The 54,713-nt window shown below is 72.8% G+C and carries 53 protein-coding genes and 1 tRNA gene (1 of these 54 running past the window's edge); 23 read left to right on the forward strand and 31 right to left on the reverse strand.

What is annotated here, in order from left to right; translation table 11 throughout:
• Positions 1-81: 81 nt before the first annotated feature.
• The 4 genes from E2C05_RS03145 to E2C05_RS03160 form a co-directional block, all read right to left on the reverse strand.
• Positions 82-1,266, reverse strand: coding sequence for a patatin-like phospholipase family protein (locus tag E2C05_RS03145; RefSeq protein ID WP_240046540.1), 1,185 nt, complete (start codon positions 1,264-1,266; stop codon positions 82-84).
• Positions 1,263-2,057, reverse strand: coding sequence for a 3-hydroxybutyrate dehydrogenase (locus E2C05_RS03150; protein WP_133218150.1), 795 nt, complete (start codon positions 2,055-2,057; stop codon positions 1,263-1,265). Before E2C05_RS03150 ends, E2C05_RS03145 begins: the two co-directional genes overlap by 4 nt.
• Positions 2,058-2,099: 42 nt before the next feature.
• Positions 2,100-3,527, reverse strand: coding sequence for a dihydrolipoyl dehydrogenase family protein (locus E2C05_RS03155; RefSeq protein WP_133218151.1), 1,428 nt, complete (start codon positions 3,525-3,527; stop codon positions 2,100-2,102).
• Between the two features lie 85 nt (positions 3,528-3,612).
• Positions 3,613-4,344 carry a TVP38/TMEM64 family protein gene (locus E2C05_RS03160; protein ID WP_133218152.1) on the reverse strand — a complete coding sequence of 244 codons (732 nt, stop codon included), beginning with the start codon at positions 4,342-4,344 and terminating at the stop codon, positions 3,613-3,615.
• Positions 4,345-4,560: 216 nt separating this feature from the next.
• Between E2C05_RS03160 and rpmH the strand changes: the two genes are divergently transcribed.
• From rpmH to E2C05_RS03195, 7 genes are all read left to right on the forward strand, one after another.
• Positions 4,561-4,695 carry a 50S ribosomal protein L34 gene (gene rpmH / locus E2C05_RS03165; RefSeq protein WP_027285151.1) on the forward strand — a complete coding sequence of 45 codons (135 nt, stop codon included), beginning with the start codon at positions 4,561-4,563 and terminating at the stop codon, positions 4,693-4,695.
• A gap of 22 nt (positions 4,696-4,717) precedes the next feature.
• The gene (gene rnpA, locus E2C05_RS03170) at positions 4,718-5,089 is read left to right on the forward strand and encodes a ribonuclease P protein component (RefSeq protein WP_133218153.1); all 372 of its coding nucleotides are present in this window, start codon (positions 4,718-4,720) and stop codon (positions 5,087-5,089) included.
• Complete coding sequence (gene yidD, locus E2C05_RS03175; protein WP_133218154.1) at positions 5,086-5,346, forward strand: membrane protein insertion efficiency factor YidD; 261 nt, start codon at positions 5,086-5,088, stop codon at positions 5,344-5,346. The genes rnpA and yidD overlap by 4 nt, the downstream gene beginning before the upstream one ends.
• 9 nt (positions 5,347-5,355) lie before the next feature.
• Entirely contained in the window at positions 5,356-7,125 is a 1,770-nt protein-coding gene (yidC, locus tag E2C05_RS03180) for a membrane protein insertase YidC (RefSeq protein WP_133218155.1), read from the forward strand.
• 20 nt (positions 7,126-7,145) lie between these two features.
• Positions 7,146-7,814 (forward strand): ribosome biogenesis GTP-binding protein YihA/YsxC, encoded by a 669-nt coding sequence (gene yihA / locus E2C05_RS03185; protein ID WP_192912410.1) that lies wholly within the window; start codon positions 7,146-7,148, stop codon positions 7,812-7,814.
• Positions 7,815-8,171: 357 nt separating this feature from the next.
• Positions 8,172-9,056 carry an acetylglutamate kinase gene (gene argB, locus E2C05_RS03190; protein ID WP_133218156.1) on the forward strand — a complete coding sequence of 295 codons (885 nt, stop codon included), beginning with the start codon at positions 8,172-8,174 and terminating at the stop codon, positions 9,054-9,056.
• Positions 9,053-9,583: a GNAT family N-acetyltransferase gene (locus E2C05_RS03195; RefSeq protein WP_133218157.1), complete on the forward strand. Its 531-nt coding sequence runs from the start codon at positions 9,053-9,055 to the stop codon at positions 9,581-9,583. The genes argB and E2C05_RS03195 overlap by 4 nt, the downstream gene beginning before the upstream one ends.
• A 270-nt stretch (positions 9,584-9,853) precedes the next feature.
• On the opposite strand, the gene E2C05_RS03200 is transcribed toward E2C05_RS03195, so the two are convergent.
• Entirely contained in the window at positions 9,854-11,032 is a 1,179-nt protein-coding gene (locus E2C05_RS03200) for a DUF2336 domain-containing protein (protein ID WP_133218158.1), read from the reverse strand.
• On the reverse strand, positions 11,029-12,480 hold the full coding sequence (locus E2C05_RS03205; RefSeq protein ID WP_133218159.1) for a sensor domain-containing diguanylate cyclase: 1,452 nt from the start codon (positions 12,478-12,480) through the stop codon (positions 11,029-11,031). The genes E2C05_RS03200 and E2C05_RS03205 overlap by 4 nt, the downstream gene beginning before the upstream one ends.
• 163 nt (positions 12,481-12,643) lie before the next feature.
• On the opposite strand from E2C05_RS03205, the gene dapD reads away from it, so the two are divergent.
• The 4 genes from dapD to E2C05_RS03225 all read left to right on the forward strand — a co-directional run bounded on the left by dapD (position 12,644) and on the right by E2C05_RS03225 (position 15,554).
• Positions 12,644-13,483: a 2,3,4,5-tetrahydropyridine-2,6-dicarboxylate N-succinyltransferase gene (gene dapD / locus E2C05_RS03210; RefSeq protein ID WP_133218160.1), complete on the forward strand. Its 840-nt coding sequence runs from the start codon at positions 12,644-12,646 to the stop codon at positions 13,481-13,483.
• Between the two features lie 4 nt (positions 13,484-13,487).
• Complete coding sequence (locus E2C05_RS03215; protein ID WP_133218161.1) at positions 13,488-13,694, forward strand: tautomerase family protein; 207 nt, start codon at positions 13,488-13,490, stop codon at positions 13,692-13,694.
• Positions 13,663-14,811: a succinyl-diaminopimelate desuccinylase gene (dapE, locus tag E2C05_RS03220; RefSeq protein ID WP_133218162.1), complete on the forward strand. Its 1,149-nt coding sequence runs from the start codon at positions 13,663-13,665 to the stop codon at positions 14,809-14,811. Before E2C05_RS03215 ends, dapE begins: the two co-directional genes overlap by 32 nt.
• Positions 14,812-14,957: 146 nt before the next feature.
• Positions 14,958-15,554, forward strand: coding sequence for a hypothetical protein (locus E2C05_RS03225; protein WP_133218163.1), 597 nt, complete (start codon positions 14,958-14,960; stop codon positions 15,552-15,554).
• A gap of 278 nt (positions 15,555-15,832) precedes the next feature.
• On the opposite strand, the gene truA is transcribed toward E2C05_RS03225, so the two are convergent.
• From truA to def, 3 genes are all read right to left on the reverse strand, one after another.
• Positions 15,833-16,594: a tRNA pseudouridine(38-40) synthase TruA gene (gene truA, locus E2C05_RS03230; RefSeq protein WP_133218214.1), complete on the reverse strand. Its 762-nt coding sequence runs from the start codon at positions 16,592-16,594 to the stop codon at positions 15,833-15,835.
• A 124-nt stretch (positions 16,595-16,718) separates the two neighbouring features.
• On the reverse strand, positions 16,719-17,624 hold the full coding sequence (fmt, locus tag E2C05_RS03235; protein WP_133218164.1) for a methionyl-tRNA formyltransferase: 906 nt from the start codon (positions 17,622-17,624) through the stop codon (positions 16,719-16,721).
• 28 nt (positions 17,625-17,652) lie between these two features.
• Positions 17,653-18,180, reverse strand: coding sequence for a peptide deformylase (def, locus tag E2C05_RS03240; protein ID WP_133218165.1), 528 nt, complete (start codon positions 18,178-18,180; stop codon positions 17,653-17,655).
• Positions 18,181-18,304: 124 nt separating this feature from the next.
• Here def and E2C05_RS03245 point away from each other — a divergent pair, with 124 nt between their 5' ends.
• Both E2C05_RS03245 and E2C05_RS03250 read left to right on the forward strand, forming a co-directional pair.
• A complete protein-coding gene (locus E2C05_RS03245; protein ID WP_133218166.1) occupies positions 18,305-18,790 on the forward strand; it encodes an Hsp20 family protein in 486 nt (161 codons plus the stop codon).
• Positions 18,791-18,917: 127 nt separating this feature from the next.
• Positions 18,918-19,157 (forward strand): DUF1150 family protein, encoded by a 240-nt coding sequence (locus E2C05_RS03250; protein ID WP_133218167.1) that lies wholly within the window; start codon positions 18,918-18,920, stop codon positions 19,155-19,157.
• A 94-nt stretch (positions 19,158-19,251) separates the two neighbouring features.
• Here E2C05_RS03250 and E2C05_RS03255 read toward each other — a convergent pair whose 3' ends face one another.
• The 8 genes from E2C05_RS03255 to E2C05_RS03290 all read right to left on the reverse strand — a co-directional run bounded on the left by E2C05_RS03255 (position 19,252) and on the right by E2C05_RS03290 (position 26,875).
• The gene (locus E2C05_RS03255; RefSeq protein WP_158291918.1) at positions 19,252-20,631 is read right to left on the reverse strand and encodes an amidohydrolase family protein; all 1,380 of its coding nucleotides are present in this window, start codon (positions 20,629-20,631) and stop codon (positions 19,252-19,254) included.
• 454 nt (positions 20,632-21,085) lie between these two features.
• On the reverse strand, positions 21,086-21,685 hold the full coding sequence (hpf, locus tag E2C05_RS03260; protein ID WP_133218169.1) for a ribosome hibernation-promoting factor, HPF/YfiA family: 600 nt from the start codon (positions 21,683-21,685) through the stop codon (positions 21,086-21,088).
• A 144-nt stretch (positions 21,686-21,829) separates the two neighbouring features.
• Positions 21,830-23,311: an RNA polymerase factor sigma-54 gene (rpoN, locus tag E2C05_RS03265; protein ID WP_133218170.1), complete on the reverse strand. Its 1,482-nt coding sequence runs from the start codon at positions 23,309-23,311 to the stop codon at positions 21,830-21,832.
• A gap of 81 nt (positions 23,312-23,392) precedes the next feature.
• On the reverse strand, positions 23,393-24,136 hold the full coding sequence (gene lptB, locus E2C05_RS03270) for an LPS export ABC transporter ATP-binding protein (RefSeq protein WP_133218171.1): 744 nt from the start codon (positions 24,134-24,136) through the stop codon (positions 23,393-23,395).
• 20 nt (positions 24,137-24,156) lie between these two features.
• Complete coding sequence (locus E2C05_RS03275; protein ID WP_133218172.1) at positions 24,157-25,152, reverse strand: LptA/OstA family protein; 996 nt, start codon at positions 25,150-25,152, stop codon at positions 24,157-24,159.
• Positions 25,149-25,775 carry an LPS export ABC transporter periplasmic protein LptC gene (gene lptC / locus E2C05_RS03280; RefSeq protein WP_133218173.1) on the reverse strand — a complete coding sequence of 209 codons (627 nt, stop codon included), beginning with the start codon at positions 25,773-25,775 and terminating at the stop codon, positions 25,149-25,151. Before lptC ends, E2C05_RS03275 begins: the two co-directional genes overlap by 4 nt.
• A gap of 279 nt (positions 25,776-26,054) precedes the next feature.
• Positions 26,055-26,726 (reverse strand): ribonuclease D, encoded by a 672-nt coding sequence (locus E2C05_RS03285; protein ID WP_133218174.1) that lies wholly within the window; start codon positions 26,724-26,726, stop codon positions 26,055-26,057.
• Between the two features lie 62 nt (positions 26,727-26,788).
• A tRNA-Leu gene (locus E2C05_RS03290) sits at positions 26,789-26,875 on the reverse strand.
• Positions 26,876-27,083: 208 nt separating this feature from the next.
• On the opposite strand from E2C05_RS03290, the gene E2C05_RS03295 reads away from it, so the two are divergent.
• The 5 genes from E2C05_RS03295 (at position 27,084) to fzlA (ending at position 35,516) form a co-directional block, all read left to right on the forward strand.
• Positions 27,084-28,040: a complex I NDUFA9 subunit family protein gene (locus E2C05_RS03295; protein WP_133218175.1), complete on the forward strand. Its 957-nt coding sequence runs from the start codon at positions 27,084-27,086 to the stop codon at positions 28,038-28,040.
• 237 nt (positions 28,041-28,277) lie between these two features.
• A complete protein-coding gene (locus tag E2C05_RS03300) occupies positions 28,278-29,726 on the forward strand; it encodes an NAD(P)-dependent oxidoreductase (protein WP_133218176.1) in 1,449 nt (482 codons plus the stop codon).
• Entirely contained in the window at positions 29,723-30,229 is a 507-nt protein-coding gene (locus E2C05_RS03305; protein WP_133218177.1) for a DUF2059 domain-containing protein, read from the forward strand. The genes E2C05_RS03300 and E2C05_RS03305 overlap by 4 nt, the downstream gene beginning before the upstream one ends.
• A gap of 26 nt (positions 30,230-30,255) precedes the next feature.
• Positions 30,256-34,782, forward strand: a complete 4,527-nt coding sequence (gltB, locus tag E2C05_RS03310) for a glutamate synthase large subunit (protein ID WP_133218178.1) — start codon at positions 30,256-30,258, stop codon at positions 34,780-34,782.
• Between the two features lie 65 nt (positions 34,783-34,847).
• The gene (fzlA, locus tag E2C05_RS03315; protein WP_133218179.1) at positions 34,848-35,516 is read left to right on the forward strand and encodes an FtsZ-binding protein FzlA; all 669 of its coding nucleotides are present in this window, start codon (positions 34,848-34,850) and stop codon (positions 35,514-35,516) included.
• Between the two features lie 51 nt (positions 35,517-35,567).
• Here the strand turns inward: fzlA and E2C05_RS03320 are convergent, their stop codons facing one another.
• On the reverse strand, positions 35,568-36,398 hold the full coding sequence (locus E2C05_RS03320) for a tetratricopeptide repeat protein (RefSeq protein ID WP_240046544.1): 831 nt from the start codon (positions 36,396-36,398) through the stop codon (positions 35,568-35,570).
• On the opposite strand from E2C05_RS03320, the gene E2C05_RS03325 reads away from it, so the two are divergent.
• Complete coding sequence (locus tag E2C05_RS03325; protein WP_338045099.1) at positions 36,388-37,326, forward strand: SDR family NAD(P)-dependent oxidoreductase; 939 nt, start codon at positions 36,388-36,390, stop codon at positions 37,324-37,326. The genes E2C05_RS03320 and E2C05_RS03325 overlap by 11 nt on opposite strands.
• Positions 37,327-37,555: 229 nt before the next feature.
• Here the strand turns inward: E2C05_RS03325 and E2C05_RS03330 are convergent, their stop codons facing one another.
• Entirely contained in the window at positions 37,556-38,815 is a 1,260-nt protein-coding gene (locus tag E2C05_RS03330) for a Zn-dependent hydrolase (protein ID WP_133218182.1), read from the reverse strand.
• Positions 38,816-38,908: 93 nt separating this feature from the next.
• Here E2C05_RS03330 and hydA point away from each other — a divergent pair, with 93 nt between their 5' ends.
• On the forward strand, positions 38,909-40,363 hold the full coding sequence (gene hydA / locus E2C05_RS03335; protein ID WP_133218183.1) for a dihydropyrimidinase: 1,455 nt from the start codon (positions 38,909-38,911) through the stop codon (positions 40,361-40,363).
• 18 nt (positions 40,364-40,381) lie between these two features.
• Here hydA and E2C05_RS03340 read toward each other — a convergent pair whose 3' ends face one another.
• The 8 genes from E2C05_RS03340 to E2C05_RS35085 all read right to left on the reverse strand — a co-directional run bounded on the left by E2C05_RS03340 (position 40,382) and on the right by E2C05_RS35085 (position 49,178).
• A complete protein-coding gene (locus E2C05_RS03340) occupies positions 40,382-41,380 on the reverse strand; it encodes a cyclase family protein (RefSeq protein WP_200305987.1) in 999 nt (332 codons plus the stop codon).
• Positions 41,381-41,479: 99 nt separating this feature from the next.
• Positions 41,480-42,271 (reverse strand): ABC transporter permease, encoded by a 792-nt coding sequence (locus tag E2C05_RS03345; RefSeq protein ID WP_133218184.1) that lies wholly within the window; start codon positions 42,269-42,271, stop codon positions 41,480-41,482.
• Complete coding sequence (locus E2C05_RS03350) at positions 42,271-43,137, reverse strand: ABC transporter permease (RefSeq protein ID WP_133218185.1); 867 nt, start codon at positions 43,135-43,137, stop codon at positions 42,271-42,273. Before E2C05_RS03350 ends, E2C05_RS03345 begins: the two co-directional genes overlap by 1 nt.
• A complete protein-coding gene (locus tag E2C05_RS03355) occupies positions 43,134-44,210 on the reverse strand; it encodes an ABC transporter ATP-binding protein (RefSeq protein ID WP_133218216.1) in 1,077 nt (358 codons plus the stop codon). Before E2C05_RS03355 ends, E2C05_RS03350 begins: the two co-directional genes overlap by 4 nt.
• A gap of 5 nt (positions 44,211-44,215) precedes the next feature.
• Positions 44,216-45,238: an extracellular solute-binding protein gene (locus tag E2C05_RS03360; protein ID WP_133218186.1), complete on the reverse strand. Its 1,023-nt coding sequence runs from the start codon at positions 45,236-45,238 to the stop codon at positions 44,216-44,218.
• A gap of 132 nt (positions 45,239-45,370) precedes the next feature.
• Positions 45,371-46,117 carry an enoyl-CoA hydratase/isomerase family protein gene (locus E2C05_RS03365; RefSeq protein WP_133218187.1) on the reverse strand — a complete coding sequence of 249 codons (747 nt, stop codon included), beginning with the start codon at positions 46,115-46,117 and terminating at the stop codon, positions 45,371-45,373.
• On the reverse strand, positions 46,114-47,079 hold the full coding sequence (locus E2C05_RS03370) for a tripartite tricarboxylate transporter substrate binding protein (RefSeq protein ID WP_133218188.1): 966 nt from the start codon (positions 47,077-47,079) through the stop codon (positions 46,114-46,116). Before E2C05_RS03370 ends, E2C05_RS03365 begins: the two co-directional genes overlap by 4 nt.
• Positions 47,076-49,178 (reverse strand): acetate--CoA ligase family protein, encoded by a 2,103-nt coding sequence (locus tag E2C05_RS35085; RefSeq protein WP_158291919.1) that lies wholly within the window; start codon positions 49,176-49,178, stop codon positions 47,076-47,078. Before E2C05_RS35085 ends, E2C05_RS03370 begins: the two co-directional genes overlap by 4 nt.
• A gap of 257 nt (positions 49,179-49,435) precedes the next feature.
• On the opposite strand from E2C05_RS35085, the gene cysK reads away from it, so the two are divergent.
• A complete protein-coding gene (cysK, locus tag E2C05_RS03380; protein ID WP_133218190.1) occupies positions 49,436-50,449 on the forward strand; it encodes a cysteine synthase A in 1,014 nt (337 codons plus the stop codon).
• A gap of 106 nt (positions 50,450-50,555) precedes the next feature.
• Positions 50,556-51,053, forward strand: a complete 498-nt coding sequence (locus E2C05_RS03385; RefSeq protein WP_133218191.1) for a cupin domain-containing protein — start codon at positions 50,556-50,558, stop codon at positions 51,051-51,053.
• Positions 51,054-51,136: 83 nt separating this feature from the next.
• Here the strand turns inward: E2C05_RS03385 and E2C05_RS03390 are convergent, their stop codons facing one another.
• From E2C05_RS03390 to E2C05_RS03400, 4 genes are all read right to left on the reverse strand, one after another.
• The gene (locus tag E2C05_RS03390; protein ID WP_133218192.1) at positions 51,137-52,105 is read right to left on the reverse strand and encodes a Bug family tripartite tricarboxylate transporter substrate binding protein; all 969 of its coding nucleotides are present in this window, start codon (positions 52,103-52,105) and stop codon (positions 51,137-51,139) included.
• Complete coding sequence (locus E2C05_RS32785) at positions 52,098-52,268, reverse strand: hypothetical protein (protein WP_158291920.1); 171 nt, start codon at positions 52,266-52,268, stop codon at positions 52,098-52,100. Before E2C05_RS32785 ends, E2C05_RS03390 begins: the two co-directional genes overlap by 8 nt.
• 340 nt (positions 52,269-52,608) lie before the next feature.
• Entirely contained in the window at positions 52,609-53,445 is an 837-nt protein-coding gene (locus E2C05_RS03395) for a uroporphyrinogen-III synthase (RefSeq protein ID WP_133218193.1), read from the reverse strand.
• Positions 53,442-54,260, reverse strand: coding sequence for a class II glutamine amidotransferase (locus E2C05_RS03400; RefSeq protein ID WP_133218194.1), 819 nt, complete (start codon positions 54,258-54,260; stop codon positions 53,442-53,444). The genes E2C05_RS03395 and E2C05_RS03400 overlap by 4 nt, the downstream gene beginning before the upstream one ends.
• Positions 54,261-54,433: 173 nt before the next feature.
• Between E2C05_RS03400 and E2C05_RS03405 the strand changes: the two genes are divergently transcribed.
• Positions 54,434-54,713, forward strand: the start of a protein-coding gene (locus E2C05_RS03405) for a glycine betaine ABC transporter substrate-binding protein (RefSeq protein WP_133218195.1). It continues 620 nt past the right edge of the window; the window shows 280 of its 900 coding nt (coding positions 1-280); the start codon lies at positions 54,434-54,436; its stop codon lies beyond the right edge, outside the window.

Raw genomic sequence — 54,713 nt, forward strand, 5'->3', positions numbered from 1 at the left:
CCGCGACAGGGGCGCGCAGCGATCGCCGCCGGCGCGGCCGGAGACGCGCGCCGCCGGGCACGCGCCCGCGCGGCCGGGGCGCTACAGGTAGCGCTGGATGTCGAGCGTGCTCTCGCGCCCGATGGCGTCGAAATGCTCGGCCAGGAAGCGGTCGGCGGCCTCCCGGCCATAGCGCCGCAGGGTCTGCAGGAAGTCCCAGTCGCCGTTCAGCTTGGTGGAGAGCTTGAACTGCCGCATCCGCTCCTCGTCCTCCACGCAATGCAGGAAGATGCGGCGGTAGCGCGGCTGCTCCAGCCTTCCGCCATCCAGCAGGCGCTGGACGAAGTCGATCGCCCGCATCTCCGCCATCAGGGACGCATTGAAGCTGATCTCGTTCAGCCGGTTCATGATGTCGGACGGGGTGGTCGGCAATTCGCGGCGGTCCACCACGTTGATCTGCACCAGCAGGATGTCGGGCGCCCCGCGCTCGTAGTACAGCGGCCAGATCGCCGGATTGCCCAGGTAGCCGCCGTCCCAGAAGGCCTCTCCGTCGATCTCCACCGCCTTGAACACGTTGGGCAGGCAGGCGGAGGCGAGGATGACGTCGGTGTTCACCTCCGTGCGGGTGAAGACGCGCGGCTTGCCGGTGCGCACATTGGTCGCGCTGATGAACAGCCGGATCGCCTTCGGGTCGCGCTTGAGGCGGGCCTCGTCCAGGTTCTCCGCGATCACCTGCCGCAGCGGGTTGAACTCGATGGGGAATGGGTTGAGCTGATAGGGGGAGAAGACGCGGCTCAGCGTCTCGAAGGTCTGGTAGGCGAAGGAATAGGTCAGGTCGTAGCCCCAGATCGCCTTCTCGATCGGGGAATTGCGCAGCGGGCTGGCCGCCAGGTTGAAGGCCACCGCACGCCATAGCTTGTCGAGCGCGCGGCGGGCGCCTTCCCGCCCGCCCTCGGCCAGGCCCTGGACGAAAATGGCGGCGTTGATCGCCCCGGCCGAGGTGCCCGAGACGCCGTCGAAGACCAGCCGCTCATCCTCCAGCAGGCGTTCCAGCACGCCCCAGGTGAAGGCGCCATGCGTGCCGCCGCCCTGCAGCGCCAGGTTCAGGCGCTTGGTGGCGACCGGCTTCGCCACCGCCGGGGCGGCCGGCGCCTCCGGCCGGGCGGCGGGCGGCGGGACCAGCGCCTCCGGCAGTGGGCCCTCGGCGCGCAGGTCGCCCGCCGGCTCGCTCTCGGGGAAGGCGGTGCCGGGCCGGAGCCCGGTGCCGTCATCGTCCTTGGGGCTCAATTCGCGGTCCAGCCCCCGTCGATCGACAGCGCCGCGCCGTTCACGCCGCCGCTGCCGGGCCCGACGAGGTAGAGCGCCATGCGGGCGACCTCCTCGACCTCGATCCAGCGCTTGGAGGGCTGGTGCGCCAGCAGGTGGTCCTTCAGCGCCACCTCCTCGCTCACGCCGAACTGCTTCGCCAGCGGGCCGACCTGCGCCTCCGCCAGCGGGGTGCGGACGAAGCCGGGGCAGATGGCGTTGCAGGTGATGGGGGTCTGGGCAATCTCGATCGCCACGGTCTTGGTCAGCCCGACCACCGCATGCTTGGCCGAGACATAGGCCGACTTCTCGGCCGAGGCGATCAGGCCATGCGCCGAGGCGATGTTGACGATGCGGCCCCAGTTGCGCGCCTTCATGCCCGGCAGCGCCGCCTTGATGGCGTACCAGTTGGACGCGAAGTTGATGGCCATGATGGCCTCGAACTTGTCGTCGGGGAATTCGTCGATCGGGGCGACGAACTGGATGCCGGCATTGTTCACCAGGATGTCGAGCGAGCCGAGAGCATCCTGCGCCTGCTGTACCATGTCCTTGACGGCGGCCGCCTTTGACAGGTCGGCGGCGGAATAGGGCGCTTCCGCCACGCCCATGGCGGCGCCCACTTCCGCCCGGGCGCGGGCGATCTCCTCCGGCTTGCCGAAGCCGTTCAGCATCACCTTGGCGCCGGCCTGCGCATAGAGCAGCGCGATGCCGAGGCCGATGCCGCTGGTGCTGCCGGTCACCAGGGCGGTCCGGCCAGCCAGTGTCTGTTCCATGGTGCGTGTCCCTCGCCTGCGTGTTCTTCGCAGATGCAGCAATTAGGCCTGCGGCAGGTGCCGGAGCAACCCGACCAGCCGCTTCACCGCAGGCGACAGCAATTTCGGCGTGTAGAATTCGCCGGCGGCGCGCTTTCCCCCCTCCGCCAGCGTCGGATAGGGCAGCACCAGCCCGGCGAGGGCCGAGAGCGGGAGCTTGCGGCCGATCATCAGGCCGTAGGTCCCGGCCATCTCCCCGGCCCGCGGCGCCAGGATGCTGGCGCCCAGCAGCCTGCCCTTCGGCGTGACCACCAGCTTCACCACGCCCTCGGGCCGGCCTTCCGCGATGGCGCGGTCGTTCTCCGCCAGCGACCAGCGCTGGATGCGGAGGTCGGTGTGGCCGGCCTCCCGCGCCTCCGCCTCGGTCATGCCGATCTGGGCCAGTTCCGGGTCGGTGTAGGTGACGCGGGGCAGGGCGGCGTAGTCCACCTTCGCCGGCAGTCGGAACAGCATGGACCGTACCAGGATGCCGGCATGCTGGCCCGCGACATGGGTGAAGGCGCGCGGCCCCACCCCCTCCGGGTCGGCGATGTCGCCGACCGCCCAGACCCGCTTGTTGGAGACGGAGCGGAGGTCGCGCCGGGTGCGGATGCCGCGCGCCCCGGCCTCCACCCCCGCCGCCGCCAGCCCCAGGCTGTCCAGCCGCGGGGCGCGGCCGGCCGCCAGCAGCAGATGCGTCCCCTCGATACGGCTGCCGTCCTCCAGCACCAGCGCCGGCCCGGCCTCCACCCGCACCACCTTCGCCCCTTCGCGGAAGGCCACGCCATCCGCCGCCAGGGCGGTGCGGAGCTGCAGGGCCAGCTCCTCATCCTCCCGCGCCGCGATGCGCGGCGCCGCCTCCACCACCGTCACCCGGCAGCCGAGGCGGGCATGCGCCTGCGCCATCTCGAGCCCGATCGGCCCGCCGCCGAGGATCAGCAGGTGCCCCGGCCGCTCCTCGACCTCGAACAGCGTCTCGTTGGTCAGGTAGGGCACCGCCGCCAGGCCGGGGATGTCCGGCACCACGGCGGCGCTGCCGGCGGCGATGACGCAGCGGCGGAAGCTGTAGGTGCGGCCGCCGGCCTCGATCGCATCCGCCGCCACGAAACGGGCCGTCGCCTCGATGACCGTCACGCCCATGCCCCGGTAGCGCGCCGCGCTGTCGTTCGGGGCGATGCGGGCGATGGCGCCATGGACATGCGCCCGCACCGCCGGCCAGTCCACCTCCGGCGGCGGGAGCCGGATGCCATAGGTCCCCGCCCGCCGCGCCTCGGCCGCCGCATGCGCCGCCGCCAGCAGCGCCTTGGACGGGACGCAGCCAAAGTTCAGGCAGTCGCCGCCCATCCGCCCGCGCTCGATGAGCGCGACCTTGAGGCCGAGGCCCGCGCAGATGGCGGCCACCGACAGCCCGGCGGCGCCGGCGCCGATCACCGCCACGTCGAAATCTGGCATCCCTTGCTCCCGGCATCCGTCGGCGAAATGGGCTTTTCCCCCCTCGCGCTCACCCCACCAAGGGCCGAAAGGCCCCCGGAGGCCTTCAATCTGCTGCGCGGCGGCGGCGCCACCAGGCGCCGACCAGCGACAATCCCGCCAGCCCCAGCAAGGGCAGCAGGATGCCGGGCGAGAGGATGACCGAGAGGTCGGGCCGCCCGCCGGCCTCCAGCACCTGCCCCAGGCCGGCGCCGATCCCCGCGAAGACCACCGTCGCCGGGATGATCCCCAGCAGGGTCGCCAGCGCATAGGGTCCGAGCGGCATGCCCGCCAGGGCCGGCGCCAGGTTGGCGAACCAGAAGGGCACCACCGGCAGCAGCCGCAGGGAAAGCAGGTACCAGAACCCCTCCCGCCGCAGCGCCTCCCGCACCGCTGCCAGGCGCGGACCGGCCTTCCGCGCCAGCGTCTCCGCCAGGGCGTAGCGGGCCGCCAGGAACAGCGCGCAGGCGCCGAGCGTCGCCCCTACGACCGCCACCACCGCCCCCAGCCAGGGGCCGAACAGGAAGCCGGCGGCCAGGGTCATCACCGCCCCGCCGGGCAGGGAGAAGGCGACCACCGCCACATAGGCCAGGCCGAACAGCAGCGGCGCCAGCACCGGATGCGCCGCGACCTGGGCCGCCAGCGCCGACCGGTGCTGCGCCAGGGCATCGAAGGACAGGTATCGCTGCAGGCCGAGGGCATAGGCCAGCGCCAGCACCCCGAGGATCAGGCCAAGGGGCCAAAGCCGCAGCCAGGCCTCATGGCGGCCTGGGGCGCCGTGCGGGGTGTCGTCGGTCATCCGGGGGCTTCGTCTCCGTCCGTGCGGGCGTTACGACGCCCGCCGGCGCGACGCCATGGGGCGGAGGAGGCGCGCCGCCATGATTGACGGCCGCCCCCCGCTCTCCCTATACGGCACGCCTTCGCCGGGGCCCGCAGGGGGGCCGCCGGCCATCGCCGCAGCCTGCGCCCAGCCCATGGGCCGCCGCGCCGGTGCCTTTCCTGACGGAGACCGACCGTGAAGCGTACCTACCAGCCCTCCAAGCTCGTCCGGAAGCGCCGGCACGGCTTCCGCGCCCGCATGGCGACGGTCGGCGGCCGCAAGGTGCTGGCCAACCGCCGCGCCAAGGGCCGCGCCAAGCTCAGCGCCTGAGGCGTCAGGGAGACGTCTTGCCATGCCGGGACGCCTGCCTCGGCTGACCCGGCGCGGCGAGTTCCTGAAGGTCGCCGGCCGTGGCCGCAAGGCCGCCCGCCCGGGGCTGGTGCTGCAGGCCCTGCCGCAGCCCGGCGACGGGCTGCGCATCGGCTTCACCGCGACGAAGAAGATCGGCAACGCCGTCGCCCGCAACCGCGCCAAGCGCCGGCTGCGGGAAGCGGCGCGGCTGACGCTGGGCGAGGCGCCGCCCGCCGGCTGGGATCTGGTGCTGGTGGCGCGGGACGCGACCGGCGCGCGGGACTGGCCGAAGCTGCTGGGCGACCTGCGCGGCGCGCTGCGCCAGGCGGGCGTGCCGCAGCCTGGCCAGCCGGACGGGGACGCGCCGGCGTGAGCCTCGCCGCCTCCCCCGGCGCCCGCGCGCTGCAGGGCGCCGTCATCGCCTACCAGTGGACGCTGCGCCCCTTCATCGGGGCGCATTGCCGCTTCCATCCGAGTTGCAGCCATTACGCGCTGGAGGCGCTGGGGACGCATGGCGCCCTGCGCGGCACCTGGCTTGCCGGCCGCCGCATCCTGCGCTGCAACCCCTGGCATCCGGGCGGCGACGATCCCGTGCCGCCCCCCAAGCTCCAGCCCTCCCCGAAAGGCTGACCCCGTCCCATGGACCAGAAGCGCCTGCTCGCGGCGATTGCCCTCTCCATCAGCATCCTGCTGGTGTTCAACTACCTGTTCCCGCCGCCGAAGCCGGTGCCGACCGCGCCGCAGCCGCAGGCCCAGGTGACGCAGCCGGCCGCCCCCGCCGCGCCGGCCGGGGTGCTGTCCACGCCGACCGATGTCGCGCCCGCCGCCGGCACGCCGACCGCGCCGGCGGCACGGCTGCCGGTCGAGGGGCCGCGGGTGCGGGGCACGCTCAGCCTGCGCGGCGCCCGGCTGGACGACCTGGTGCTGAGCGACCACCGGGAGACGGTGGAGGCGAACTCCCCGCCGGTGCGCCTGCTGGCGCCGCGCGAGGGGGCGGCGCCCTACTACGCGCAATGGGGCTGGACGGCGCCGGATGGCCGCACCCGCGTCCCCGGCAACGACACGGACTGGACCGCCGAGGGCGGCGGCCTCGCCCCCGGCAAGCCGGTGACCCTGCGCTGGGACAACGGCCAGGGCCAGGTCTTCGAGATCGCGCTGGCGCTCGACGAGAACTACATGGTCACGGCCGAGCAGCGGGTGCGCAATTCCGCCGCCGAGCCGGTCCAGCTCCTGCCCTGGAGCCGCATCCGCCGCGAGAGCACGCCCCCCACCCTCGGCTTCTTCATCCTGCATGAGGGCTTCGTCGGCGTGCTCGACGGCCGACTGCGGGAGATGACCTACAAGGACGCCAAGTCGGAGGGCGACAAGAAGAACGGCCTGGCGCTGGAGCAGGAGACCGGCGCCGGCTGGGCCGGCTTCACCGACAAGTACTGGCTGACCGCCATCACCACGGTGGACCCGGCGATCCGCACCCGTGCCGCCTTCCGCCACGTGCCGGAAGGCGGGCAGGACCGCTGGCAGGCCGATTTCGCCCCCGTCGGGGCGCAGACCGTGGCGCCGGGCGGGACCGCGCAGCTTGCCACCCGGCTCTTCGCCGGCGCGAAGGAGGTGCGGCTGCTGGATGCCTACCGCGATCGCCTGGGCATCCCCGACTTCGACAAGGCGATCGACTTCGGCTGGTTCTACTTCCTGACCAAGCCGTTCTTCTACGCGCTGGACTTCCTTTTCCACCTGTTCGGGAATTTCGGCATCGCGATCCTGGTCTTCACCGTGGCCCTGAAGGCGGCGTTCTTCCCGCTCGCCAACAAGGCCTACAAGTCCATGGGCAAGATGCGGGTGCTTGGGCCGAAGATGCAGGAGATCCGCGAGCGCTACAAGGACGACCCGGCCAAGATGCAGGCCGAGGTCATGGCCATGTACCGGTCGGAGAAGATCAACCCGGCCAGCGGCTGCCTGCCGATCCTGATCCAGATCCCGGTCTTCTTCGCGCTGTACAAGGTGCTGTTCGTCACCATCGAGATGCGGCACGCGCCCTTCTTCGGCTGGATCCGCGACCTCTCGGCGCCCGACCCGACCAACCTGTTCAACCTGTTCGGGTTGATCCCCTACGACCCCATGCAGCTCTCCCACTACCTGCACATGCCGGCCTGGGCGATCTTCATGGGCGTCACCATGTTCCTGCAGCAGAAGCTGAACCCGCAGCCGCCGGACCCGATCCAGGCCAAGATCTTCCAGTGGATGCCGATCATCTTCACCTTCATGCTGGCCAGCTTCCCGGCCGGCCTGGTGATCTACTGGTCCTGGAACAACCTGCTGTCGATCGCGCAGCAGTGGTACATCATGCGGCTGGAGAAGCAGCGCGGCGGCGGGGCGGTGGCGGTCGCGGCCGCGGTGCCGAAGAAGGGGTGAGCGACTTCCAGGGTGTCCCGCTGCCCGCCGGCGGCCTGTCCGAGGCCCGGACGGAGGAGCAGCGGGCGGCGCTGATCGAGGCCGGGCGGCTGCTCTTCGCCCGACCCTGCGAGTTCTTCTACGCATCGCAGCGGATCGACCAGCTGCCGCCGGTGACGGGGCCGGAGCTTGCCTTCTGCGGCCGGTCCAACGTGGGCAAGTCGTCACTGGTGAATGCGCTGACGGGGCGCAAGGCGCTGGCCCGCGTGTCCCACACGCCTGGGCGGACGAAGCAGCTGAACTTCTTCGACCTCGGCGGCCGCCTCACCCTCGTCGACATGCCGGGCTATGGCTATGCCCAGGCCTCGAAGAGCGTGAAGGCGGACTGGCAGGGCCTGATGTTCGACTTCCTCCGCGGCCGGCCGACGCTGCGGCGCGTGCTGCTGCTGCTGGATGCGCGGATCGAGACCAAGGCCGGCGACCTGGCCGCCATGGAATTGCTGAACGACGCCGCGGTCGCCTTCCAGATCGTGCTGACCAAGGCCGACGACGCCAAGCCCTACTGGCTGCGGAAGCGGCAGGAGGAGGCGGAGGCGCTGGCGCGCAAGCACACGGCCGGGCATCCGCTGGTCATCGCCACAAGCAGCGAGACCGGCCTCGGCATCCCCGAATTGCGGGCGGAGATCGCGGCGCTGGCCGCGCCCGGCTGATACCGGCGAGCAGAACTCCCTAGCGCTGCTCACCGGTATCGCGCGCGGGGTCGGCGTGGCGGCTGCGCGCCAAGCCCGATGATCATGCCGGCCAGCATTCATGCCGACCGGCATGAGAGCCGGTCGGCATCCCCCCGCCGCGGGATCCGGCGGGTCCATCCGCCCCAAACGCGCGCCCGCCTGCCTGCCGCTCTCACCAGCCCGGGCGCGACGCTGGCCCGGGCGATGCGCGGCCTCGCGCCCCGGCGCATCGTCCAGGCCCCGCCGGGGCATGTCCGCGTCGCGCCCGTCCGGCTTCCGCCTGCGGCCGATCCGTTCTACAGCCCGGGCCGAGCCAGCCCGCGGGAATACCGGCCGATGAGCGACCAGACCCCCGACCCGATGCAGATCCTCTCCGGGGCGCTACCCTTCCTGAAGCGCTACGACGACCAGATCGTGGTGGTGAAGTATGGCGGCCATGCGATGGGGGAGGAGGAGACGGCGCTGCGCTTCGGCCGCGACATCGCGCTACTGGAACAGGTGGGCGTCAGCCCGGTGGTGGTGCATGGCGGCGGGCCGCAGATCAACGCCATGCTGAAGCGGCTGAACGTGCAGTCCACCTTCGTCCAGGGCCTGCGCGTGACCGACGAGGCGATGCTCGATGTCGTCGAGATGGTGCTCGCCGGCCCGGTCAACAAGCAGGTGGCCGAGGCCATCACCCGCGCCGGCGCGCTCGCCGTCGGCATCTCCGGCAAGGATGGCGGGCTGGTGCGCGCCCGCAAACTGGTCCGCACCATGCGCGATCCCGGCTCGCATCTCGAGCAGGTGCTCGACCTCGGCTTCGTGGGCGAGCCGGAATGCGTCGACACCAAGGTGCTGAAGCTGCTGATCGGCGCCGACATCGTGCCGGTGGTCGCCCCGGTCGGCGTCGGCGCCGACGGCCAGACCTACAACATCAATGCCGACACGGTGGCCGGCGCCATCGCCGGCGCGCTGGGCGCCGAACGCCTGCTGATGCTGACCGATGTGCGCGGCGTGCTGGGCCCCGACCGCCAGCTGATCCCGGAGATGACGGTGGCCGAGGTGCGCGCCGGCATCGAGGCCGGCTGGATCAATGCCGGGATGATCCCGAAGGTCGAGACCTGCATCTACGCCATCGAGAAGGGCGTGAAGGGCGCGGTCATCCTCGACGGCCGGGTGCCGCATGCGGTGCTGCATGAGCTGTTCACCGATGGCGGGGCCGGCACGCTCATCAAGCCATGAGCCTGGCGCTGCGCGACAGCCGGGAGGCGGATGTTCCGGCGATCGCCCGCATCTACGGCCACTGGGTGCGCCACGGGCTGGCGAGCTTCGAGCTGGACCCGCCGGGCGCGGAGGAGATGGCACGGCGGCGCGACGCCATCCTGGCCGGCGGCTATCCCTACCTGGTCGCCACGGACGCGGCGGGGACGGTGCTCGGCTACGCCTATGCCGGCCCCTACCGCACCCGCCCGGCCTACCGCTTCGCCTGCGAGGATTCGATCTATGTCGCGCCGGAGGCCGCCGGGCGCGGCGCAGGCCGGGCCCTGCTGCCGGCGCTGGTCGCCCGCTGCGAGGCGCAGGGGCTGCGGCTGATGGTCGCGGTCATCGGCGACAGCGGCAATGCGGCTTCGATCGGCCTGCACGCCGCCTGCGGCTTCCAGCGGGCCGGGATGCTGCCCGCCATCGGCTGGAAGCATGGCCGCTGGGTGGACAGCGTGCTGATGGTGCGCCCGCTCGGCCCCGGCCCGGCCACGCCGCCGGAAGGCTGACCCGCGCGGGCACCGCCCGGTCGCGGCGGCGGCCGCATCGCGCCCCACCGCGGCTCCCGGTCGCCATGGCTCACGGCAACCGCCCTGGCCATTTGAATGAAGGAACATCTTCGCCCGATCGGGTGATCCCGCCTGATCGGGGTCTGCTCCAGGCGGCCGGCTTCGCGGCCGGGGATCGGCGGTCGCCCGAAGGCGCAGGGGCAGGGCTGCGGCACCGCCGCCCGGGGCGACGGGTCGGCGGCGAAGGGTCCCGCTCCCCGATCCTCGGGATCAGGCGGCGGTTTCGGGTTCGGCCAGCAACTCGATCTGCCAGCGCATCTCGTCCTCGCTGAGCGGCCAGCGCCCATCCTCCGGCACGCGGAGGAGCGCGCCGGGGGCGATCTGGCCCAGCACGGTCTGCGCCAGGGTCGCGGCCCGCGGCGGCAGGCCAGCCTGCCAGCACAGGCTGAGCAGGGCCTTGGCGTTGCGCAGCCGCTCGGCCCGGGTCACCGCCGTCTCCGGCACGCCGGCGGCGGCGGCGAGCAGGCGGCGCATGGCGATGCGGTCCCCCTGCAGCGCCGCTTCCTCGAAGGCGAGGTCGGGTGGCAGCGACGTGTCCTCGGTCCGCTGCAGGCGCTGCTCCACCCGGGCGCGCAGCAGCCGCGCCAGCCCGGGGTCGAGGTCGGCGCGGCCGGTCAGCGGTTCCAGCAGGTGATCGGCCACCACCTTGGCCAGGGCCAGCAGCGCCCGCGGCGGCAGGCCGGGCCGCCGCACCAGGCAGCGCTGCCATTCCGGCTGGGTCGCCGCCTGGGCGATCAGCGCATCCAGCGTCCGCTCCCGGATCGCCGCGGAGTCGTTCGCCAGCAGCGCCGCCACCGGCTCCGCCTCCGCGCGCTTGGCCACGGCGTCGGACAGCCGCTCGCTCAGCATCGGCCGGCGCGCCACGGCGGTGACGGTCGCCGGCACCGGCGGCGCCTCGACCAGCGCCAGCAGGTCATCCTCGGTCAGCAGGGGAGAGAACCGGATGACCGGCTCCGCCACCTCCATCGCCGCATCCTGCGCCAGGCGCAGGATCAGGTCCCGCGGCGCCCCCGGCATCGCCTGCAATTCCTCGGCGATCACCTGCCGGACGGTGACGGCCGCATCCTCGGCCAGCCGGCAGAGCGTGTCCCAGGCGAGGCGGCGGAGGCGGTCGGAGGCGCCGGCCAGTTCCGGTGCGCGGGGCGCCAGCTTGCGGCCGATGGCGGCGCGGATGCCGGGGTCCTGGTCCTCGGCCAGCAGGCGGTCGGCCTGGGCCGGGCTGCGCGCATTGCCGGCGACCGCGCTGCGCACCGCCTGGCGCGGGTCGTTGGCGAGGAAGTACAGGATCTCCGGCGCCGCCGCGGCGCTGCCGGCCAGCGCCACCCGCTCCGCCTCCGACCCCTGGGCGGCGACGCGCTTGGCGGCTTCGTAGTCCGGCATGTCGATCATGGCGCGCCCGGCGGCATCGGATCCGGCGGTGCCAGCATCCAGCGGCCGCGCCCCGTCCGCTTCGCCTCGTACATCGCGGCGTCGGCGCGGGCGAGCAGCGCCTCCGGCGCCTCCGCCCCATCGGGCTGCCAGACCGCGCAGCCGATGCTGAAGCTCAGCAGCGGCAGGTCCACGCGCAGGTCCTTCACCAGGCCCGGCGCGGCGGTCAGCAGGGCAGCGGCCCGCTGGGCGCCGGCGGCGGCATCGGCACCGTCCAGCCAGAGGGCGAATTCGTCGCCGCCGAAGCGGGCGACGAGGTCGGCCGGCCGGATCATGCCGCGCAGCAGGTCGGCCACCGCGACCAGCGCGGCATCCCCCGCCTCATGCCCCAGGCAGTCATTGATCGGCTTGAAATTGTCGAGGTCGAGGAAGACCAGCGCGCCGCCGGCCTCGGCGCCCCGCCGGCCGGGCTGGGCCGGGGGCTGCGCGGCGTCCAGGGCGTGGCGCCGCAGCCGGCGCTCCAGCGCCTCGAGGAAGGCGCGGCGGTTGGACAGGCCGGTCAGCGGGTCGGTCAGCGCCAGCCGTTCCAGCCGTTCCAGCATCGCCTGGTTGCCCAGCACGACCGAGAGCAGGTCGGCCATGGCCAGCAGCAGGTGGCGGTCATCCTCGTCGAAGGACCGCAGCCCGGCGGCGCGCCAGGCGAGCAGCGCCTGCCGGCCGCCGCCGCGCGGCGCCTGCGGCAGCAGCGCCACGCTTTCCCCGCCCGGGGTGGCCAGGAAAGCCGGGCCGGCCAGGCCGGCATGCGGCTCGATCGCCGGGAGCACGGCGGCCGGGTCCTGGCCGCGGCGGTGGAGCACCGCGCAGCCGCCGCCGGGCGGCCAGTCGAGGATGGCGGCGCCGGCGCAGCCGAGCGCGCTTTCCAGCGCTTCCAGCGTGGCTTCCAGCATCTGCGGCGCCAGCACCGGGCGGCGGACCCGGCGCACCATGCCCTGCAGCGCCTCCGCCCGGCGGAGCGCGGCCGCCTGCGCCTCGGCCGCCAGCGCGTCGTCGGTGATGTCCCGGCCGCAGCCGCGCAGGCCGAGGAACACGCCCGTCGGGTCGTGCAGCGGCGCGAGGGAGAGGCTGAGGCAGGCGCTGCCGCCGCCGGGCCGGCGCAGCCAGACCCGCAGGTCCCGAACCGGATGGCGCAGGGCGAAGGGGTCCGGCTCGGGCGCCGTCAGCAGGTCCCGGCCGCGGCGGCCCAGCAGCGCCTCCGCCGGCCAACCCAGCGGGCTGTCGGGGGACAGGAAGGTGAGCCGGCCCTCGGCATCCGTCTCGAAGGCCAGGTCGGCGGCCAGCACGGCGAAGTCCCGCCAGCGCTGCCGCGATTCCAGCAGGGCGGCCTGCCAGGCGGTCGGGCCGGGCGGCGCTTCCCCTGCCGGCGCGGCATGCGCGCGCGCGTCCTCCGCCATGTCCTGCCCTGGGCCCATGGCGCCAGGATCGCGGGCGTGCGGTGAAGGACGGGTTAGCGCGCCCCATCGCCGCGCCGACGGGGGCCGCGTTGACAGGCGCGTGCGGGCATCGGCATGGTCCGCGCCTTCCGGGCCGGGCGGCCGGCGCCGGCCGGGCAACGCCTTCGGGACACGGACCATCATGGACGCCAGCACGCTGCAATCGCGCATCGAAGCCCTGTGGGAACGGCGGGACACGCTTTCCCCTGCCACGGGTGGGGAGGACCGCGCGGTGATCGAGGCGGCGCTGGAATTGCTTGATGGCGGCAAGGCGCGGGTGGCGGAGCCGCTGGGCGCGCCGGGTGAATGGAAGGTGAACCAGTGGCTGAAGCAGGCGGTGCTGCTGAGCTTCCGGCTGACCGATTCCGCGCCGATGGACGTCGCCGCCGGCGCCTATGACAAGGTCCCGCTGAAGACCGAGGGCTGGGGCCCGAACCGCTTCAAGGAGGCCGGCTTCCGCATGGTCCCCGGCGCCGTGGTGCGGCGCAGCGCCTACATCGCCCCGGGCGTGGTGCTGATGCCGTCCTTCACCAATCTCGGTGCCTATGTGGACCGCAATACCATGGTGGACACCTGGGCGACGGTCGGGTCCTGCGCGCAGATCGGCAAGAACGTCCATATCTCCGGCGGCGTGGGCATCGGCGGGGTGCTGGAGCCGCTGCAGGCCAACCCGGTGGTGATCGAGGATGACTGCTTCGTCGGCGCGCGGTCGGAGGTCGCCGAGGGCGTGATCGTCGAGCGCGGGGCGGTGCTGTCCATGGGCGTCTTCCTGGGTGCCAGCACCAAGATCATCGATCGCGCCACCGGCCAGGTCTACCAGGGGCGCGTCCCCTCCTATTCCGTCGTGGTGCCGGGCAGCCTGCCCGGGAAGCCGCTGCCGGACGGCTCGCCGGGCCCGTCGCTGTACTGCGCGGTGATCGTGAAGCGGGTGGACGAGCAGACGCGGGCCAAGACCAGCATCAACGAGCTGCTGCGGGACTGAGCCGATGCCCTATGTGAATGTCCAGATCACCCGCGGCGCGACCCGCGCGCAGAAGGCCGAGCTGGTGCGCGACATCACCGGCGTCCCCGTCCTGGTGCTCGGGAAGACGCCGGAGCACACGCACATCGTGATCCAGGAGATCGCCGAGGCGGATTGGGGGTTCGCCGGTCAGCTGACCGATGACTGGCGGCGCGGCCAAGGTGCCGGCTGATCCGCTTCCGCTCGCGCAGGCGCTGATCCGCTGCCCGAGCGTGACGCCGGCCGATGCCGGCGCGCTGGCGGTGCTGGAGGCGGCGCTGGCGCCGCTGGGCTTCGCCTGCCATCGGCTCCGCTTTGGCGAGATCGAGAACCTCTATGCCCGCCGCGGCAGCGGCGGGCCGCATCTCTGCTTCGCCGGCCACACGGATGTGGTGCCGCCCGGCCCGGCCGAGGGGTGGCGGGACGACCCCTTCTCCGGCCTGGTGCGGGACGGCGTCCTGTATGGTCGCGGCGCCTGCGACATGAAGGGCGCGATCGCCGCCTTCGTCGCCGGGCTGACCGACTGGCTGGCGGCCCATCCCGGCCATCCCGGCAGCATCAGCCTGCTGATCACCGGCGACGAGGAAGGCCCGGCGAAGGACGGCACGGTGCGCGTGCTGGACTGGATGGCCGGGCGCGGCGAGATCCCGGACATGGCGCTGGTCGGCGAGCCGACCTCCAGGGTCGCCCTCGGGGACATCGTCAAGGTCGGCCGGCGCGGCAGCATGACCGCCTACATCACGCTGTTCGGCACCCAGGGCCACAGCGCCTATCCGCAGCGGGCCGACAACCCGATCCATCGCCTGGTCCGCGTGCTCCACCGGCTGACGGCCGAGCCGATCGACCAGGGGAGCGCGTTCTTCGAGGCGACGACCCTGCAGGTCACCGGCTTCGATGTCGGCAACGCCGCCAACAACGTCATCCCCGGCGAGGCCCGGGCGATGCTGAACATCCGCTTCAACGACCTGCACAGCAGCGCATCCCTGACCGAGAGGCTGCATGCGGCGCTGCGGGCGGAGGAGGCGCGCTACGAGATGCGGGTCGACTGTTCCGGCGAAAGCTTCCTGACCAAGCCCGGGCCGTTCGTGGATGCGCTGCGGCGTGCGGTGGTGCGGGCGACGGGCCGGGAGCCGGCGCTGGACACCGGCGGCGGCACCTCCGACGCGCGGTTCATCGCCCGCTTCTGCCCGGTGGCGGAGCTGGGCGGGGTCGGGTCCACCATGCACAAGGCGAATGAATGCGTGCCGGTTCAGGAATTGCGTGACCTCGCCGGGCTCTACCGCCTGGTGCTCGAGGAGGCCTTCGCCTGAGCGGGTCTTCGCCGCCGCCTTCCCAGGGTGCGCCCCAAGGGACGCCCCCGGGGGCGCCCCAGGGAACGCCCCAGGGAACGCCCCAGGGAACACCCCCTGGCCAGCCACCGGGCCCGCAACAGGCGGCGGCTCCAGGGGGGCCGCCATTGCCACGCCCGGGTGGCCCGCCGGCCCCGTCCACCCGCGCGATCATCGCCGCCGGCCTGCGCGGCGCCTTCCGGCTGGCGCAGGCGCGGGCGGATGGGCTGGGACTGATGGACCTCTCGCCGGATGGCGTGCGGCGCAGCTTCTGGGCGGCCGGGATCTGCCTGCCGGGCTTCCTCGCCCTCAAGCTGCTGGGCTGGGCGGATGACGGCGCGCCGGCCGGCGGGATCCTGCGGGCGCTGGTGGCCGAGTTGTCGGGCTTCGCCGCGGCCTGGGCCGGCTACGCCCTGCTGACCCTGCCGCTGGCCGAGGCGCAGGGGCGCCGCGCCGACTGGTCGCGCTTCATCGCCGCCTGGAACTGGTCCAACGTGGTCCAGTACGTGATCCTGCTGGCCTTCAGCGTGCCGCGCTTCCTCGGCGTGCCGGATTTCCTCGCCAGCGGCTTCGGCCTGGCTGCCATCGGCTATGCGCTCTGGCTCGAATGGTTCGTGGCGAAGGCGGCGCTGCGGATCGGCGGCGGCCCGGCGGTGGCCTTCGTCGTCGTCGACCTGCTGATCGGCATCTTCATCGGCGGCTTCGTCGGGCGGCTGACCGGGTAGGGCGGATCGCAGCGCGGCGTGAACGCCCGCGGAGCGCGCACCCGCCCTGAAACCAATGGCCTGGAGCGGCTCGGGCGCGCGGACGAACGCGCAGGACGCTCCGGGCCGCCGTCGCCCGTCCATCCGGATGCCGCGATCCGCCTTTCGTCCCGCGCCTCGGCCGGGCGGCCCACCCTGGCGCGGCTTCCGTTCGCCATGGCTCACGGCAACCGCCCTGGTCTTTTGATTTTGTAAGCATCTTCACCCGATCGGGTGATCCCATCTGAGCGGGATCTGCCCTAGGCCCAGCCCGGCTCCTCCGGGTAGCGGACGAAGGTGAAGCACAGCCCTTCCGCCGGGGCGGTCATGCCGGCGCGGGTGCGGTCGCGGCTGTCGAGCACCTGGCGCGGCCAAGCCACGCCGCGCTTGCCCTGCCCGACTTCCAGCAGGGTGCCCACCAGGTTGCGCACTTGGTGGTGCAGGAAGCTGCGGGCCTCGGCGGTGATCACCACCTCCTCGCCCAGCCGCGCCACATCCAGCCGGTCGAGCGTGCGGAGCGGCGACTTCGCCTGGCAGGCGGCGGCGCGGAAGGCGGAGAAATCATGCTTGCCGAGAAGGCGCTGCGCGGCCGCATGCATCGCCCCGGCATCCAGCGGCGCCTTCACATGCCAGACCCGGCCTTCCTCCAGCGCCGGCCGGGCGCGGCGATTGAGGATACGGTAGCGGTAGCCGCGCGCCGCCGCGGAGAACCGCGCATTCCAGCCGGGCGGGGCGAGGGCGGCGCGCAGGACCGCGACGGGATGCGGGCGGCTGTGGAAGTCCAGCGCTTCCCGCAGCCGCAGCGGGTCGATCTCCCGTGCCAGCGCGACCTGCGCCACCTGGCCTTCGGCATGGACGCCGGCATCGGTGCGGCCGGCCGCGACGGCCGCGGGCAGGATGCCGCCGTTCAGCCTTGCCGCCGCTTCCTCCAGCACCTGCTGGACGGAAAGCCCGTTCGCCTGCCGCTGCCAGCCGACGAAGGGCCCGCCGTGGTATTCCAGGGTGAGGGCGTAAAGGGGCATCACCACCCGCCCGGTCGCCGCCGCGCCGCCCGGCGCGAAGGCCTGCATCGGCCGGCCGCCAGCCTGCCTCCGGTCGCCGGGGCGCCACCCGGCGCGGCGGCGGGCACCGGACGGCGGCGCGGCGTCATCCCAGCACGGTGCCCGGGGGCAGCGGGAAGCCGCGCAGGACATCGGCCGCCGGCAGCGCGCCACGCCCGGGGCGCTGCAGCCGCAGCAGGCGCAGCGCGCCGGAGCCGCAGGCGATGGCGGGCGCGGCGTCGAGCACCGTTCCGGGTGCGCCGGCGCCCTCGGCCGGCTCGGCCGCCAGCACCCGGATCGCCTCGCCGGCATGGAGGAGATAGGTGCCGGGCCAGGGATTGAGGGCGCGCACCCGGCGGTCCAGCGCGGCGGCATCCTGCGACCAGTCCAGCCGTCCATCCTCCTTGGCCAGCTTGGCGGCATAGGTGACGCCGGCCTCCGGCTGCGGGACCGGGATGGGCGCCGCTTCCAGGGCGCGCAGGATCAGCTTGGCGCCAAGCGCGGCGAGCGCATCGTGCAGTTCCGGCGTCGTCATGCGCGGGCCGATCGGCACCTGGCCCGCCAGCAGCATGGGGCCGGTGTCCAGCCCTTCTTCCATCTGCATGATGGTCACCCCGCTCTCGGCATCGCCGGCGAGGATGGCGGCCTGGATTGGCGCCGCGCCGCGCCAGCGCGGCAGCAGCGAGGCATGGATGTTCAGGCACCCCAGCCGCGGCGCCGCCAGCATCGGCGCCGGCAGGATCAGGCCGTAGGCCGCGACCACCGCCGCATCCAGGCCGAGATCGGCGAAGGCGGCATGCTCCGCCGCGTCCTTGCGCAGCCGTGCCGGCGTCCGGACCGGCAGGCCGAGCGCCAGCGCCGCCTTGTGCACCGGGCAGGGCGTTTCCTTCTGGCCGCGGCCAGCGGGGCGGGGCGGCTGGCAATAGACCATGGCGATCTCGTGCCCCGCCGCATGCAGGGCACGCAGTGCGGGCACGGCGAAATCCGGGCTGCCCATGAAGGCGAGGCGCATGCCGCCGGTCCCTAGCCCCGCCCGCCGCTCACGCCCGGGCCTTCGCCTTCAGTTCCTTGGCCAGCTTGCGCAGCAGCATGTTGCGCTTCAGCGCGCTGATGTGGTCCACGAAGAGCACGCCATCGAGGTGGTCGTATTCGTGCTGCAGGCAGGTGGCGAGGAGGCCGTCGGCCTCGATCTCCTTCCGCGCGCCGGTCAGGTCCTGGTACCGCACCTTCACGCGGGCGGGGCGGGTGACATCGGCATACTGGCCGGGCAGGGAAAGGCAGCCCTCCTCCCGCACCGCCAGTTCCTCCGAGACCGCGACGATCTCCGGGTTCACCAGCACCATCGGGTCCCGCGCCTCCTCCTTCTGGAGGTCGACGACGAACATCCGCAGCAGGCTGCCGACCTGCGGCGCCGCCAGGCCGATGCCCGGGGCCTTGTACATCGCGTCCAGCATGCGCGGGGCGAGGGCCCGGACCGCGTCCGCGTCCCCCGGGCCGACCGGGCGGGCTTTCTGCCGCAGCCGGGCATCGGGCACGAGGAGGATGGGCAGCGTCTCGGCATCGGACATGGCGGGCCGGAGGTAGCCCCTGCGTGACCCCCTTGCAACGGCCGCGTCCGGCGACAACCTCTCCAGCGTGGCCGGGTGCTTCGGGCCTGGCCGCCCGCTTCGCTCCGTTCTGGGGAGGCTCGTCATGTCACGCCCGTCGGTCTTCGGTTCGCCGCTCTTCCTCGGCTTCGACCATCTCGAGCAGATGCTCGACCGAGTCGCCAAGAATGCCGACGGCTACCCCCCCTACAACATCGAGCAGACGGCCGAGGCACGGCTGCGCATCACCCTGGCCGTCGCCGGCTTCGCGATGGACGACCTGCAGATCACGCAGGAGGACAACCAGCTGGTGATCCGCGGCCGGCAGAAGGACGACAGCGACGGCCGCATCTTCCTGCACCGGGGGATCGCGGCCCGGCAATTCCAGCGCGCCTTCGTGCTGGCCGAGGGGATCGAGGTGGAGGGGGCCTGGCTCGACAACGGCCTCCTGCACGTGGATCTCCGGCGGCCGCAGCCGGAGGTGCGGGTGAAGACCATCCCGATCGGCGGCGGCCATGCCACGCCGGCCTCGGCCAAGGTCAACGGGGCCGCACGGTCCGTTGTGGATGGGCGTGCCGCGCGGGGGGAATGACCCGCCCCGCAGGGTGCCCCGAACAAGCCGGAGCGGCGGGGCGAACCCGGCGGCCCATACGGCGCTTGGTTCTCTCCGTGGCTCCAGACCGCATGGGCTTCGGCCATGCCGGAAGGAGACTTGAGCGATGAAGAACAGCAATTCCGCCCACACTGCCACCCAGGGGCCCGAGAGGGCCATGCCGGCCGCCGACTGGGCCCGCTTCGGCGTGGAACAGATCGCCTATATCCGCCCCGTGGTGGTGAACGGGGTGCATGCCATGGCGATCCATGCCGCGGACGGCACGCCGATCGGCGCCGCCCCGACTGCCGACCTGGCGATCGCCGCCATCCTGCAGCACGAGATGGCCCCGGTCCGCGTGCACTGAGACCGGGCAGGGCGGGTAGCGGGAGGGGGGCGGAACGCCGCCCCAACCTGCCGCCCCGACCGGCCGGGGGGGATCCCGTGGCTGGCGCCGCCGGTCAGGGCGCGAAGCCGGCCGGCCGCGGCAGGTCCGGCCGCTCGGCAAAGAGCCGTGACCAGGCGGCGCGGGCGATCCGGTCGGCCGCGCCGATGATCGCCGGCTCGTCCATGGTCAGCACCCGGCCGTCCCGCATCACCCAGCGCCCGTCCACCATCACGCCGTCCACGTCGCCGGCCTGGCCCTGGTGGACGAAGGCCGAGACGATGCGCAGCCGCGGCACCAGATGGGCCCGGTCCGTCCGCACCAGGATCAGGTCGGCCTTGTTGCCGGGCGCCAGCCAGCCGCCATCCGGCATGCCCATGGCGGCGTAGCCGTTGCGCGTGGCCCAGCGCAGCGCCTCCTCCGGCGCCGGGTCGCGGCCATCCTCCCGCCGGATGCGCTCCATGAAGAGGCCGGTGCGCATCGCCTCCACCATGTCCTCCGCCATGTTGTCGGTGCCGATCCCGATCCGGCAGCCCGCCGCCTGCAGCACCGAAATGCGCGGCGACAGGCCGCGGCGGGCGGCGATGGCCGGGTTGAAGGACACCTGCGCGCCGGCCCGGCCGAGGATTTTCTCCTCCACCGCCGCCATGCAGCGACAATGGGCGCAGATCAGCCGGTGGTGCAGGAAGCCGCTCTCGGCCAGGTATTCGGTGGGCAGCATCCCGCGATGCGCCTGCACCGCCGCCACCTCACCCCAGATCTGGTTCAGGTGGATGGTGGCGGGGGCGTCCAGCCGATCGCGCAGGTCGGCCAGGCGGCGCAGCAGCCCGGGTGAGCACATGTCCGGCGCCCAGGCGGAGACGCCGACGCGGATGCGCCCCTCCGCCTTGCCGTCCCAGGCGGCGTGCAGCGCCGCGATGCGGCCCAGGCTGCGCTCGGCCAGCGCCTCGGACGCCGCGAAGGGGGAGGGATCGCCGATATCGGCGCCGGTCCGGTCCCAGGCCCGTTCGGTCAGCAGCATGCGCAGGCCGGTCGCCGCCATGGCGGGGGCGTGGCGGGCGAGGTCGGCGCCATCCTCCAGCAGGGCGGTGGTGCCGCTGCGGATCGCCTCCAGCGCGCCGAGCTGGCACATCACCACATGCTCCTCCGCCGACAGGGCGGGCAGGGGCAGGGGCGACAGGCCGCCGCAGAAGGGCGGCCTGTGCGGCGGCGAGAGATCCTCGAAGACGCCGCGCGCCAGAGTCATGCCGAGATGGGTGTGCAGATTGGCGAAGCCCGGCAGCACGGCGCGGTCGCGCCCGTCGATGGCCTCGGCCTGGGGGAAGCGGGCGCGCAGGTCTGCCGTGGGGCCGAGCGCGGCGATGCGGCCATCCTCGATGGCGATGGCGGCGTCGTGCAGCACCGCATCGGCATCGTCGGCGGTGACGATGGTGGTGCCCTGGATGAGGATGGTCATGCTGCCCTCCCGCGCCGCTGCGCGGATGGGAGCAGGCGATGCCGCCGCAGGCAAGCTTTCGGCCGGGACGCGCCCCGGTGCCCGTTGCCGGCAGGGGCGGGTCATCCCGGCCAGCATGGATGCCGACCGGGATGGCGTCTCGCCGCCGGTGCAGCCGCCAGACCCGCGGGGCACCGCGCCGGCCTGCGCGCGTGCTGCCCGGCCGCAGGATCCAGGATGCCCGCGTCCGGGTCGCATGCCGGCCAGCATGGATGCTGACCGGCATGATCATCGGGTTTGGCGCGCAGGCGCCACGCCAACCCTACGCACCGGCATCGCGCGTGATCGGCATCGGTGCCGGGCCCTGCCCAACCGCCGCGGCGCGCGCTGCGGGAAGCCGGCCTGCGAGGGCCGGGACCGACCAACAAGGCAATCCCGGCGCGGCACAGCGCGCCCGGTGCCGCGACGTCGGCGGCTATGCCGCCGGCGCGTCGATCCAGCCGATGCAGCCATCCGGCCGCCGGTACACCACGTTCAGCGCGCCGGAGCCGCTGTTGCGGAACATCAGCACCGGCTGATGCGTGAGGTCGAGGCGCATCACCGCCTCCCCCACCGTCAGCCGGGCGATCTCGGTCGGCTGCTCGGCCACCACCACGCCGTGGTCCGGCTTGGCCGCCTCGGCCGGCAGGTCCTCTGTCTCCTCCTCGTGCTGCAGCACGTATTGCGTGGCCGTCTCCGCCTCGGCCTCGCGCGGCTCCGCCATGCTGCGCGCATGGTCGTTCACCCGGCGGCGGTAGCGGCGCAGGCGCTTCGCCACATGCTCCGCCGCCACCTCGAAGGCGCGGTGCGCATCGGCGCCTTCGCCTTCGCCCCGCATGAACAGGTTGCGGCCGGCCTTGAGGTTGATGTCGCAGGCGAAGGCGCCGGCCTTGCCCTTCACGTCGCGGCGGAAGGTGACGTTCGCTTCCAGCGCATGGTCGAAATACTTGCGCGTGATGGCGGCGAGGCCTTCGCGGACATGGGTCTGCAGCGCTTCCCCGGTCTCGACCTGCTTGCCGGCGACGGTGACATGCATGGGGGCGAACCCTCCTTCTCCCTGGGGCGGGAAAGGGACGCCCGGCGGGGCAAGCGGCGACGCGGATGGTTCGCAACTTGGACCATCGCGCCCCGTATGCATGCCGTCCGGCGACGCGGGTGGCCCGGCCGCCGGCCGGCAGGATCAGGCCGGGACGGCCTTCTCCCTCTTGCGCTGCACGGAAGATGGGATGCGCAGCGCCTCCCGGTATTTGGCCACGGTTCGGCGGGCGATGTCCACGCCTTCCGCGCGCAGCCGCTCGACGATCGCATCGTCGGACAGCACGGCCTCCGGGTCCTCGGCCGCGATCATCGCCTTGATCCGCCAGCGCACCGCCTCGGCGCTGTGCTGCTCCCCGCCATGGGTGCCGGAGATGGCGGTGGTGAAGAAATACTTGAGCTCGAAGGTGCCGCGCGGCGTCGCGATGTACTTGTTGGCGGTGACGCGGCTCACCGTGCTCTCGTGCATCTGCACCTCCTCGGCGATGTCGCGGAGGATGAGCGGGCGCAGATGCTCGACGCCATGGCGGAAGAAGGCGTCCTGCCGGCGCACGATCTCCTGCGCCACCTTGATGATGGTGCTGGCGCGCTGCTCCAGGCTCTTCAGCAGCCAGTTGGCGCTCTGCAGGCGCTCGGCCAGGAAAACCTTGTCGTCCTTGCTGCGGGCGCCGACCTGGCAGCGGGCGTAGAAGCCGCGGTTGACCAGCACGCGCGGCATGGTCTCCGGGTTCAGCTCCAGGATCCAGCCGCCATCCTCGGCCCGGCGCATCAGCACGTCCGGCACCACGGCGGGCGCCGGCGGCATGTCGAAGCTCGCGCCCGGCTTCGGGTCCAGGCGCTTCAGCTCGGCGATCATCTCCGTCAGGTCTTCTGCATCGACGCCGCAGACCTGCATCAGCCCGGCCCGGTCGCGCCGCGCCAGCAGGTCGAGGTTGTCGAGCAGGGCCTGCATCGCCGGGTCCAGCCGGTTCTGCTCGGCCAGCTGCACCGCCAGGCATTCCGCCAGGGTGCGGCAGAACATCCCCACCGGCTCGAAGCGCTGCAGCCGGGCGCGCACGGCGGCGACCCGCGCCACCTCGCAGCCCATCGCCTGGGCGATGACCGAATCCTCCACCGCCAGCCGCCCGGCCGGATCGACCAGCGCGACCATCTGCGCCGCGATCAGCCGGTCGCGCAGGTCGCTGAAGCCCAGCCGCACCTGCTCGCCCAGCTGCTCCCGCAGGGACCGGCCGCCGGCGGCCAGGTCCTCGACGCCCGAGAGATCCTCGGCGAAGTCGGCGCGGCCGCCGCGGCCATAGGGCGATTCATAGCCGCCGCCGTCATAGACATTGTCCCAGTCGGCATCGAGCGGCGCGGCGCCGTCGGTCGGCAGCGCATCCGACACCGCCGCCGCATGCGCATCCGGCAGGTCGGGCGCCGCCGGCAGCGGGTCCACCCGGTGGCCGTCATCCGGCCCGGGCGTCGCCCGCTCGTCCCGCTCCAGCAGCGGGTTGCGCTCAAGCTCCTCCTCGACGAAGGCGGTGACCTCCATGTTGCTCGACTGCAGCAGCTTGATGGCCTGCCGCAATTGCGGCGTCATCACCAGCGACTGGGACTGCCTGAGATCGAGACGTGGAGCGAGGGTCACGGGCCTACCGCCGGGTGCCGATGCGCCACACTATCGCGGCGCACCGGGCGGTGTGGGCGCCCCCGGTGCCTCCATCCCTGGTCATAGGCTGAACCGCTCGCCCAGATAGACCCGCCGCACGCCCTCATGCGCCACGATGTCGCGCGGCGCGCCTTCCATCAGCACCTGCCCGTCATGCAGGATGTAGGCGCGGTCGATGATCTCCAGCGTCTCGCGCACATTGTGGTCGGTGATCAGCACGCCGATCCCACGGTCCTTCAGGTGCTTCACGAGGTCCCGGATCTCCCCGACCGCGATCGGGTCGATGCCGGCCAGAGGTTCGTCGAGAAGGATGTAGGAAGGGTGAGTGGCGAGCGCCCGGGCGATCTCGCAGCGCCGCCGCTCCCCGCCCGACAGCGCCAGGGCCGGGGCGCGGCGGAGATGGGCGATGCCGAATTCGGCCAGCAGCGCGTCCAGCATCTGCTCCCGCCGGTCGCGCACCGGCTCCACCACCTCCAGCGCGGCGCGGATGTTGTCCTCCACCGACAGGCCGCGGAAGATCGACGCCTCCTGCGGCAGGTAGCCGAGGCCGAGGCGGGCGCGGCGGTACATCGGCAGGCGGGTGACGTCATGGCCGTCCATGACCACCTGTCCCTCATCCGGCTGCACCAGGCCGGTGATCATGTAGAAGGTGGTGGTCTTGCCGGCGCCATTGGGGCCGAGCAGCCCCACCGCCTCGCCCCGCTTCAGGTTGATCGAGACGTTCCGCACCACCGGCCGCTTGCGGTAGCGCTTGCCGAGGCCGTGCGCGGCCAGCCCGCCCTCGCCCGGGACGGCGCGCAGCATCGGGGCGGGAAAGGCCTCGTTCACCGGCCGATCCTCACGCCGCCGGCGCCGGGCGCCGGCTGGGGCTGGCCTTGCCCCTGCCCCTGTCCCGGGGGCTGGCCCTGGCCAGGCTGGCCTTCCTGCTGCGGCACGATCAGCCCCTGCACGCGGGCGCCCGGGGCGGAGACCAGCCTGGCGACGCCCGTGCGCATGTTCACGATGGCCTCCCGGCCGTTGACCTGGTTGTCGCCGCGGGTGATGCGCACCTCCCCCAGCAGCCGGGCCATGCCGGTCTGGGCGCTGTAGACGCCGCGATCGCCGCGCACGACCTCGGTCGGGGTGCGGATCTCCACATTGCCGTAGGCCTCGACCCGGTCCATGCGGCCGGCGCCGGGCGGCTCCCGCTCCCCCGGGGCGGCCACCGGGCGGGGCTGCGGCGGGGCGTTCGGCGTCCCCGGCCCTTCGAGGAAATAGGCGACCAGCGTATCGGCCCGGATGCGGCGGTTCTCCGCCGGCTCCACCACCAGCGCCCCGCCGCGCGCCACCGCCATCCGCCGCTGCGACCAGTATTCCAGGCTGTCCCGGGCGGTGATGACCTGCTGCGGGGTGGTCAGCGACAGGTCGCGGCCGGTCAGCACCATCACCGCCTGGTCCACGTCATAGACCGCGCGGTCGCCCTTCGCGGTGTCGGTGGCGGTGCGGATGGTGACGCGGCCCTCCGCCTCCAGCCGCCAGATCTCGTTGCTGCCGCCCGGGCTGGCATCGGCCGGGGCGGCGGCGGGCTGGGTGGGGGACGCGGCGCCGCGGCCGCCGGCCGGGCGATAGCGGGCGAGCAGCCGGTCCGCATCCACCGTCACGCCGGCACGCACGGCGCGGGCATTGCCGCGGGCGATCACCACCTGCTCCGCCTGGCGCCATTCGATGCCGTCCTGCGCCGTCAGGTCCACCGGCCCGCCCTGCGACAGGTCGATGCCCTGCGCCGCGGCCGGGCCGGCCAGCGCCAGCAGGCCGAGGAGGAGGCGGCCGCGCCGGGTCATCGCCCGCCCTCCAGCACCGCATGCGACTGGCCGGTGAAGATCAGCACGGCGCCGCGGTCGCGCAGGCGGAAGCCCTGGGCGGTCAGCGTGCCGAAGCCGCCCTGCGCGGCCACCGGGGAATCCCCGCTGGCCGTGCCCTCGTTCAGCAGCACCTCGGCGGTCTCGGTCACGAACATGGTCCCGTTGTCGTGGTAGATCGTGACCTGGCCGGCCAGGTCGAGCCGGCCGGCGGCCTTGTCGTAGCGGCCGGTCCGGGACTGGATATAGATCCAGGCCCCGTCCTGCAGGAGGATGTCGCCGCGCGGCTCCTCGAGGTTCAGGATCTCCGCCGCGCCTTCCTGCTGGCCGGCCCGGGCGGTGATGGTGAAGGGGCGGTTCAGCTCGTCGACGCCCTGGTAGCGCGGGTTCACCACCCGCAGCGCCTCCGCCACCGGCTGGATGGTCCGGCGGAAGGACACGCGGGATCGCTCCTCGTTCCCCTCGATCTCCGGCCAGAACACCACGGCCGAGAGGAGGGCGAGGGCGAGCACCGGCAGCAGGCGCTTGGCCCAGGCGACCAGGAAGCGCCGCCGGGCCAGCTGCCCGCTGGTGGGCGCGCGCCGGCTGCGGGACGGTGCCGGCATCATCGCCCGGTCCGCCGGCGCGGCACGCGCGGGGGCTGGGCGGATCGGCGAACGGTCCTGCTTCAAGGGCGGGCCCCAGGCCGGACGGAGCCGTCGCCGGGCCGAGGCCAACCCATCGGCCGGGGGATCGAAGGATGCGGGAAGCGGTGCACGCCGGGATGTATGGGCCGCTGCCGCCCGGGGGTCAACGCGTCCGGCCGGGCGTCAGACAAGAATCATGCCAAGGTGTGGCCGAACCGGTCGCCGGCCGGTTCGATCCAGGACCATCCGCCCGCTGCCTCAATGCGACAGGATGTCGGGATCGGCATAGCCGAGCAGGTCGAGCGCCCCGCGCGCCGGCAGGAAGCGGAAGCAGTCCCGCGCCAGTTCCAGCCTGCCCTCCCGCGCCAGCAGCCCTTCCAGGCGGGCCCAGAGCGCATGCAGGTGCAGCACGTCCGACGCCGCATAGGCCATCTGCTCCGCGGACAGGTCCGGCGCGCCCCAGTCGCTGCTCTGCTGCTGCTTGGAGATCTCCACCCCCAGCAACTCCTTCAGCAGGTCCTTCAGCCCGTGCCGGTCGGTGAAGGTGCGGACCAGCTTGGAGGCGACCTTGGTGCAGACCACCGGCGCGACGGTGACGCCGAGATGCAGGTGCAGCGCGGCGCAGTCGAAGCGGGCGAAATGGAACAGCTTGGTGACGGCCGGGTCCTGCAGCAGCCGCTTGAGGTTCGGGCAATCGGCGCCGCGCCCCCCCATGGCGGTCGGGACGATCTGCACCAGATGCGCGTCGCCGTCGCCGGCGGAAAGCTGCACCAGGCAGAGCCGGTCGCGATGCGGGTTCAGCCCCATCGTCTCGGTGTCGATCGCAACGATCGGGCCGAGGTCGAGGCCGTCGGGCAGGTCATGCCGATGGAGATGGATCACCGCAGGGCTCCGTGCAGGGGCGCCGCGGGCGAAGAGGGTGGTTCGCACGGGGCCGGAAGGCGGGGTCAGCGGGGCCGGTTCCGGCAGGCCCCCGCGGGGCGCGGGGGAGATGGTGCCCAGGAAAGGACTCGAACCTTCACGACCTTGCGGTCACTGGCACCTGAAGCCAGCGCGTCTACCAATTCCACCACCTGGGCACAGGGTGCGGAGCCGACGGGTTGCCTCCGCCGGGAGCGCGGGAATAGAGCCCGTGGCCGGGGTGCGTCAAGCGGCGACTGGCCGGATTTTCGCGCCGCCGCGCGACGTCGCGCCGGCCGGCGGGAACTGCCGCAGGCGGCGCGGCTTGGCGCTGCGGGACCGCCACCATATGGTCCGCCGCCAGTCCAGCCCTGGAGCCCCCACAGCATGCGCGGAAGCACGGTTCGCAAGGTCGCCACGGTCTTCGGGGGTTCCGGCTTCATCGGCCGCTACGTGGTGCAGCGGCTGGCCAGCCTCGACTACGTGGTGCGGGTGGCGGTCGGCCATCCCGATGCCGCCCGCTTCTTGCTGACCCAGGGCCGCGTCGGGCAGATCGTGCCGCTGGCGGCCAGCGTCGCCGATGCGGGCGCGGTCGCCCGCGCCGTCGCCGGCGCCGACCTGGCGGTGAACCTGGTCGGCATCCTCCATGAGCGGAAGCCGGGCGATTTCCGCCGGCTGCAGGCGGAAGGCGCCGGGACCGTCGCCCGCCTGGCGGCCGAGGCGGGGGTGGAGCGGCTGGTCCATGTCTCGGCGATCGGCGCCGACCCGGCCAGCCCCAGCCAGTACGGCCGGACCAAGGGAGAGGGCGAGGCGGCGGTGCGCGCCGCCTTCCCGCAGGCGGCGATCCTGCGGCCTTCGATCGTCTTCGGGCCGGAGGACCAGTTCTTCAACCGCTTCGCCGGCATGGCCCGCTTGCTGCCCGTCATGCCGGTGGTGGAGGGGGCGACGCGCTTCCAGCCGGTCTATGTCGGCGACGTGGCGGATGCGGTCATCGCCGCCGCGACCCGCGAGGATGCGCTGGGGAAGACCTTCGAGCTGGGCGGGCCGCGGGTCTGGAGCTTCCGCGAGCTGCTCCGCTTCATCCTGGAGACCACGGGCCATCGCCGGCCGATGCTGGACATGCCGGCGGGGCTGGTGCGGCTGCAGGCCCGGTTGTCCGAGCTGTTGCCGAACCCGCCCCTGACCCGCGACCAGCTGCTGATGCTGCAGCGCGACAACCTGGTGGCGCCGGGGATGCCGGGGCTGGCGGAACTGGGCATCGCGCCGAAATCGGTGGAGGCGGTGGTGCCCGGCTACCTCGCGCGCTTCCGCCCGGGCGGTGGGCGTCGCCCCATCGCGGCCTGAAGGGCCCGGATCGGACCTATCGTCGCGCGGAAGCTTGCCATCTTCTGAAGGGTTGTCGGGCGAGCGTCGAAATAAGGACAGCTTTGCTGCCATAACGGCGAGAAAAGACTCGCGCCGGGCTTCGCGACTGCGTATTGCTGCGCACAACGCCCGGCGTGGGCGGCGGGATGCGCTTGCCCTGCGGCGGCGCTGCCCACCGTGCGCGCCTTCGACCCGCCCCCGACGAGGATCGCCGCCATGGCCGACCGGATGCTGCAATTCGTGCGCCTCTCCCAGGCACAGCCGGAAAAGCGCGACGTCGCGGCCCGCCGGTCCGACTTCGGCGAGATCTACCACTACGACCAGTTCGACACCGGCGCCGCGGCGCAGCAGGCCAGCCGCTGCAGCCAGTGCGGCGTGCCATTCTGTTCCGTGCACTGCCCGCTGAACAACAACATCCCGGACTGGCTGAAGCTGACCGCCGAGGGACGGCTGGAGGAGGCCTATGAGGTCTCCGCCGCCACCAACACCTTCCCCGAGATCTGCGGCCGCATCTGCCCGCAGGACCGGCTGTGCGAAGGCAATTGCGTCATCGAGAAGGGGTTCGAGAGCGTCACCATCGGCGCCGTCGAACGGTACATCACCGACACCGCCTGGGAGAAGGGCTGGGTCCAGCCGCCCACCCCGCGCAGCGAACTGCCCTACAGCGTCGGCATCATCGGCGCCGGCCCGGCCGGCCTGGCGGCGGCGGAGAAGCTGCGGTTGCGCGGCTACCAGGTGCATGTCTATGACCGGCACGACCGCGTCGGCGGCCTGATGATCTACGGCATCCCCAACTTCAAGCTGGAGAAGGAGGTGGTGCTGCGCCGCTGGAAGCAGTTCGAGGCCGGCGGCATCCATTTCCACCTGAACAGCGCCATCGGCCGCGACGTGACGCTGGCCGCGCTGCGGGAACGGCACGACGCGGTGTTCATCGCCACCGGCGTCTACAAGGCGCGCGACATCGACTGCGTCGGCAGCGGGCTCCAGGGGATCGTCCCCTCGCTCGACTACCTCACCGCCTCCAACCGCGACAACCTGGGCGATGCGGTGCCGGAATTCGCCTCCGGCGCCCTCAACGCCAAGGGCAAGCGGGTGGTCGTGGTGGGCGGCGGCGACACCGCCATGGACTGCGTCCGCACCGCGGTGCGCCAGGGCGCGACCGCCGTCACCTGCCTCTACCGGCGGGACAAGGCGAACATGCCGGGGTCGATGCGGGAGGTGAAGAACGCCGAGGAGGAGGGCGTCACCTTCGAATGGCTGGCGGCGCCCGAGGCCTTCATGGGCGACGGGAAGGTCAGCGGCGTGCGGGCGGTGCGCATGCATCTCGGGCTGCCGGACGCGACCGGGCGGCAGCAGGTGGCGCCCATCCCGGGCAGCGCCTTCACCCTGCCGGCCGACATGGTCATCAAGGCGCTGGGCTTCGACCCGGAGGACCTGCCGAAGGCCTTCGACGAGCCCGCCCTGCCGGTGACCCGCTGGGGGACGCTGAAGGTGCACCACCGCACCATGATGACGGACCTGCCCGGCGTCTTCGCCGGCGGCGACATCGTCCGCGGCGCGTCGCTGGTGGTCTGGGCGATCCGGGACGGGCGCGACGCGGCCGACCAGATCGATGCCTATGTGAAGGCGAAGGCCGGCCGGACGCTGGCCGTGGCCGCCGAATGAGGCGGCTGCTTCCCCTCCTGCTGCTCGGCGCCGCGCTGGCCGGGCCGGCGGCGGCGCAGGACACCGCGCCCGAGCCGGCGCGGGCGGAAAGCCTGGCCGCCGCCCGGGCGCTGGTCGAGACCATCGGCGTGCGCAAGCAGGTGGAGACCATGCTGCTGCGGACGCGCGCCAGCATGATCGCCGGCCTGCGCCAGCGCGCCGGCACCCTGGCCGAGCCGCAGGTCGCCGAGCTGGTGGACCAGTACATCATGCCGGAAGTCCTCGCCCATAGCGGCGAGGTGGTGGAGGCGACGGTGGCGATCTATGCCGGCCGGCTGAGCGTGCCCGAGCTGCGCGACCTGGCCGCCTTCTACGCCACGCCGCTGGGCGCCAAGCTGCAGACCATCATGCCCGAGGTCTTCGCCGAGAGCCTGCGCTTCGGCCAGGCCTGGGGCGTCCGCATCGCCCAGGACGCCTTCGCCAAGCACCGCGAGGCGCTGCGCGCCCGCGGCCTCGCCCTCTGACCCCCGCCCCCGCGGAGCGAGCCATCATGAGCGCCACCGATTTCGCCGCCCGCTTCCCGACCGAGGCCGCCCGCCTGGCCGCCGAAGCGCATCTGGACCTGACCGAGCACGATGCCTGCGGCGTCGGCCTGGTCGCCGCGCTGGACGGCCAGCCGCGCCGCGCCGTGGTGAAGGCCGGCATCGACGCGCTGAAGGCGGTGTGGCACCGCGGCGCGGTGGATGCCGATGGCAAGACCGGCGACGGCGCCGGCATCCATATCGAGATCCCGCAGGATTTCTTCGCCGAGGTGGTGCAGCGCGGCGGCGACCGGCTGCGGCCGGGCCGCATCGCGGTCGGCATGGTGTTCCTGCCGAAGACCGATTTCGGCGCGCAGGAGCGCTGCCGGCAGATCGTCGAGACCGAGATCCTGGCCGCCGGCTACGCCATCTATTCCTGGCGGCAGGTGCCGATCAACGTCGCCTGCATCGGCGAGAAGGCGAATGCCACCCGCCCCGAGATCGAGCAGATCCTGATCTACGACCCGGAGCAGCGCGACGAGGCGGTCTATGAGCGCGACCTCTACGTCATCCGCCGGCGGATCGAGCGGCAGGCGATCGCCGCGCAGATCCCCGAGCTGTATCTCTGCTCGCTCTCCAGCCGCTCGGTCATCTACAAGGGCATGTTCCTGGCGGAGCACCTGACGGAGTTCTACCCGGACCTTGTGGACGAGCGCTTCGTCAGCCGCTTCGTGATCTACCACCAGCGCTATTCCACCAACACCTTCCCGACCTGGCGGCTGGCGCAGCCCTTCCGGACCATCGCCCATAACGGCGAGATCAACACGGTCCATGGCAACGCCAACTGGATGAAGAGCCACGAGACGCGGCTCTCCCACCCCTCGCTCGACGCCTATCTCGACGACATCAAGCCGGTGGTGCAGGCCGGCGGGTCCGATACCGCCACGCTCGACAACGTCTTCGAGCTGCTGGTGCGCGGCGGCCGCGACGCGCCCATGGCCAAGGCGATGCTGATCCCGGAGAGCATCGGCAACAACGCCACCATGCCGGCGGCGCATCGCGACTTCTTCCTCTACTGCAACGCGGTGATGGAGCCCTGGGACGGCCCGGCCGCCATCTGCGGCACGGATGGCCGCTGGGTGGTCGCCGGCCTCGACCGCAACGGCCTCCGGCCGCTGCGCTACACCCAGACCGCGGACGGGCTGCTGATCGTCGGGTCCGAGACCGGGATGGTGAAGGTCTCCGAGGAGCAGATCGTCGCCAAGGGCCGCGTCGGCCCCGGCCAGTGCATCGGCGTGGACCTGCAGGACGGGCGCTTCTATTCCGACGCCCAGCTGAAGGACATGCTCTCCGCCCGCCGGCCCTTCGGCCAGTGGACCGACCGCACCATCCGCATCGACGGCATCGTCCGGGCCGAGGCGGGCGAGCCGGTGGCCTTCCAGGGGGAGGCGCTGCGCCGCCGCCAGCTCGCGGTCGGCTACACGCTGGAGGAGCTGGAGACCATCCTGCACCCGATGGTGGAGGAGGCACAGGAGGCCGTGGGCAGCATGGGCGACGACACGCCCGTCGCCGTGCTGTCCGGCCAGTATCGCGGCCTGCACCACTATTTCCGCCAGACCTTCAGCCAGGTGACCAACCCGCCCATCGACTCGCTGCGCGAGACGCGGGTGATGACGCTGAAGACCCGCCTCGGGAATCTCGGGAACATCCTCGACGAGGACCCGACCCAGTGCGACATGCTGATGCTGGACAGCCCGGTGCTGTCCAACGCCGAATTCGCCGCCATGCGGCAGTACATGGGCGCCACCGCCTGCGAGGTGGACTGCACCTGGCCGGCGGCGGAGGGCGGGCCCGGCCTGCGCCGCGCGCTGGAGCGCATCCGGCGCGAGGCGGAGGAGGGCGTGCGCAGCGGCTGCGCCCATATCGTCCTGACCGACGAGCACCAGGGGCCGGAGCGCGCGCCGATCCCGATGATCCTGGCGGTGGGCGGGGTGCATTCGCACCTGGTGAAGACCTCGCTGCGGACCTTCACCTCGGTCAATGTCCGCACCGCGGAATGCGTCGACGTGCATTATTTCGCGGTGCTGATCGGCGCCGGCGCGACCACCGTGAACGCCTATCTGGCGCAGGAGAGCGTCGCCGACCGGCATCGCCGCGGCCTGTTCGGCGATGTCTCGCTCGAACAATGCGTCGCCCGCTACAAGAAGGCGGTGGACAAGGGCCTGCTGAAGGTGATGTCCAAGATGGGCATCTCCGTCCTGTCCTCCTATCGCGGCGGCATGAATTTCGAGGCGATCGGCCTGTCCCGCGCGCTGGTGGCGGAATTCTTCCCGGGCATCCCGTCCCGCATCTCCGGCATCGGGCTGCAGGGTATCGCCCGGCGGGTGCTGGCGCTGCACCGCACCGCCTGGGATGCCGAGGTGGTGACGCTGCCGGTCGGCGGCCTCTACAAGCTGCGCAAGCGTGGCGAGAGCCATGCCTTCGACGGCGGGCTGATCCACACGCTGCAGAAGGCGGTCGAGACCGACAGCTACACCACCTTCAAGCGCTACAGCGAAGCCGTCCGCAAGCTGCCGCCGGTCGCGCTGCGCGACCTGCTGGACTTCCGCAGCGAGGGGCGCATGGCGGTGCCGCTCGAGGAGGTCGAGAGCATCACGGAGATCCGCAAGCGCCTGGTCGCGCCCGGCATCTCCCTCGGCGCCCTCAGCCCGGAGGCGCATGAGACGCTGTCGATCGCCATGAACCGCATCGGCGCCCGCTCCGACAGTGGCGAGGGCGGGGAGGACCCGGCACGCGCCCGGCCGCGGCCGAATGGCGACAACGCCAACAGCGCCATCAAGCAGATCGCCTCCGGCCGCTTCGGCGTGACGGCCGAGTACCTGAACAACTGCAAGGAGATCGAGATCAAGGTCGCCCAGGGCGCCAAGCCCGGGGAGGGCGGGCAGCTGCCCGGCTTCAAGGTGACCGGGCTGATCGCCAAGCTGCGGCATTCGACGCCGGGCGTGACGCTGATCTCGCCGCCGCCGCACCACGACATCTACTCGATCGAGGATCTGGCGCAGCTCATCTACGACCTGAAGCAGATCAACCCTGATGCCACGGTCTGCGTGAAGCTGGTGTCGCGTTCGGGTATCGGCACCATCGCGGCCGGCGTGGCCAAGGCGAAGGCCGATGCGATCCTGGTGTCCGGCCATTCGGGCGGCACCGGCGCCTCGCCCGTCTCCTCCATCAAGTATGCCGGCCTGCCCTGGGAGATGGGGCTGTCCGAGACGCACCAGGTGCTGCAGCTCAACCGGCTGCGGCACCGCGTGAAGCTGCGGACCGATGGCGGCATCAAGACCGGCCGCGACGTGGTGGTGGCCGCCATGCTGGGGGCCGAGGAATTCGGCATCGGCACGGCGTCGCTGGTCGCCATGGGCTGCATCATGGTCCGGCAGTGCCACAGCAACACCTGCCCGGTCGGCGTCTGCACCCAGGACGAGACGCTGCGGCAGAAATTCGCCGGCAGCCCGGAGAAGGTGATCAACCTGTTCAGCTTCGTGGCCGAGGAGGTGCGGGAGATCCTCGCCTCCCTCGGCTTCCGCAAGCTGACCGACGTCATCGGCCGCACCGACCTGCTGAAGCAGGTCAGCCGCGGGTCGGAGGACCTGGACGACCTCGACCTCAACCCGCTGCTGGTGCAGGCGGATTCGGGCGGGCATGCCAGCTACTGCACGCTGCAGGGCCGCAACGAGGTGCCGGAGACGCTGGATGCCGACATGATCCGCGATGCCGCGGCGCTGTTCGAGCACGGCGAGAAGATGCAGCTGCAGTACAACATCCGGAACACCCACCGGGCGATCGGCACCAAGATCAGCAGCAAGATCACCCGGAAATTCGGCATGGCCGGGCTGCAGCCGGGCCACCTGAAGGTGCGGCTGCGCGGCAGCGCCGGCCAGTCGCTGGGCGCCTTCGCGGTCCAGGGACTCAAGCTGGAAGTCTTCGGCGACGCCAACGACTATGTCGGCAAGGGGCTGTCGGGCGCGACCATCGTGGTGCGGCCGGCGCCCTCCTCCTCCCTCGTCTGGAACGAGAACAGCATCATCGGCAACACCGTGCTCTACGGCGCGACGGCGGGCGAGCTTTTCGCCGGCGGCCAGGCCGGCGAGCGCTTCGCGGTCCGCAACAGCGGCGCGACGGCGGTGGTCGAGGGCGTGGGCGCCAATGGCTGCGAATACATGACCGGCGGCACGGTGGTCATCCTGGGGCCGGTGGGCGACAATTTCGGCGCCGGCTTCACCGGTGGCATGGCCTTCGTCTATGACCCGGAGGAGACCTTCGAGAAGCGGGTCAACCCGGACACGCTGCGCTGGTCCCGCCTCGCCTCCGCCCATTGGGATGGCGTTCTGAAGGGGCTGGTGGAGCGGCATGTGCAGGAGACGGGCTCGCGCCTCGGTGCCCGGCTGCTGAACAACTGGGCCCAGGAGCGCGGGCTGTTCTGGCACATCGTGCCCAAGGAATACGCGAAGTACCTGCCCGTGCCGATGGAGGAGGCGCCCGCCGTCGCGGCGGAGTAGGAACGGCCGGCGAAGGCGCCCGCGGGCGCTTTCCCCCCTGGCGCACGGGTGGCATAAGGCGGCCCGTGCGCATCCTCTATCACCTGCCGCTCTCGCCCTTCGCCCGCAAGGTCCGGCTTGCCCTGGCGGAGAAGCGCATCCCCTTCGAATTGCGCGTCGAGCGCGTCTGGGACCGGCGGCCCGAATTCCTGGAAATGAACCCGGCCTGCCAGGTGCCGGTCCTGCAGGAGCCGAACGGGCTCGCCATCGCCGACAGCTACGCCATCTGCGAATACCTGGACGAGGCCTACCCGGATACCGGCCTGTTCGGCCGCACCCTGGCGGAACGCGCCGAGGTGCGGCGGCTGGTCGCCTGGTTCGACGGCAAGTTCAACGCCGAGGTCACCCGCAACCTGCTGTTCGAGAAGCAGATGAAGCGGCTGCTGGGGCGCGGCAACCCGGATGCCTCGGCCATCCGCGCCGGCTACCAGAACCTGCGGCCGCACCTGGAATATATCGGCTGGCTGGCGGAAACCCGGTCCTGGCTCGCCGGCGCCTCGGTCAGCCTGGCGGATTTCGCCGCCGCGGCGCATCTCTCGGCGCTGGACTATGTCGGCGACCTGGACTGGAGCCTGAACGAGGCGGCGAAGGAGTGGTACGCCCGCTGCAAGTCGCGCCCCTGCTTCCGCGCCCTGCTGGCCGAACGGGTCAGCGGCATCACCCCGCCCGCCCACTATGCCGACCTGGATTTCTGAAGCCGCTTCCGGCCGTGGCCGGCGACACGGCAGCGGTCCGGCGCGGCCCGCTCAGCGTCGCTGCGGCCCGGCCTCGTTGAGCGCCAGGTTCTGCTGCGCCAGGTCGGCGGCGGCGCTGTCCGGCGCGATGGCGATGGTTCGTTCCCAGTCGGCCCGGGCGCCGCGCGTATCGCCGCGCAACTGCCGGATGATCCCGCGTTCCAGCAGCGCCTCGGCATTCTCGGGCGCCAGCGCCAGGGCGCGGTCCACCGCCTCGGCCGCCAGCGGCACCCGGTCCAGCCGGCGCAGCGCCGCGGCGCGGAACACCCAGGCCTCCGCCCGGTCCGGCGCGGTGGCCAGCACCCGGTCCAGGTCCTCAAGCGCATCCTGGTAGCGGCCCAGCGTCCCCAGCGCGACGGCGCGGTCCAGCATCAGGTCCAGGTCGCCCGGGGCGATGGTCAGCCCCATGGTGGCGGCGGCGAAGGCGCGGCCGGACTGGTTGGCCAGCATCCAGGCCTGCACCGCCTGGGCATAGACGGCGGCGCGGGCGATGCTGGGCGCGCGGCTCAGCCGCCCCAGCGTCTCCAGCCGCTCGCCGGCCTTCTCCGCCTCCCCCAGCGCCAGCAGGGCCAGGGCGGCGCAGTGCTTGGCGCCTTCCCCGCCGCCGGCAGCGTCCCAGGTCTCGGCGAAGGCCAGGGCGCCGTCGGCATCGTTGCGCAGCAGCCCCAGGCATTCGTCGTATTGCGGCCCGGCCGCGAGGCGCGGCAGGTCGGGCGGCAGGGGCAGGGGCTCGGCGGCCGCCTCCGCCTCGGGGCCCGGCAGCAGGACCAGCGCGGTCCCGGCCAGGGCCACCAGCAGCACGGCGGCCAGGGCGCCGAGCAGGACGGTGCGGATGCGTCTCACGCCGCGGACCCTAGCGGAGCGCCGCTTTCCGCGCCAGATCGGCACCATGACGGAGCAGGACCTGGGCAATCCCCTGGAACCCGCCGGGCGGCTGGTCGTCGCCGGGCTGGGCTATAGCGGCACGGCGGTGGCAGCGGCGGCGGCGGCGGGCTGGGCGGTGACCGGCACGGCGCGCGACCCGGCGCGCGCGGCGGTGCCGCCCGGCGTCGGGGTCGTGGCCTTCGACGCGGCGGCTGCGGCGATCGGCGCCGCCACCCATCTGCTGGTCACCGCCCCGCCCGGGGAGGCCGGTGACCCGGTGCTGCTGGCGCATGCCGCGGCGGTGCGGGCCGCACCGGCGCTGCGCTGGATCGGCTACCTGTCCACCACCGGGGTCTATGGCGACCGCGGCGGCGCCTGGGTGGAGGAGACGACGCCGCCCGCCCCGGGGCAGCCGCGCAGCCTGCGCCGGCTGGAGGCCGAGCAGGCCTGGGCGGCGCTGGCCGACCGGCGTGCGGTGGACCTGTTCCGCGCCGGCGGGATCTACGGCCCCGGCCGCAGCAGCTTCGACGACCTGCGCGCCGGCACCGCCCGGCGCACGATCCGGCCCGGCCATCTGTTCGGCCGCATCCACCGCGACGACATCGCCCTGGCCGTGCTGGCGGCGATGCGCCAGGCAGTGCCGCCGGGCCTGCGCGTGCTGCACCTGGTCGATGACGAACCCGCCGAGAGCGCCGCGGTGGTGGAGGAGGCGGCGCGGCTGCTGGGCGTGCCGCCGCCGCCGGCCGTGCCCTATGAGGCGCAGGTCGCGGGCATGTCTCCCATGGCGCGCAGCTTCTGGGCGGAGAACCGCAAGGTGGCCAACGCCATCACCAAGCGGGCGCTGGGGATCGCCTGGCGCTATCCCAGCTACCGCGAGGGGCTGCGGGCGATCCTCGCCGGGGCATAGGGCCTGCGGGGGGGGGGCCTGCGGGGCCGCGCAGGCCGACCCCGGTCGCCTTTGGCGCGGCGGGTCGGCCCGTCCAGGCCGCCCCGCCCTGCCGCGGGCCGCGTCCTTCCGGCCGTGGTCAGGACGGCGCCATGCCGGCCCATGAACCCGCCGGCCCGCGGACCGTGCCGTGCACGGGGCTCGCGGCGGGATCCGCCGTCGCCACCCTTTTGCGAGGCCCGGCGGCGGATCAGGCCGCGATCTCCCCGACGGCGGCGGCCAGCACGGCGAAGGCGGCACGGAAATCCGCCAGGTCCATCGCTTCCTCCGGGTTGTGGCTGCCGCCGGTGTTGCGGATGAACAGCATGGCGGTGGGCACGCAGAGCCCGGCGAAGGTCAGCGCGTCATGCCCGGCGCCGGACGCCATCTGCAGCACCGGCACGCCGGCCGCCTCCGCCCCGCGCTGCAGGGCGGCGCGCAGCCGCGCATCCATGGTGGCGGGCGGGACGGGCAGGGGCGCGCCGTAGTCGATCGTCACGCCGCGCCCGGCTTCGATCCGCGCCGCCTGGTCGCGCAGCAGCGCCCCTGCCTCCTCCAGCACCGCCGGATCCTCGCTGCGGATGTCGAGGCTGAAGCGGACCTCGCCGGGGATCTTGGTGGGGCCGTGCAGCGCCGGGTCGGTCCAGCATTCGCCCATGGTCAGCACCAGGTCGCGGCCGGCCGCCTCGGTCGCGCGCCAGAATTCCTCCAGCGCCGTCGCCAGCGCCGCCACCGCCAGCACCGCATCGCGCCGCCCGGCGCGCGGCACCGCGCCGGCATGCCCCCAGGCGCCGGTCGCGCGGCAACTGCGGTAGCGCAGGCTGCCGCGGATGCCGGTGACGATGGCGGCGGGCAGCCCGGCCTGCACCAGCGCCGGCCCCTGCTCGATATGCGGCTCGAGGAAGGCATGGATCAGCCGCGGGTCCAGCGAGGCGCGGCCCTGGCGGATGACATCGGGATCGAAGCCTTCCTCCTCCATATGCGCGGCCAGCGTGCGGCCGCTGTCGGTGCGGCGCAGCGTGTCCGGCGCATCCGGCGGCAGCAGGCCGAAGGCGGCGCGGCTGCCCAGATACAGCATGGGGAACCAGCACATCTCCTCCGCCCGGATGCCCAGCACGACCAGGTCGCGCGGCAGCATGCGGCCCTGCGTCCGCAGCTCCGCCGCCAGCGCCAGGCCCATGACCACGCCCGCCGCGCCGTCATAGTTGCCGCCATGCGGCACGGCATCGAGGTGGGAGCCGATGACCAGCGCCGGCAGGTCGCGATCGGCACCCGGCAGGGTCATGCACAAGGTGCCGACCGCATCGCAATCCACCTCCAGCCCGGCTTCCTCGGCCGCGGCGCGGAGGATGGCATGCGCGGCGCGTTCGCCCGGGCCGTAGCTGGCGCGGGTGACGCCGGGCGGATCCTCCGATGCCTCGCGCAGGGCGGCGAAGACCAAGCCCGCCAGCCGCATCGCCGAATCCGCCATGCCTGTCCCCCGGTGCTGCCGCTGCCCTTGTGGCGCGCGGGGTCCTGGGCTGCAATGCGTGCAGGGATCACGACGCGCCCGGAGGCCACAGCCATGCCCGAATTCGACCTCGTCATCCGCAACGGCAGGGTGGCGACCGCCAGCGACGTGTTCGACAGCGATGTCGGCATCGCGGGCGGGCAGGTGGTGGCGCTGGCGCGCGGCCTCGGCCCCGGCGCGAAGGAGATCGATGCGCGCGGCAAGCTGGTGCTGCCCGGCGGCGTGGACAGCCACACGCATATCGAGGAGCCGCGCGGCGGCCCGACGCGCAACGCCGATACCTTCGCCTCGGGCAGCGCCTCGGCCGCCGTGGGCGGCACCACCACGGTGATCGGCTTCGCGCGGCAGGAACGCGGCGGGTCCATCGCGCAGGGCGTGGCGGAGCACATGGCGCGCGCGGCGCAGAGCCGCATCGACTACAGCTTCCACATGATCTTCACCGACCCGCGGCCGGAGATCATGGAGCAGGAGGTGCCGAAGCTGGTCGAGGCCGGGCATCGCAGCTTCAAGATCTTCCTGACCTATGCCGGCGCGCGCATCACCGACGACCAGGCGCTGGAGGTGCTGGCCGCGGCACGGCGGCTGGGCGCGCTGGTCTGCATCCATGCCGAGCACCATGACCTCATCGAGTTCCACACCAGGGCGCTGCTGAAGGCCGGGCTGACCTGGCCGAAATACCATGCCTGGGCCAAGCCGATGGTGGTGGAGCGCGAATGCGTCCACCGCGTCTGCGCCATGGCCGAGGCGCTGGACGTGCCGATCCAGGTCTTCCATGTCAGCGGCGCCGAGAGCGCGGAGGAGATCGAGCGGGCGCAGGCGCGCGGCCTGAAGGTCTGGGGCGAGACCTGCACGCAGTACCTGGTGCTGACCGCGGAGGACCTGGACCGCCCGGGCTTCGAGGGCGCCAAGTACGTGTGCAGCCCGGCGCCGCGCAGCAAGGCGGACCAGGCGGCGCTGTGGGACCATATCAGCCGCGGGGTGATCCAGAACGTCACCTCCGACCACGCGCCGACGCGCTATGCCGGCGCGGATGGGAAATCCGCCTTCGGGGAGAGCGCGCCCTTCACCCAGATCCCGAACGGCCTGCCGGGCCTGGCGGCGCGCATGCCCATCCTGTTCAGCGAGGGCGTGGCGAAGGGGCGCATCGACCTGCCGACCTTCGTGTCCATCACCGCGACGCATGCGGCGAAGCTGTTCGGCCTGCATCCGCGGAAAGGGACCATCGCGGTCGGCAGCGATGCCGACATCGCCATCTGGGACCCCGCCAGGAAGGTGACGATCACCCAGGCGCTGCTGCAGGACGCCAACGACCACACGCCCTTCGAGGGGATCGAGGTGACGGGCTGGCCGGAGACGACGCTGGTACGCGGCGTGCCGGTGGTGGAGCAGGGGAAGGTGGTCGGCGCGCCCGGCCACGGGCAGTTCCTGCCGCGCGGCCCCTACGCCATGATCAAGCCGCGCGGCGTCTTCCCGGGCGGGTTCAACCCGGTGGATGGCGTGCCGGCCTGACCCGGCACGCCGGCCCCGTCAGCGGATGGCGACGGGGTTGATGATGGCCTGCACCGCGCCGCGATAGCGCGGCTGGCCGAGGACGAACATGAACTCGGTCACGCCGTCGCGGACCAGCGGCGCGGTGTCCAGCGTTTCGATGATGTGGATGCCGTTCTGCGCCAGCAGCACCTGGTGCCCCTGCCACAGCACGTTCGGGTCCTTGAAGGGCACCGCCTCCACGCCCCAGGTGTCGGCGCCGACGGCACAGGGCTGGAGAGAGGCGAGGAATTCCGCGCCGGCGCCGTCGATCCCCGGCTCCTCGTCGCCGAAGCGCTTGGGGTTCTCCGCCAGCATGGACAGCCAGCCGGTGTGCAGCACCACCACGTCGCCCGGTGTGACGCGGATATTCTGCTGCTGCATGGCCTGCCGCAACTCGTCCGCCGTCACCAGCTCCCCGCCATCCAGGCGCGGCTTGTTCCTGAACTTCGCTAGGTCCACCAGCACGCCGCGGGTGACCATGGGCGGCACGCCGTCCACCCCCAGCTTCGTCACGCCGGTGGTTTGCAGGAAGTCCTGCGCCTTGTTGCCGTTGTAGAAGGTGTAGTCGATCCCGAGATGCGCGAAGGTGTCGAGCTGGGTCCCGACGCCGAGCCACCCGTTGATCATGTCGTCCATGTAGGACACCTTGTTGGTGCCGAAGGTCCGGCCGCCTTCCTGGCCGGGCATCAGCACGGTGATGCTGACGCTGCGCGGCGGATAGGCCGGCGTGCTGCGGTCCACCACGATGCCCAGCGGGTAGCTGCGGCCCTGCGTCACCAGCCTTGCGGCTTCCATCGCCTTCTGCGGCGTCACCAGGTTCATGTTGCCGATGGTGTCGTTCGGCCCGAAGCGGGACGGGCGGACCGGGCCGGCGGCGGCAGCCGGCGCGGCCGCGGTCTGCGCCTGCACCGGCGTGGCCCGGAAGCCGGAGCCGAGCGCGGCGCAACCGCCGCACAGCCCCCAGAGCGCGCTGCGGCGCGACATCAAGCGATTCATGGTGGACTCCTCCCCGCTGCGGTGCGCGGACGGGCCGCCCACCGCAGCCAGGATGCCGCAGGACAGGGTTGCGCTGTCAACCGCGCTTGCAACCGATCCTCAGATCGACGCCATCCGCCGCAACCCGACCAGCCGATCGCAGAGGATCAGCACCAGCACGGTCAGCCCGATCAGCCCGGTGCTGACGGCCGCCAGCGTCGGGTCGGGGCTGATCTCCAGGTAGTTCAGCAGTTGTATGGGCAGGGTCTTGGTCCGCACATCCACCAGGAACATGGAGACGGGGTAGTTGTCGAAGCTGGCGATGAAGGCGAAGAGCGCGCCCGAGACGAAGCCGGGCAGGATGTTGGGGACCAGCACGCGCCACAGCGCGACGGGGTAGCTGCAGCCGAGGGTGCGGGCCGCATCCACCATGGCGAAGTCGAACAGCGACAGGCTGCCCAGCACCGTGCGCATGACGAAGGGCATGGTGATGACGACATGCGCCAGCAGCAGGGACCACCAGGCGTCGCGCAGCCCCACCTCCCGCGCCGCCTGCAGCAGGGCGATGCCCAGCACCAGCCCCGGCAGCATGAGCGGCGAGACCATGAAGGTCGTGATCGCCGCCGCCCCCGGCACCGCCCCGCGCACCAGCGCGATGGCGCAGAGCGTGCCCAGCAGCAGGGAGAGCGCGGTGGCCAGCGCCGCGATCCGGGCCGAGAGCCAGAGCGCGCCCAGCAGCCCGTCCACGTTGCGGATCTTGGCGTACCACTGCAGGGAAAAGCCCTCGGGCGGGAAGCGGAAGACCGTCGCCTCGGTGAAGGAGACCGGGATGACGACGACGATCGGCAGCAGCAGGAACAGGATGACGAGGACCAGCGCGGTCCAGGCGATGCCGAGGCCGAGGCGCTCCATCACCGCCCCCCCAGCCGGCGCTGCAGCACGGACGCGCCGACCACCACGAAGGCCGCGACCGCCAGCAGCACCGCGGCCATGGCCGCGCCCAGCTGCCAGTCCCGCAGGTTGAGGAAGGCCTTCGCCATGACCATGGACATGGTCATGTAGCGGTCGCCCATCAGCAGGGACGGCGTGACATAGGCGGCGACGGCCAGGGAGAACACCAGCGACACGCCCGCCACCACGCCGGGCAGCGACAGCGGCAGCGTCACGCGGGTGAAGCGGAACCAGGGGGAGGCGCCGAGGGTCGCCGCCGCATCCGGCAGCCGCGGGTCCATCATCCGCACCACGGAGTAGATCGGCAGCACCATGAAGGGCAGGAAGACATTGATCATGCCGGCATAGAGCGCGCCCTCGGTGAAGATCATCCGGACCGGGCGTTCGATCAGGCCGAGGTTGAGCATGGCCCAGTTCAGGATGCCGTCACGCCGCAGCACGATGCCCCAGCCGAAGGACTTCACGATGATGGAGACGGTGAGCGGCAGGAAGACCAGGGCGAACAGCAGCACCTGCCAGCCGCCCTTCGCGCGCGCCAGGGCGAAGGCGGCGGGGTAGCCCAGCAGCAGCGCGCCCAGCGTCGTCACCAGGCCAAGCTGCAGCGATGCGCCGATGACGCCGACATAGTAGGGGTCGCCCAGCACCCGGACATAGCCCTGCAGGGAGAACCCCTCCGCCCCGCGGATGGAGGACCACAGCAGCAGCAGCAGCGGCAGCAGGAACACCACGCCGAGGAAGGCGAGGCCCGGCAGCGCCAGCAGGGCCAGCGGGTCCAGCCGGCGGGCCGGCGCCGGCGTGGCGGGGGCGGCGAGGGCGGTCGCGCTCATGGCGCGGGAAAGACCATGGTGTCGGCCTCGCGGAAGGCGAGGGTCACGGCGCTGCCGGGGCCGATGCCCTCCGGCAGGCGTGGCAGTTCCACCACGCCGCGGTCCTCGCCCTCCTCCGGCAGGTCCAGGTGCAGTTGCGTGCGGGAGCCGAGGAAGGAGACTTCCCGCACCCGCGCCGCGATGCGGTTCTCCGCCGCCTCGCCCAGCACCACCGCTTCCGGCCGCACCGCCACCACCACGCGGCTGCCGGGTGCGAATTGCCCGGGCGCGCGGACCGGCCCCAGCGCGGTCTGCACCGCCAGCATGCCGCCCGCGGCCTCCGTCACCTGCCCGGCCAGCCGGGTGGACTGGCCGACGAAATCCAGCACGTAGAGCGAGGCGGGGCGGCCATACAGCGTCGCCGGGTCGGCCAGCTGCTCGATCCGCCCGGCATTCATGACCGCGATGCGGTCGGAGACGACCAGCGCCTCCTCCTGGTCGTGCGTCACGAAGATGGCGGTGATGCCGACCTCCCGCAGCAGGTGCTTGAGCTCGACCTGCATGGTCTCCCGCAGCTTGCGGTCCAGCGCGCTGAAGGGCTCGTCCAGCAGCAGCAGGGAGGGGCGGACCACCAGCGCCCGCGCCACCGCCACGCGCTGCTGCTGCCCGCCGGACAGCGCCGTGACGGGCTTGCCGGCATGTTCCGTCATGCGCACCAGCGCCAGCGCCTCGGCCACGCGCGGCGCCGACTCGGACTTCGAAACGCCCTGGGCGCGCAGGCCGAAAGCGATGTTCTCGGCCACGGTCAGGTGCGGGAAGAGCGCGTAGTTCTGGAACACCACGCCGACATTGCGCCTGTGCGCCGGCAGGGTGGTGATGTCGCGGCCGGCCACGCTGATATGCCCGGCATCCGGCCGCAGCAGCCCGGCGATGCAGCGCAGCAGCGTGGTCTTCCCGCAGCCGGAGGGGCCGAGGAGGGAGACGAACTCCCCCTTCGCCACCGCCAACGACAGGTCGTCCAGCACCAGCGCGGCGCCGAAGCGCTTGCTGGCGCCGGCGACGGTCAGGTGCCCGGCCTGCTGCAGCGCCGCCATCCCCGTCACCGCGCGCTGATCTCCCGCTCGAAGCGCTCGATCCAGCGGTTGCGGTTGTCGGCGAAGTATTCCCAGTCCAGCACCACCAGGTCGGGCAGGTTCAGCCCGGCGGGCGCCACCGCCTTGGTGTTGGTCGGCTTGGAGAAGAAGGTGCCGGCGACCAGCGCCTGGGTCTCCGGGTCCAGCAGCTCGTTGATGAATTTCTCGCCCAGCGCCTGGTTCGGGCCGCCCTTCACCAGGGCGACGCCGGCCGGCATGGCGACCGTGCCCTCCTTCGGGAAGGCCAGGTCCACCGGCGCGCGCTGGCTCTTGCGGAACAGCGTGGTGCGGCTGTCGGGCGAGAGGAACAGGTCCACCTCGCCGCTCTCGTGCAGCTGCTGCGCCTGCGGCGGATTGGTCGTGATCTGCAGGATGTTCGGCCGCAGCTCACGCAACTTGGAAAAACCCTCGTCGGCGACGCGCAGGCATTCCGCCAGCGGCTTGCCGGTGGCGAGATGCGCGGCGGCCAGCAGCGGCACCACCGCCTGGGTGATGCGCATGGAGATCAGGATGACCTTCTCGCGGTACTTCCTGTCCCAGACCTCGGCATAGGAGGTCGGGGCCGGCTTCACGTTCTGCGTCTGGTAGCTGATGGACGCCGCGGGGAAGCACCAGTTCGCCCACATGCTGTCGCGCGGCTTCGCCTCGGCCTGCACATCGGCCAGGTTGGGGATCGCCTTGCCCCGCAGCGGCTCCAGCAGCCCCTCCCGCTCGCCGAGGATGAGGACGGGGTCGTCCATCATCGTCACCGTCATGGTCGGGCGGGCGCGGTTGCTGCGGATCTTCTCGAGGTTGATGAGGCTGTTGGTGCCCTCGAACAGGATCTTGAAGCCGTGCTTGCGCTCGATCCGCGGGAAGAGGATGTCGGTCAGGCCGGGGGAGGCGGGGCCGCCCACGAAGATCTCCGGCGTCTGGGCGCGCAGGACGCCGGGCGTGGCAAGCAGCGCGGCGCCGCCCAGCAGGGCGCGCCGCGTCGGGCGGATCAGCATCGGGGTCCCCTCCGTGTGACACTCGGACGACAGGGCGTGAGCAAGCCGCGTGCCTTCGTCACCAGGGGCAGATGCACACCATGCCCTGCCCAAGCCTTGGCCGCGCTGCCCAAGCGCGTGGCAGGCCGCGGCCTATCTCCCGCGGAATTCCGGCGTCCGCTTCTCCCGGAAGGCGGCGCTGCCTTCCCTGAAATCCTCGGACTCGCGGATGGAGGCCAGCGTCGCGCCGTGCCGCGCCCATTGCTCGGACGGGCCGCGCGGCAGGATGTGGTCCAGCACCATGCGCTTCAGGTTGCCGGTCACCAGCGGGGCGAAGCCGGCCATCGCCTTGCCCCACTCCACCGCCTTCGCCAGTGCCTCGCCCTCCGGCACCACCTCGTTCACCAGGCCGACGCGCTCGGCCCGCTCGGCCTCGATCACCCGGCAGAGCAGCATCAGCTCCATGGCGATCTTGTGCGGGATGCGGCTGGGCAGCGCCGCGATCATGCCGCCGGTCAGGCCCAGCTTCGCCTCGGGGTAGTAGAATTTCGCGCGGCTGCCGCAGACCGCCAGGTCGGCCATCATGGCCAGCACCAGCGCGCCGCCGATGCACCAGCCCTCCAGCGCCGCGATCAGCGGCTTGTCGGTCTGCCAGCCCACATTCGGCACGGCGCGCCAAAGCTCGGGCGGCTCCGTCACATCGGCGCCGAAGGAGAAGGCCTTGGTGCCAGCCGCGGTCAGCACCGCCGCGCGCTGCGCGTCGTCGGCGGCGAAGGCGGTCATGGCCGCCTGCACCTCCTCCGCCATCCGCTTCGAGATGGCGTTTCCCTTCTCGGGCCGGTTGAGGGAGACGATGGTGACCGGCCCGTCCCTGGTCACCGCGACATGCTCGTAGCTCATTCGACCCGTGCTCCCGTCCTGCGGACCGCCTCGGCGAAGATCGCCCGGTCCTGCGCGATGCGCCGGGCGAAGGTCTCGCCCGCCTCGAAGCTCGGCCGCAGCCCGACCGGCGCCATGGCGCGCGCCACCTCCGGCAGCGCCAGCACCGGCTCCAGCGCCGCGACCAGCCTTGCCGTGATCTCGGGCGGCAGGCCGGCGGGCCCGGCCAGGCCGAAGAAGGCCTGCCCGCCCTCGCCATACATCCCCAGTTCCCGCAGCGTCGGCAGGTTGGGCAGCTCGGCGCTGCGGCGCTCGCCGGTGGTGGCCAGGCCGATGATGCGGCCATCCTTGACCGAGGGCGTGGCCACCGGGTCGAATTGCAGTTCGACCTCGCCGGCCAGCAGCGCGGTATGGGCGGGGGCGGAGCCGCGATAGGGCACGTGCTCCAGACGGATGCCCACGCTGTGCGCGAAGATCTCGCCGATCATCTGGGTGATGGTGCCGTTGCCGGCGCTGCTGAAGCGCAGCCGGCCCGGTCGTTCCTTCGCATAGGCGACCAGGTCCTGGATGCTGCGGACGGGCACGGAAGGATGCATCGCCACCACCGCCTCGCTGATCGCCAGCATGGCGATGGGCGTGAAGTCCCGCTGCGGGTCGTAGGGCAGCCGCATGAGATGCGGGCTGATGGTCATGATGGCGGTGGGGAAGACCAGCAGCGTGTAGCCGTCCGGCCGCGCCTGGGCGACCGCCGCCGCGCCGATGCTGCCGCCGGCGCCGCCGCGATTCTCCAGCACCACGGACTGGCCCAGCGCCGCGCCCAGCGGCTGCTGGATGGGGCGGGAGACGTTGTCGGTGCTGCCGCCCGGCGGATAGGGGACGATGAGCGTGACGGTCCGCTGCGGCCAAGGGGCGGATGGGCCGCCCTGTGCGCGGGCGATGGCGGGGGCGGCCAGCGCGCCCAGCAGGATGCCTCTCCGGTTCATGCCAGCGTCGCCCTCCCGTCCACCGCGATGCAGCCCTCGCCCGCCGCGCGCAGCAGGATCGGGTTCAGGTCCAGCTCCACCAGCCGCTCCCCCAGATCGGCGGCGAGCCAGGAGAGCCGCACCAGCGCTTCCGCCGCCGCTTCCGTGTCCAGCGCCGGGCGGCCGCGCGCGCCTGCCAGCACCGGCCAGATCGCCAGGCGCCGCAGCATGGCGCGCGCGTCCTCGGGCCGCAGCGGCGCCGGCGCCAGCTGCACGTCGCGCAGCACCTCCACCCAGATCCCGCCGCTGCCGACCAGCACGAAGGGGCCGAGGCCCGGTTCGTGCCGCGCGCCCAGGATCAGCTCCGCCGCGCCGCGCGCCATCTCCTGCACCAGCACGCCCTCCAGCGGGACCGGCGCGGCGAGCAGCGCGGCATGGGCGGCGCGGACCGCGTCGGCATCGGCCAGGTTCAGCTTCACGAGGCCCAGGTCGCTCTTGTGCACCACGGCGCGGCTGACGCCCTTCATCGCCACCGGGAAGCCGATCGCCTCCGCCGCCGCCACCGCGTCCCCGGCGGTCGTCGCCAGGGCCTCGCGCGTCACCGGGATGCCAAAGGCCGCGACCAGGCGCTTGGCCTCCGCCTCGGTCAGCGCGCCCTGCGGCAGGGCTGCGGGCAGCGCCAGGCCGGGCGGGCGTGCCGGCGGGGGCAGGACGGCGCGGCCACGGCCCTGCGCCTCCTGCTCCAGCGCGCGCTGCACCGCCAGCGCCTGGGCGGCGTGGTCGTAGAAGGGGAACTCCGCCGCCCGCAGGCGCGCGCGCGCCGCATCGCCCACCTCGCCCGCCATCATGACATAGAGCAGCGGCCGCCCGCCCTCCCGCGCCAGCGGCGGCAGCATCGCCGCCCGCGCCGCCATGGCCGGCTGCGTGGTCATCGGCACGATCACCGACCCGATGTCGTCGTCGCGCAGGAAGGCGCCGATGCAGGCGGCCAGGCCATCCTCGCTGGTGCCGTCGTTGAAGCTGCCGGTGTCGAGCGGCAGGTGGACATGGCTCTCCGGCATCCAGCGGCGCAGTTCCGCCCGCGTCGCCGCGCCCATCTCGCCCAGCCGCAGGCCGTAGTCCGCCAGCATGTCGGTGGTGGTCACGGTGCTGCCGCCGGAGGACGCGACCACCGCCACGCCCATCCCCGCCCGCGGCAGGCGCGGCAGCCGGTCCAGCGCATCCGCTGCCAGCACCATCGCCGCCGGGTCGTCCAGCAGCACCGCGCCGGCATCGCGGCAGAGCGCGGCGAAGGCGGCATGGCTGCCGGCCAGGCTGGCGGTGTGGCTGCGCGCCGCCTGCGCCCCCGCCTCGCTGCGCCCGGCCTTCACGCAGAGCACCGGCTTGCCCGCCGCCCGCGCCCGCAGCAGCAGCGGGGCGAAGCGCGCCGGGTCCTTCAGCCCCTCGACATACAGGGTGATGACGCTTGTGGCGGCGTCCTCGATCAGGAACTCCAGGACATCGCACAGCTCCAGGTCGGCCTGGTTGCCGACCGAGACGCAGCGGCTGAACCCCGCGTCATGCCGGTGCCCCAGCGAGACCAGCGTGCCCATCAGCGCGCCGGACTGGCTGACCATGCCGATGCCGCCGGCGCGCACCGTTTCGACCTCCAGCGCCAGGGAGGAGGAGAGCATCGCCCCATCCGTGACATTGAAGATGCCGAGGCAATTGGGCCCGACCAGCCGCATGCCGGCGGCGCGCGCGGCTGCGACGGCGCGCGCCTCGATCGCCGCGCCCTCCGCCCCCGCATCGGCCAGCTTGCCGGTGATGACGATGCAGGCGCCAACGCCGGCTTCGGCGCAGGCCTCGATCTCCCGCAGCAGCAGCCCGACCGGCACCGCCAGGATCGCCACATCCACCGGCCCGGGCGCGGCGGCGATGCCGGGGAAGGCCGGCAGGCCGCGGATCGCGGGGCGGTTCGGGTTGATCGGCAGCAGGCGGCCGCCATAGCCATGCTTGATGAGGTAGTGGATCACCCGGCCGCCGAACTTGCCCACGTCGTCGGACGCGCCGATGACGGCGACCGAGCGCGGGCTGACGATGCGCGCAAGCGGGATCCGGTCCGGCGGCGATGGCGGCATGGCTTGGTCGTTCCCCCGCGGGAAGCTTGGCACGCCGTGCCGCGGCCCGGCTACCGCCCATCGGCCGGGCGGCCCCCGGCGTGAGCCGCGGCCGCATCCGACGGCGGATCGCCCATGCGGCGCATCGCCGGGGCCAGCATCCGCCTGGCGGATTGCCCGGCCCAGGCCCCACCGGTCGCCCGCGGTTGCGCCATGCGGCGCATTTTTGGCCATCCGGCCCCCTGAACCACCGCGCCGAAGGGTGATATGCCAGCATCATGCCGGACGCCGCCCGCTCCCTCCCCCGCCGTGCCCCCCGCCCCGAGCCCGACCTGCACGGGACCGAGCCCTTGCCCGCCCATGGCCGGATCTATGACAGCGTGCTGGACATCGTCGGCTCCACCCCGCTGGTCCGGCTGAACCGGTTGAGGGCGGCGGATGGCCTCGTCGCCGACCTCGCGATCAAGCTGGAATTCTTCAACCCGCTGGGCTCGGTGAAGGACCGCATCGGCCTGGCGATGGTCGAGGCGGCGGAGCGCGAGGGGCTCATCGCCCCCGGCCGTTCGACGCTGGTGGAGCCGACCTCCGGCAATACCGGCATAGCGCTCGCCTTCGTCGCCGCCGCCAAGGGCTACCGCCTGGTCGTGGTGATGCCGGACGGCGCCAGCATCGAGCGCCGGAAGATGATCCGGCTGATGGGCGGCGAGATCGAGCTGACCCCGGCCCGCCGCGGCATGGCCGGCGCCATCGCCCGGGCCGAGGCGATCGTCGCCGCCACCCCGGGCGCCTGGATGCCGAAGCAGTTCGACAACCCGTCCAACCCCGACATCCACGCCGCCACCACGGCCGAGGAGATCTGGGCCGACACCGCCGGCGCGGTGGATGTGGTGATCGGCGGCGTCGGCACCGGCGGGACGCTCACCGGCATCGCCCGCGCCCTGAAGCCGCGCAAGCCCGGCCTGCGCGTCATCGGGGTGGAGCCGACCGAGAGCGCCGTGCTGTCCGGCGACGAGCCCGGCCCGCATGGCATCCAGGGCATCGGCGCCGGCTTCAAGCCGGCGGTGCTCGACCTCGACCGGCTGGACGCGGTGCTGCGCGTCAGCGAGCGCGACGCCATCGCCGCCGCCCGCCGCTGTGCCCAGATGGAAGGCCTGCCGGTCGGCATCTCCTCCGGCGCCATGCTGCACGCCGCGCTGCAGGTGGCGTCCGAGACGGGGGTGGGGCTGGTGGTCGGCATCGCGCCCAGCTTCGCGGAGCGGTATCTGTCCACCGAGCTGTTCGCGGGGCTTTGACAGCCAGGACGCGGGGGAAGGTATTCCCCCGCACCCCCATCTGTCTCTCTAGGTCATGACGCCGGGACGCCGGCAGCAACCGACTCACCACGAAGGTAGGACCGCCATGCCGCATGATGGGCACCACAGCCACGACGCGCCGCCCGATGGCTGGAAGCACAGCGGCGTCCGCGTCATCCCGGGCGACCAGCTGGACACCAACACGGCGCAGACGCCCGGCATGAACCGCGCCGCCGCCATCAACGCCGCCCGCGTCGGCGCCCAGAAGATCTGGGCCGGGACGGTGCATATCCACCCCAACGCCAAGACCGGCGCGCATCATCACGGCGCGCTGGAAAGCGTGATCTACATCGTCTCCGGCCGTGCCCGCATGCGCTGGGGGGAGAAGCTGGAATTCGTCGCCGAGGCCGGGCCGGGCGACTTCATCTTCGTCCCGCCCTATGTCCCGCACCAGGAGATCAACGCCAGCACGGACGAGACCCTGTGCTGCGTCCTGGTGCGCAGCGACAACGAGGCGGTGGTGGTCAATCTCGACATCGAGCCGGTGGAGAAGCCGGAGGAAGTCCTCTGGATCGACCCGATCCACAAGACCGGCGGCGTCTGAAAAAAAATCGGGCCGGAGCCTTGCGGTCCCGGCCCAGTCTGGGGAGGAAACATCGAACTCCGCCCGCGGGCGGCGTCACAGGCTCAATCGAGCCGGGCGCCCGCGAGTTTCACGACCTCCGGCCAGCGGGGCACATCCTCCGCAAGGCGTGTGGCCAGCGCCGCGGGCGGGCCGCCCGCCGGCTCGAACCCCTGGGCCGCAAGCTGCGCCGCCACCTCCGGCAGCGCCAGGATCCGCGCCGTTTCGGCATTCAACCGGGCGATGATGGCCGGGTCCGTGCCCGCCGGCGCCAGCAGCCCCTGCCAGGACGTCACCTCGAAGCCGGGCAGGCCGCTTTCGGCCAGCGTCGGCACCGCCGGCAGGGCCGGGGCGCGCGCCGTGGTGCTGACCGCCAGCGCCCGCAGCCGGCCGGCCCGCACATGCTCGGTCGCCGCCGGCAGGGTCAGGAACACGGCGTCGAGATGCCCGGCTATCAGGTCGGCCAGTGCCGGCCCGCCGCCGCGATAGGGCACATGCGTCCATTCCGCGCCGGCGCGGCGCTTCAGCAATTCCGCCGCCAGGTGGCCGATGCTGCCATTGCCGGGGGAGCCGAGCGTCAGCGGCCCGCGCCGCGCCAGCGCCAGGAATTCGTCCACCGTCGTCGCCGGCAGCGATGGACGCACCACCAGCAACTGCGCCGTCCGCACCGTCTGGATGATGGGGACGAAGTCGCGGATCGGGTCGTAGCCCACCCGCGGATAGAGCGCCGGGTTGATCGCCAGGCTGTCCCAGCCGACCAGCAGCGTGTGCCCGTCCGGCCGGGCGCGCGCCACCATCTCGAAGGCGATGTTGCCGCCGGCGCCGGCATGGTTCTCCACCACCACCGGCTGGCCCAGCGACTCCGCCAGGTGGCGGGCGATGAGCCGCGCCAGCGGATCGACGCTGCCCCCGGGCGAGACGGGGACGACCAGGCGGATCGCCCGGTCCGGCCAGGCCTGCGCATGGGCGCTGCCCACCGCCGCCAGGCCCAGCGCCGCCCCGAGCAGGGCGCGGCGGGGCAGCGGCTCAGACATGGCCATAGAGGGCGGCGAGCAGGGCGGCGGAGATGTGCTCCTCCGCCGGCGGCGGCTCGGCCGGGCCGGCCGCGGCCGCCAGGAGGAGGAGGGCGGCGAGGCTGGCCGGCACCAGGGCCTCGACCGGCAGGGCGGCAAGGCCCGGCAGCAGGGCGATCGACATGGCGCGCCGCCCCTAGGCTCGCTGCGGCCAGGCGCGGGCCGCGGCCGGTGGCGGGGAAGGGTTCGGCAGGATGGCGGACATGGCTGGTCCTTCGCCGGCATGGGCCGGCCTGCGAGGCGACGAGGATGGCATGGATTGGCGGCGCCGGGCGGCGCGGCGATCAGCGCGGACAGGTAGCGCGGATGCCGCCCGGCAGGAGGCGGGCGGGGACCGCGCCGGCGGCCAGGGGCCGGGGCATGGCATGGATCTCCGTCGGCGGGCGACCCAGGGGTCGCCACCGCCGCGGATATTTCACGCTTGGATCGAGCGAGTCAATAAGATCAACGAATGAGAAAGGCGATTATGCCGCTTCGCCCGATCCAGGCGTGCCGATGGCGGCCAGGATGGCATTCACCATCGGCTTCATGTGGAAGCTGTCCTCCGGCATCACCGCCACCCTGGCGCCGGCCGCTTCCAGCGCCTGGCCGACCACCGGGCCGACCGCGGCGATGCGCGTCGCCGCCAGCGCCGCCCGCAGCCGGTCCGGCACGGCAAGCTGGGACAGGCGCCGCACCTGCGGGGTGGAGGTGAACACCGCCAGGTCCACGCGCCCGGCCGCCATGTCCTCCAGCATCGCCAGCACCCGCGCATCGTCCTCCTTGGACGCATAGGCATAGGGCAGGATCGGGTCGGGCATGGCGCCGGCGCCGCGCAGGAAGTCCAGCAGCGCCGCATTCGGGTTGTCGGGGTAGAGTTGCACGCCGACGCGGCGGCCGTGCAGATCCTCGGCCCGCAGCGTCTCGATGACGCCCGCCGTGGTCGGCTCGGCGGCCGAGAGATCGGCCCCCAGCCCCACCGCCCGCAGCCGCGCCTGCGGCTTCGGCCCGCGCACGATGCGGCGCACGCCGCGCAGCGCGGCGAGGAACCCGTCCTCGATCCCCGCCCGCTGCGCCACGCCCTGCAGGCGGGACAGGCCCTCGCCGGTCAGCAGGATCAGGTCGTCGGGCGGGGTGGCGATGAAGCGGCGCAGCCAGGCCTCGATGGGCGCCGGGTCGGGCGCGTCGATGATGGCGACCAGCGGGCAGCGCAACGCCTCCGCGCCATGGCGTTCCAGCATGCGCGCCAGCACCTCCAGCTCCCGCGTCTCCGGCACCATCACGCGCTTGCCGGCGAGGGCGCCGCCCGCTGCTCCGCTCATGCCGCCATCCCCCTCACCGCCGCCACGCGCCGCGGCGCCCGCCGCGCCGGCAGCGGCACCGCCTCACCCTGACGGAACACCACGCAGCTGCCGGGTTCCATCACCGTCCACGCCTCGTCACGCGTCAGCGGCCGGGTGGCGACCACCGTCACCACGTCGCCCGGCGTCGTCTCCCGCGCGAAATCCACCGTCAGGTCCTCGTCCACCAGCGTCGCCGGGCCGAAGGGGGCGCGGCGGGTCAGCCAGGCAAGGCGGTTGCTGCAATGGCAGAACAGGCTGCGCCCGTCCGAGAGCAGCATGTTGAAGACGCCGAGACCGGCGAGCTGCCCGGCCAGGTCCTGCACCGCCGCCGCCAGGTCGCGGTCCGAAGGCGGGCGGGCGAAGCGGGCGCGCAGCGCGTCCATCAGCCAGCAGAAGGCGTGCTCGCTGTCCGTCGTCCCAATCGGCGCATGGGCGCCGAGCGGCCAGCGCTTCACCCCGCGCAGCTGGCCGTTATGCGCGAAGGACCAGGGCCGGCCCCAGAGCTCCCGCTGGAAGGGATGGGTGTTCTCCAGCGCCACCCGGCCGCGATTGGCCCGGCGGATGTGGCAGAGCACGATGTTGGACTTGATGGGATGGCTGCGGACGAATTCCGCGACGTCGGACCGCGCGGCGGGGCGCGGGTCGTGGAAGGCGCGGCAGCCCTTGTCCTCGTAGAAGGTGATGCCCCAGCCATCGGCATGCGGCCCGGTCTGGCCGCCCCGCCGCATCAGCCCGGCGAAGCTGAAGGCGATGTCGGTGGGGACATTGGCGCTCATGCCCAGCAATTCGCACATGGCTGGCAGCCTAGACCGGTTTGCCCGCTTCGGTGAACGCCGGGGCGGCACGACATGGTGCGCCCCCGCCCGGCCCGCGATCCGCTGCCCCGCCCCGGGGGCCGGGATGCGGCCGGCACGATCGCGTGTCGGGGGCTTGCCCGCCGGCGCGGCCGATGCGCTAGGCTGGCGGAATGACGGCGCGGGGCGGCATCGCGGGGGCGATCGGACGGCGCGGGCTGCTCGCCCTGCCCACGCTCCTCGCGCGGCCGGCCGGGGCCGCGCCGCTGCTGCGCGTCGGCTCGAAGAATTTCACCGAGCAATTCGTCGTCGCCGAGCTCTTCGCCCAGGGGCTGGAGCGCGCCGGGGCGCGGGTGGAGCGGCGGGTGAACCTGGGCGGCACCGCCATCGCCCATCGCGCGCTCACCACCGGCGAGATCGACCTCTATCCCGAATACACCGGCACCGGCCTGG

The sequence above is a fragment of the Paracraurococcus ruber genome (assembly GCF_004353985.1).
GTDB lineage: Bacteria > Pseudomonadota > Alphaproteobacteria > Acetobacterales > Acetobacteraceae > Paracraurococcus > Paracraurococcus ruber.

What these genes read in the sequence shown, in the direction of transcription:
- E2C05_RS03150 (WP_133218150.1), bottom strand. Translation starts at nt 2,057, where the DNA reads ATGGAACAGACACTGGCTGGCCGGACCGCCCTGGTGACCGGCAGCACC.
- E2C05_RS03155 (WP_133218151.1), bottom strand. Translation starts at nt 3,527, where the DNA reads ATGCCAGATTTCGACGTGGCGGTGATCGGCGCCGGCGCCGCCGGGCTG.
- E2C05_RS03160 (WP_133218152.1), bottom strand. Translation starts at nt 4,344, where the DNA reads ATGACCGACGACACCCCGCACGGCGCCCCAGGCCGCCATGAGGCCTGG.
- rnpA (WP_133218153.1), top strand. Translation starts at nt 4,718, where the DNA reads ATGCCGGGACGCCTGCCTCGGCTGACCCGGCGCGGCGAGTTCCTGAAG.
- yidC (WP_133218155.1), top strand. Translation starts at nt 5,356, where the DNA reads ATGGACCAGAAGCGCCTGCTCGCGGCGATTGCCCTCTCCATCAGCATC.
- argB (WP_133218156.1), top strand. Translation starts at nt 8,172, where the DNA reads ATGAGCGACCAGACCCCCGACCCGATGCAGATCCTCTCCGGGGCGCTA.
- E2C05_RS03195 (WP_133218157.1), top strand. Translation starts at nt 9,053, where the DNA reads ATGAGCCTGGCGCTGCGCGACAGCCGGGAGGCGGATGTTCCGGCGATC.
- E2C05_RS03200 (WP_133218158.1), bottom strand. Translation starts at nt 11,032, where the DNA reads ATGATCGACATGCCGGACTACGAAGCCGCCAAGCGCGTCGCCGCCCAG.
- E2C05_RS03205 (WP_133218159.1), bottom strand. Translation starts at nt 12,480, where the DNA reads ATGGGCCCAGGGCAGGACATGGCGGAGGACGCGCGCGCGCATGCCGCG.
- dapD (WP_133218160.1), top strand. Translation starts at nt 12,644, where the DNA reads ATGGACGCCAGCACGCTGCAATCGCGCATCGAAGCCCTGTGGGAACGG.
- E2C05_RS03215 (WP_133218161.1), top strand. Translation starts at nt 13,488, where the DNA reads ATGCCCTATGTGAATGTCCAGATCACCCGCGGCGCGACCCGCGCGCAG.
- dapE (WP_133218162.1), top strand. Translation starts at nt 13,663, where the DNA reads ATGACTGGCGGCGCGGCCAAGGTGCCGGCTGATCCGCTTCCGCTCGCG.
- truA (WP_133218214.1), bottom strand. Translation starts at nt 16,594, where the DNA reads ATGCCCCTTTACGCCCTCACCCTGGAATACCACGGCGGGCCCTTCGTC.
- fmt (WP_133218164.1), bottom strand. Translation starts at nt 17,624, where the DNA reads ATGCGCCTCGCCTTCATGGGCAGCCCGGATTTCGCCGTGCCCGCACTG.
- def (WP_133218165.1), bottom strand. Translation starts at nt 18,180, where the DNA reads ATGTCCGATGCCGAGACGCTGCCCATCCTCCTCGTGCCCGATGCCCGG.
- E2C05_RS03245 (WP_133218166.1), top strand. Translation starts at nt 18,305, where the DNA reads ATGTCACGCCCGTCGGTCTTCGGTTCGCCGCTCTTCCTCGGCTTCGAC.
- E2C05_RS03250 (WP_133218167.1), top strand. Translation starts at nt 18,918, where the DNA reads ATGAAGAACAGCAATTCCGCCCACACTGCCACCCAGGGGCCCGAGAGG.
- E2C05_RS03255 (WP_158291918.1), bottom strand. Translation starts at nt 20,631, where the DNA reads ATGACCATCCTCATCCAGGGCACCACCATCGTCACCGCCGACGATGCC.
- hpf (WP_133218169.1), bottom strand. Translation starts at nt 21,685, where the DNA reads ATGCATGTCACCGTCGCCGGCAAGCAGGTCGAGACCGGGGAAGCGCTG.
- lptB (WP_133218171.1), bottom strand. Translation starts at nt 24,136, where the DNA reads ATGCTGCGCGCCGTCCCGGGCGAGGGCGGGCTGGCCGCGCACGGCCTC.
- E2C05_RS03275 (WP_133218172.1), bottom strand. Translation starts at nt 25,152, where the DNA reads ATGACCCGGCGCGGCCGCCTCCTCCTCGGCCTGCTGGCGCTGGCCGGC.
- lptC (WP_133218173.1), bottom strand. Translation starts at nt 25,775, where the DNA reads ATGCCGGCACCGTCCCGCAGCCGGCGCGCGCCCACCAGCGGGCAGCTG.
- E2C05_RS03295 (WP_133218175.1), top strand. Translation starts at nt 27,084, where the DNA reads ATGCGCGGAAGCACGGTTCGCAAGGTCGCCACGGTCTTCGGGGGTTCC.
- E2C05_RS03300 (WP_133218176.1), top strand. Translation starts at nt 28,278, where the DNA reads ATGGCCGACCGGATGCTGCAATTCGTGCGCCTCTCCCAGGCACAGCCG.
- E2C05_RS03305 (WP_133218177.1), top strand. Translation starts at nt 29,723, where the DNA reads ATGAGGCGGCTGCTTCCCCTCCTGCTGCTCGGCGCCGCGCTGGCCGGG.
- gltB (WP_133218178.1), top strand. Translation starts at nt 30,256, where the DNA reads ATGAGCGCCACCGATTTCGCCGCCCGCTTCCCGACCGAGGCCGCCCGC.
- E2C05_RS03325 (WP_338045099.1), top strand. Translation starts at nt 36,388, where the DNA reads ATGCGTCTCACGCCGCGGACCCTAGCGGAGCGCCGCTTTCCGCGCCAG.
- E2C05_RS03330 (WP_133218182.1), bottom strand. Translation starts at nt 38,815, where the DNA reads ATGGCGGATTCGGCGATGCGGCTGGCGGGCTTGGTCTTCGCCGCCCTG.
- hydA (WP_133218183.1), top strand. Translation starts at nt 38,909, where the DNA reads ATGCCCGAATTCGACCTCGTCATCCGCAACGGCAGGGTGGCGACCGCC.
- E2C05_RS03340 (WP_200305987.1), bottom strand. Translation starts at nt 41,380, where the DNA reads ATGAATCGCTTGATGTCGCGCCGCAGCGCGCTCTGGGGGCTGTGCGGC.
- E2C05_RS03345 (WP_133218184.1), bottom strand. Translation starts at nt 42,271, where the DNA reads ATGGAGCGCCTCGGCCTCGGCATCGCCTGGACCGCGCTGGTCCTCGTC.
- E2C05_RS03350 (WP_133218185.1), bottom strand. Translation starts at nt 43,137, where the DNA reads ATGAGCGCGACCGCCCTCGCCGCCCCCGCCACGCCGGCGCCGGCCCGC.
- E2C05_RS03355 (WP_133218216.1), bottom strand. Translation starts at nt 44,210, where the DNA reads ATGGCGGCGCTGCAGCAGGCCGGGCACCTGACCGTCGCCGGCGCCAGC.
- E2C05_RS03360 (WP_133218186.1), bottom strand. Translation starts at nt 45,238, where the DNA reads ATGCTGATCCGCCCGACGCGGCGCGCCCTGCTGGGCGGCGCCGCGCTG.
- E2C05_RS03365 (WP_133218187.1), bottom strand. Translation starts at nt 46,117, where the DNA reads ATGAGCTACGAGCATGTCGCGGTGACCAGGGACGGGCCGGTCACCATC.
- E2C05_RS03370 (WP_133218188.1), bottom strand. Translation starts at nt 47,079, where the DNA reads ATGAACCGGAGAGGCATCCTGCTGGGCGCGCTGGCCGCCCCCGCCATC.
- E2C05_RS35085 (WP_158291919.1), bottom strand. Translation starts at nt 49,178, where the DNA reads ATGCCGCCATCGCCGCCGGACCGGATCCCGCTTGCGCGCATCGTCAGC.
- cysK (WP_133218190.1), top strand. Translation starts at nt 49,436, where the DNA reads ATGCCGGACGCCGCCCGCTCCCTCCCCCGCCGTGCCCCCCGCCCCGAG.
- E2C05_RS03385 (WP_133218191.1), top strand. Translation starts at nt 50,556, where the DNA reads ATGCCGCATGATGGGCACCACAGCCACGACGCGCCGCCCGATGGCTGG.
- E2C05_RS03390 (WP_133218192.1), bottom strand. Translation starts at nt 52,105, where the DNA reads ATGTCTGAGCCGCTGCCCCGCCGCGCCCTGCTCGGGGCGGCGCTGGGC.
- E2C05_RS32785 (WP_158291920.1), bottom strand. Translation starts at nt 52,268, where the DNA reads ATGTCGATCGCCCTGCTGCCGGGCCTTGCCGCCCTGCCGGTCGAGGCC.
- E2C05_RS03395 (WP_133218193.1), bottom strand. Translation starts at nt 53,445, where the DNA reads ATGAGCGGAGCAGCGGGCGGCGCCCTCGCCGGCAAGCGCGTGATGGTG.
- E2C05_RS03400 (WP_133218194.1), bottom strand. Translation starts at nt 54,260, where the DNA reads ATGTGCGAATTGCTGGGCATGAGCGCCAATGTCCCCACCGACATCGCC.